Source organism: Agrobacterium sp. LEGMi-208b, assembly GCF_059511785.1.
The window spans coordinates 390,970-447,585 of record NZ_CM183445.1 but is presented as its reverse complement, the minus strand read 5'-3'; the positions used below and the strand labels follow the sequence as shown (position 1 = coordinate 447,585).

Annotated in this window: 50 protein-coding genes and 1 other annotated feature (2 of these 51 cut by a window edge); of the genes, 20 read left to right on the top strand and 30 right to left on the bottom strand. The window is 59.8% G+C overall.

Annotation, left to right across the window (positions count from 1 at the left end; translation table 11 throughout):
- The 3 genes from AC5YUO_RS02215 to AC5YUO_RS02205 form a co-directional block, all read left to right on the top strand.
- A protein-coding gene (locus AC5YUO_RS02215) for a leucyl aminopeptidase (RefSeq protein WP_496154892.1) crosses the window boundary here: on the top strand, nt 1-707 show its final stretch. 787 nt of this gene lie to the left of the window's left edge; the window shows 707 of its 1,494 coding nt (coding positions 788-1,494); its start codon lies off the left edge, out of view; the stop codon is at nt 705-707.
- 25 nt (nt 708-732) lie between these two features.
- Nucleotides 733-1,182: a DNA polymerase III subunit chi gene (locus AC5YUO_RS02210; protein ID WP_400811994.1), complete on the top strand. Its 450-nt coding sequence runs from the start codon at nt 733-735 to the stop codon at nt 1,180-1,182.
- Between the two features lie 196 nt (nt 1,183-1,378).
- The gene (locus AC5YUO_RS02205) at nt 1,379-2,407 is read left to right on the top strand and encodes a sensor domain-containing diguanylate cyclase (RefSeq protein WP_496154891.1); all 1,029 of its coding nucleotides are present in this window, start codon (nt 1,379-1,381) and stop codon (nt 2,405-2,407) included.
- Nucleotides 2,408-2,438: 31 nt separating this feature from the next.
- Here the strand turns inward: AC5YUO_RS02205 and AC5YUO_RS02200 are convergent, their stop codons facing one another.
- Entirely contained in the window at nt 2,439-3,365 is a 927-nt protein-coding gene (locus tag AC5YUO_RS02200) for a Gfo/Idh/MocA family protein (RefSeq protein ID WP_496154093.1), read from the bottom strand.
- Nucleotides 3,366-3,851: 486 nt separating this feature from the next.
- Here AC5YUO_RS02200 and AC5YUO_RS02195 point away from each other — a divergent pair, with 486 nt between their 5' ends.
- The gene (locus tag AC5YUO_RS02195) at nt 3,852-5,789 is read left to right on the top strand and encodes an EAL domain-containing protein (RefSeq protein WP_496154092.1); all 1,938 of its coding nucleotides are present in this window, start codon (nt 3,852-3,854) and stop codon (nt 5,787-5,789) included.
- 162 nt (nt 5,790-5,951) lie between these two features.
- Here AC5YUO_RS02195 and AC5YUO_RS02190 read toward each other — a convergent pair whose 3' ends face one another.
- A complete protein-coding gene (locus tag AC5YUO_RS02190; RefSeq protein ID WP_496154091.1) occupies nt 5,952-7,835 on the bottom strand; it encodes an ABC-F family ATP-binding cassette domain-containing protein in 1,884 nt (627 codons plus the stop codon).
- 69 nt (nt 7,836-7,904) lie between these two features.
- Entirely contained in the window at nt 7,905-8,951 is a 1,047-nt protein-coding gene (locus AC5YUO_RS02185; RefSeq protein WP_496154090.1) for a GGDEF domain-containing protein, read from the bottom strand.
- Between the two features lie 258 nt (nt 8,952-9,209).
- Between AC5YUO_RS02185 and AC5YUO_RS02180 the strand changes: the two genes are divergently transcribed.
- The gene (locus AC5YUO_RS02180; protein WP_400812003.1) at nt 9,210-9,905 is read left to right on the top strand and encodes a glutathione S-transferase family protein; all 696 of its coding nucleotides are present in this window, start codon (nt 9,210-9,212) and stop codon (nt 9,903-9,905) included.
- A 103-nt stretch (nt 9,906-10,008) separates the two neighbouring features.
- A complete protein-coding gene (gene ndk, locus AC5YUO_RS02175; RefSeq protein ID WP_003496769.1) occupies nt 10,009-10,431 on the top strand; it encodes a nucleoside-diphosphate kinase in 423 nt (140 codons plus the stop codon).
- A gap of 320 nt (nt 10,432-10,751) precedes the next feature.
- Here ndk and AC5YUO_RS02170 read toward each other — a convergent pair whose 3' ends face one another.
- Nucleotides 10,752-11,264: a hypothetical protein gene (locus AC5YUO_RS02170; RefSeq protein ID WP_496154089.1), complete on the bottom strand. Its 513-nt coding sequence runs from the start codon at nt 11,262-11,264 to the stop codon at nt 10,752-10,754.
- A complete protein-coding gene (locus tag AC5YUO_RS02165; RefSeq protein WP_496154088.1) occupies nt 11,261-11,815 on the bottom strand; it encodes a CGNR zinc finger domain-containing protein in 555 nt (184 codons plus the stop codon). Before AC5YUO_RS02165 ends, AC5YUO_RS02170 begins: the two co-directional genes overlap by 4 nt.
- Nucleotides 11,816-11,876: 61 nt before the next feature.
- Between AC5YUO_RS02165 and AC5YUO_RS02160 the strand changes: the two genes are divergently transcribed.
- Complete coding sequence (locus tag AC5YUO_RS02160) at nt 11,877-12,773, top strand: branched-chain amino acid ABC transporter permease (RefSeq protein WP_400812006.1); 897 nt, start codon at nt 11,877-11,879, stop codon at nt 12,771-12,773.
- A gap of 60 nt (nt 12,774-12,833) precedes the next feature.
- Here AC5YUO_RS02160 and AC5YUO_RS02155 read toward each other — a convergent pair whose 3' ends face one another.
- The 5 genes from AC5YUO_RS02155 to AC5YUO_RS02135 form a co-directional block, all read right to left on the bottom strand.
- On the bottom strand, nt 12,834-13,301 hold the full coding sequence (locus AC5YUO_RS02155) for a molybdenum cofactor biosynthesis protein MoaE (RefSeq protein ID WP_496154087.1): 468 nt from the start codon (nt 13,299-13,301) through the stop codon (nt 12,834-12,836).
- Nucleotides 13,302-13,305: 4 nt separating this feature from the next.
- The gene (moaD, locus tag AC5YUO_RS02150) at nt 13,306-13,560 is read right to left on the bottom strand and encodes a molybdopterin converting factor subunit 1 (RefSeq protein ID WP_400812010.1); all 255 of its coding nucleotides are present in this window, start codon (nt 13,558-13,560) and stop codon (nt 13,306-13,308) included.
- Nucleotides 13,560-14,147: a CDP-diacylglycerol--glycerol-3-phosphate 3-phosphatidyltransferase gene (gene pgsA / locus AC5YUO_RS02145; RefSeq protein ID WP_059752461.1), complete on the bottom strand. Its 588-nt coding sequence runs from the start codon at nt 14,145-14,147 to the stop codon at nt 13,560-13,562. The genes moaD and pgsA overlap by 1 nt, the downstream gene beginning before the upstream one ends.
- A 105-nt stretch (nt 14,148-14,252) precedes the next feature.
- Nucleotides 14,253-16,298 (bottom strand): excinuclease ABC subunit UvrC, encoded by a 2,046-nt coding sequence (uvrC, locus tag AC5YUO_RS02140; protein WP_496154086.1) that lies wholly within the window; start codon nt 16,296-16,298, stop codon nt 14,253-14,255.
- Nucleotides 16,295-17,083 carry an SDR family oxidoreductase gene (locus AC5YUO_RS02135; RefSeq protein WP_496154085.1) on the bottom strand — a complete coding sequence of 263 codons (789 nt, stop codon included), beginning with the start codon at nt 17,081-17,083 and terminating at the stop codon, nt 16,295-16,297. Before AC5YUO_RS02135 ends, uvrC begins: the two co-directional genes overlap by 4 nt.
- A gap of 349 nt (nt 17,084-17,432) precedes the next feature.
- Between AC5YUO_RS02135 and AC5YUO_RS02130 the strand changes: the two genes are divergently transcribed.
- Complete coding sequence (locus AC5YUO_RS02130) at nt 17,433-18,089, top strand: outer membrane protein (RefSeq protein WP_496154084.1); 657 nt, start codon at nt 17,433-17,435, stop codon at nt 18,087-18,089.
- Between the two features lie 125 nt (nt 18,090-18,214).
- On the opposite strand, the gene AC5YUO_RS02125 is transcribed toward AC5YUO_RS02130, so the two are convergent.
- Both AC5YUO_RS02125 and AC5YUO_RS02120 read right to left on the bottom strand, forming a co-directional pair.
- The gene (locus AC5YUO_RS02125) at nt 18,215-18,811 is read right to left on the bottom strand and encodes a glutathione S-transferase (RefSeq protein WP_496154083.1); all 597 of its coding nucleotides are present in this window, start codon (nt 18,809-18,811) and stop codon (nt 18,215-18,217) included.
- Between the two features lie 111 nt (nt 18,812-18,922).
- A complete protein-coding gene (locus AC5YUO_RS02120) occupies nt 18,923-19,696 on the bottom strand; it encodes a ribonuclease T2 family protein (protein WP_496154082.1) in 774 nt (257 codons plus the stop codon).
- A 207-nt stretch (nt 19,697-19,903) separates the two neighbouring features.
- Between AC5YUO_RS02120 and AC5YUO_RS02115 the strand changes: the two genes are divergently transcribed.
- Entirely contained in the window at nt 19,904-20,851 is a 948-nt protein-coding gene (locus tag AC5YUO_RS02115) for a lysylphosphatidylglycerol synthase domain-containing protein (protein WP_400812021.1), read from the top strand.
- Between the two features lie 4 nt (nt 20,852-20,855).
- Here the strand turns inward: AC5YUO_RS02115 and AC5YUO_RS02110 are convergent, their stop codons facing one another.
- Nucleotides 20,856-21,719, bottom strand: a complete 864-nt coding sequence (locus AC5YUO_RS02110; protein WP_496154081.1) for a 23S rRNA (adenine(2030)-N(6))-methyltransferase RlmJ — start codon at nt 21,717-21,719, stop codon at nt 20,856-20,858.
- Nucleotides 21,720-21,760: 41 nt separating this feature from the next.
- Between AC5YUO_RS02110 and AC5YUO_RS02105 the strand changes: the two genes are divergently transcribed.
- Together AC5YUO_RS02105 and AC5YUO_RS02100 are read left to right on the top strand one after the other, a co-directional pair.
- Complete coding sequence (locus AC5YUO_RS02105; protein ID WP_496154080.1) at nt 21,761-23,983, top strand: molybdopterin-containing oxidoreductase family protein; 2,223 nt, start codon at nt 21,761-21,763, stop codon at nt 23,981-23,983.
- A 58-nt stretch (nt 23,984-24,041) separates the two neighbouring features.
- Nucleotides 24,042-24,659: an NUDIX domain-containing protein gene (locus AC5YUO_RS02100; RefSeq protein WP_496154079.1), complete on the top strand. Its 618-nt coding sequence runs from the start codon at nt 24,042-24,044 to the stop codon at nt 24,657-24,659.
- 57 nt (nt 24,660-24,716) lie between these two features.
- On the opposite strand, the gene AC5YUO_RS02095 is transcribed toward AC5YUO_RS02100, so the two are convergent.
- From AC5YUO_RS02095 to AC5YUO_RS02080, 4 genes are all read right to left on the bottom strand, one after another.
- Nucleotides 24,717-25,652 carry an omptin family outer membrane protease gene (locus tag AC5YUO_RS02095; RefSeq protein WP_496154078.1) on the bottom strand — a complete coding sequence of 312 codons (936 nt, stop codon included), beginning with the start codon at nt 25,650-25,652 and terminating at the stop codon, nt 24,717-24,719.
- Nucleotides 25,653-25,784: 132 nt separating this feature from the next.
- Nucleotides 25,785-26,459 carry a phosphoribosylglycinamide formyltransferase gene (purN, locus tag AC5YUO_RS02090; protein ID WP_496154077.1) on the bottom strand — a complete coding sequence of 225 codons (675 nt, stop codon included), beginning with the start codon at nt 26,457-26,459 and terminating at the stop codon, nt 25,785-25,787.
- On the bottom strand, nt 26,456-27,529 hold the full coding sequence (gene purM, locus AC5YUO_RS02085) for a phosphoribosylformylglycinamidine cyclo-ligase (RefSeq protein ID WP_496154076.1): 1,074 nt from the start codon (nt 27,527-27,529) through the stop codon (nt 26,456-26,458). The genes purN and purM overlap by 4 nt, the downstream gene beginning before the upstream one ends.
- Before the next feature lie 123 nt (nt 27,530-27,652).
- The gene (locus AC5YUO_RS02080) at nt 27,653-28,447 is read right to left on the bottom strand and encodes a class I SAM-dependent DNA methyltransferase (RefSeq protein ID WP_496154075.1); all 795 of its coding nucleotides are present in this window, start codon (nt 28,445-28,447) and stop codon (nt 27,653-27,655) included.
- A 242-nt stretch (nt 28,448-28,689) separates the two neighbouring features.
- On the opposite strand from AC5YUO_RS02080, the gene AC5YUO_RS02075 reads away from it, so the two are divergent.
- From AC5YUO_RS02075 to ppx, 4 genes are read left to right on the top strand one after another with little or no spacing between them, the layout of a single operon-like run.
- Nucleotides 28,690-29,847, top strand: a complete 1,158-nt coding sequence (locus AC5YUO_RS02075; RefSeq protein ID WP_400812033.1) for an AI-2E family transporter — start codon at nt 28,690-28,692, stop codon at nt 29,845-29,847.
- A gap of 2 nt (nt 29,848-29,849) precedes the next feature.
- Nucleotides 29,850-30,578, top strand: a complete 729-nt coding sequence (hdaA, locus tag AC5YUO_RS02070; RefSeq protein ID WP_400812034.1) for a DnaA regulatory inactivator HdaA — start codon at nt 29,850-29,852, stop codon at nt 30,576-30,578.
- Nucleotides 30,579-30,631: 53 nt separating this feature from the next.
- Complete coding sequence (locus tag AC5YUO_RS02065) at nt 30,632-32,878, top strand: RNA degradosome polyphosphate kinase (RefSeq protein ID WP_400812036.1); 2,247 nt, start codon at nt 30,632-30,634, stop codon at nt 32,876-32,878.
- On the top strand, nt 32,875-34,398 hold the full coding sequence (gene ppx / locus AC5YUO_RS02060) for an exopolyphosphatase (protein WP_400812037.1): 1,524 nt from the start codon (nt 32,875-32,877) through the stop codon (nt 34,396-34,398). The genes AC5YUO_RS02065 and ppx overlap by 4 nt, the downstream gene beginning before the upstream one ends.
- 31 nt (nt 34,399-34,429) lie before the next feature.
- Here ppx and AC5YUO_RS02055 read toward each other — a convergent pair whose 3' ends face one another.
- The 8 genes from AC5YUO_RS02055 to AC5YUO_RS02020 all read right to left on the bottom strand — a co-directional run bounded on the left by AC5YUO_RS02055 (nt 34,430) and on the right by AC5YUO_RS02020 (nt 42,276).
- The gene (locus AC5YUO_RS02055; RefSeq protein WP_496154074.1) at nt 34,430-35,062 is read right to left on the bottom strand and encodes a DapH/DapD/GlmU-related protein; all 633 of its coding nucleotides are present in this window, start codon (nt 35,060-35,062) and stop codon (nt 34,430-34,432) included.
- A 153-nt stretch (nt 35,063-35,215) separates the two neighbouring features.
- On the bottom strand, nt 35,216-35,563 hold the full coding sequence (locus AC5YUO_RS02050) for a hypothetical protein (RefSeq protein WP_400812490.1): 348 nt from the start codon (nt 35,561-35,563) through the stop codon (nt 35,216-35,218).
- A 173-nt stretch (nt 35,564-35,736) separates the two neighbouring features.
- Entirely contained in the window at nt 35,737-36,084 is a 348-nt protein-coding gene (locus tag AC5YUO_RS02045) for a YunG family protein (protein ID WP_065654053.1), read from the bottom strand.
- A gap of 240 nt (nt 36,085-36,324) precedes the next feature.
- Nucleotides 36,325-37,683, bottom strand: coding sequence for an esterase-like activity of phytase family protein (locus AC5YUO_RS02040; protein ID WP_496154073.1), 1,359 nt, complete (start codon nt 37,681-37,683; stop codon nt 36,325-36,327).
- 152 nt (nt 37,684-37,835) lie between these two features.
- Nucleotides 37,836-38,864 (bottom strand): adenylate/guanylate cyclase domain-containing protein, encoded by a 1,029-nt coding sequence (locus AC5YUO_RS02035; RefSeq protein ID WP_400812042.1) that lies wholly within the window; start codon nt 38,862-38,864, stop codon nt 37,836-37,838.
- 206 nt (nt 38,865-39,070) lie between these two features.
- Nucleotides 39,071-39,676: a hypothetical protein gene (locus AC5YUO_RS02030; RefSeq protein ID WP_400812044.1), complete on the bottom strand. Its 606-nt coding sequence runs from the start codon at nt 39,674-39,676 to the stop codon at nt 39,071-39,073.
- A 79-nt stretch (nt 39,677-39,755) separates the two neighbouring features.
- Nucleotides 39,756-40,922 carry a ribonuclease D gene (gene rnd / locus AC5YUO_RS02025; RefSeq protein WP_400812046.1) on the bottom strand — a complete coding sequence of 389 codons (1,167 nt, stop codon included), beginning with the start codon at nt 40,920-40,922 and terminating at the stop codon, nt 39,756-39,758.
- 82 nt (nt 40,923-41,004) lie between these two features.
- Entirely contained in the window at nt 41,005-42,276 is a 1,272-nt protein-coding gene (locus AC5YUO_RS02020; RefSeq protein ID WP_400812047.1) for an MFS transporter, read from the bottom strand.
- Between the two features lie 191 nt (nt 42,277-42,467).
- On the opposite strand from AC5YUO_RS02020, the gene aspS reads away from it, so the two are divergent.
- From aspS to AC5YUO_RS02000, 4 genes are all read left to right on the top strand, one after another.
- Nucleotides 42,468-44,255: an aspartate--tRNA ligase gene (gene aspS / locus AC5YUO_RS02015; protein ID WP_496154072.1), complete on the top strand. Its 1,788-nt coding sequence runs from the start codon at nt 42,468-42,470 to the stop codon at nt 44,253-44,255.
- Between the two features lie 254 nt (nt 44,256-44,509).
- Entirely contained in the window at nt 44,510-45,955 is a 1,446-nt protein-coding gene (creD, locus tag AC5YUO_RS02010) for a cell envelope integrity protein CreD (RefSeq protein WP_496154071.1), read from the top strand.
- Nucleotides 45,956-46,268: 313 nt separating this feature from the next.
- Nucleotides 46,269-48,374: a methyl-accepting chemotaxis protein gene (locus AC5YUO_RS02005; protein ID WP_496154070.1), complete on the top strand. Its 2,106-nt coding sequence runs from the start codon at nt 46,269-46,271 to the stop codon at nt 48,372-48,374.
- A gap of 78 nt (nt 48,375-48,452) precedes the next feature.
- Nucleotides 48,453-48,508, top strand: a sequence feature (sul1 is cis-regulatory element that is thought to sense ions involved in sulfur or methionine metabolism; They are found in Alphaproteobacteria).
- Nucleotides 48,509-48,583: 75 nt separating this feature from the next.
- The gene (locus tag AC5YUO_RS02000) at nt 48,584-50,065 is read left to right on the top strand and encodes a SulP family inorganic anion transporter (protein WP_496154069.1); all 1,482 of its coding nucleotides are present in this window, start codon (nt 48,584-48,586) and stop codon (nt 50,063-50,065) included.
- A 40-nt stretch (nt 50,066-50,105) separates the two neighbouring features.
- Here the strand turns inward: AC5YUO_RS02000 and AC5YUO_RS01995 are convergent, their stop codons facing one another.
- Nucleotides 50,106-51,296 carry an aq_1923 C-terminal domain gene (locus AC5YUO_RS01995; protein WP_400812057.1) on the bottom strand — a complete coding sequence of 397 codons (1,191 nt, stop codon included), beginning with the start codon at nt 51,294-51,296 and terminating at the stop codon, nt 50,106-50,108.
- Nucleotides 51,297-51,525: 229 nt separating this feature from the next.
- Between AC5YUO_RS01995 and parC the strand changes: the two genes are divergently transcribed.
- A complete protein-coding gene (gene parC / locus AC5YUO_RS01990; RefSeq protein WP_496154068.1) occupies nt 51,526-53,778 on the top strand; it encodes a DNA topoisomerase IV subunit A in 2,253 nt (750 codons plus the stop codon).
- A gap of 75 nt (nt 53,779-53,853) precedes the next feature.
- Here the strand turns inward: parC and AC5YUO_RS01985 are convergent, their stop codons facing one another.
- The 4 genes from AC5YUO_RS01985 to hemB form a co-directional block, all read right to left on the bottom strand.
- Nucleotides 53,854-54,096: an AbrB/MazE/SpoVT family DNA-binding domain-containing protein gene (locus AC5YUO_RS01985; protein ID WP_496154067.1), complete on the bottom strand. Its 243-nt coding sequence runs from the start codon at nt 54,094-54,096 to the stop codon at nt 53,854-53,856.
- 59 nt (nt 54,097-54,155) lie between these two features.
- Nucleotides 54,156-54,914: an arginyltransferase gene (locus AC5YUO_RS01980; protein ID WP_496154066.1), complete on the bottom strand. Its 759-nt coding sequence runs from the start codon at nt 54,912-54,914 to the stop codon at nt 54,156-54,158.
- Between the two features lie 177 nt (nt 54,915-55,091).
- Nucleotides 55,092-55,550: an RDD family protein gene (locus tag AC5YUO_RS01975; RefSeq protein ID WP_400812064.1), complete on the bottom strand. Its 459-nt coding sequence runs from the start codon at nt 55,548-55,550 to the stop codon at nt 55,092-55,094.
- Nucleotides 55,551-55,647: 97 nt separating this feature from the next.
- Nucleotides 55,648-56,616, bottom strand: the 3' portion of a protein-coding gene (hemB, locus tag AC5YUO_RS01970) for a porphobilinogen synthase (RefSeq protein ID WP_269343950.1). It continues 45 nt past the right edge of the window; only the last 969 of its 1,014 coding nucleotides appear in the window; the start codon falls outside the window, past its right edge; it ends in the stop codon at nt 55,648-55,650.

Here is a 56,616-nt window from a genome sequence, read left to right as displayed (position 1 = left end):
AGGGCGTCGTTTTCGACACCGGCGGCATTTCGCTGAAGCCCGGCCTCAACATGGAAGACATGAAGGGTGACATGGGCGGTGCTGCTGCAGTCACCGGCCTGATGCATGTGCTTGCGGCCCGCAAGGCCAAGGCAAATGTGATCGGCGTCATCGGCCTTGTGGAAAACATGCCTGATGGCAACGCGCAGCGCCCCGGCGATATCGTCACGTCAATGTCCGGCCAGACCATCGAGATCATCAACACAGATGCCGAAGGCCGGCTGGTTCTGGCCGATGCGCTCTGGTACACCAAGGACCGCTTCAACCCGAAATTCATGATCAACCTCGCCACGCTGACGGGCGCGATCACCGTCGCGCTGGGTAATCTGCAGGCCGGGCTTTTCTCCAACGACGACGAACTGGCCGCGCGGCTTGCTCAGGCGGGAGAGGCGACGGCCGAGAAGCTGTGGCGCATGCCGCTCGGCAAGGATTACGACAAGATCATCGATTCCAAATTCGCCGACATGAAGAACAGCTCCGGCCGGCTGGCGGGTTCCGTCACCGCCGCGCAGTTCCTCAAGCGTTTCGTGGGCGAAACGCCGTGGGCGCATCTCGATATCGCCGGTACCGCCATGGGTTCGCCGCTGACCGAGATCAACCAGTCCTGGGGATCGGGCTACGGCGTGCGTCTGCTGAACGAGCTCGTTCGCGCCCACTACGAAGATTGAAGCGAGTGGGGCGGCACGTCTGCGGATGACTGAAATTCTGTTCTACCATCTGACGGAATCGAAGCTGGAGGACGCCTTGCCGCCCTTGCTCGAGAAATCGCTGGAACGCGGCTGGAAGGTCGCGATCCAGACGGTGGGCGAGGAGCGCCGTGATTTCCTCGACACGCATCTGTGGACCTTTCGTGACGACAGCTTCCTGCCGCACGCCACCGACACCTCGTCCGCGCCGCAAAGCCAGCCGATTCTCCTGACGGCCTCGGATGAGAACGCCAATGCGGCGAGCGTGCGCTTTCTCGTCGATGGCGCCGAGCCGCCTGCGGTGGAAGCTTATGAACGCGTTGTCTTCATGTTCGACGGATACGACGCCTACCAGCTGGAAATGGCACGTAACCATTGGAAAAGGCTGAAGACGGAGGGGCACTCCCTGACCTATTGGCAGCAGTCGCCAGAAGGCCGCTGGCAGAAAAAGGCCTGATCGCACCGCAGGTTGGATATTTCCACGATTGGTTCCATATGCAAACAGACCGGCAAAAATTCGCACGTGGCGTTAATTGCCGGTTTTTGCATTATGCGCCGAAAGGAAAGCACCCGGACAGATGTGGGCTTTCATGGGGCCGGTCGTTTGATCCGGTCAAAGGCTGCCGCAGGCAAAACAGCAGAAGGACATGAGCATGGGACAGGCGATTTCACGACCGGACGGGGAAATGGAGCGTCTGGTGGCGGTGCGGTCGATCATGTCTTTCAAGAATGCCGAGATGCCGGAACTGAAAGTGCTGTCGCAGCTGGGGCAGGGGGTGTTTGGCGTGGCACGTGCGGCAATCAATATTGTCGACGAGGATTGGCTTCATGTCGCCGAGCAATCGGGAATGCAGCTGTCGGAATGCCCGCGCGATCTGTCGATCTGCAACCGCGTCATCGCCAAACAGGATGTGGTGGTGATTTCCGATCTGACCGAGCATCCGCATTTCCGCTTCATGTCCTATGTGAAAGGCGGCCCGGAACTGCGTTCCTATGCGGGCGCGCCGATCGAGCTTGAGCCCGGTCTTGTTGTCGGCGCCTTTTGTCTGGTCGATACGGTGCCGAGAAATTTTTCCGGCATCGAAATCGACAATCTCAGACACTTCGCGCTGCTGGCGGCCGCAATGCTGCGGCTTCAGAAAGCCAATTTCACCATGAGTCTTGCCGAACGCGAATTGCGCAATGCGGCGATGACCGATCCGCTGACCAGTTTTTATAATCGCAAGGCGCTGGAGGCGATCGTCGACGGCCAGCTCGGCGCGGCCCTGCGTGCAAACGAGGCCTTCGGTGTGCTCTATCTGGATCTCGACGGTTTCAAGACCATCAATGACACATTCGGCCATCCCGCGGGCGACCGCGTTCTGACCGCCGCCGCCGGACGTATTCGCAAGGCAATCCGCAGGGAGGACATTGTCGTGCGTATGGGCGGCGATGAATTCGCGATTTTTATACCGCGGCCCGGCACCCCCGATATCATGAGCGGGATGGCGGACCGGCTTCTGGCCGCTTTCCGCAACCCCTTTGACGTGGACGGGCAGGATGTCGACGCCCGCCTCAGCATCGGTGGCGCGCTTGCTCCGCAGGCGGGTACGGACCGGGCAACGCTGCTTTGCAGCGTTGATGAAGCGCTGTATCAGGCCAAAAATTCAGGGCGCGACCGCTTCGTCAGCCGCGCCCTTTGAGGCACTGTCCTTCGGGAAGCGCTTCGGCTTCTCAGTCGTAGAAGGAATCCACGAATTTGTGGCGGCCGAGCAGGAAGGCGTCGGCCACATGGGTCAGCGGCGCAAGATCGACGTCCGAGCGGCCTGCCTTGATGATCTCGGAGAAGCGCTCGTAAAGGGCCGGATATTCCCGTTCCGGCTGGGAGAGTTTGTCTTCGCCATTGATCGAGAGCTTGGCGCCGCCTTCGGACAGCACCATTTGTCCCGCTGCCGTCTCGGCAATGATGTCCCAGCTCTGCTTGCCGGTCTGGCGCCAGTCGAATTCGGCATGAACGGGCGTCTTCGTCACATCGGAAAAATGCAGGTCGGCGGCGATCGGGGCGTCGCGGTTTTCCGGGAATTCCAGCGTCGCCTTGGTCAGGAACAGCGCGCGCGGCAGGATGTGGGTGATGATCGAGAGCGCATTGATGCCGGGATCGAACACGCCGAGACCGCCCGCCTGCCAGATCCAGGCCTGGTTCGGGTGCCAATGACGCACATCCTCTTTCCAGATCACATGCACGCTGTCGATTTTCGTCGAGGCCAGAAACGCCTTCGCCGCCTCCACCGCCGGCGCATAACGCGAATGCCAGCTGGCAAACAGCGAAAGGCCCTTCGAATCCGCAAGCCGAACGAGATCCTGCACCTCCGAAAGCGTCGCGCCCGGCGGCTTTTCAAGGAAGACATGCTTGCCGGCATTCAGCGCCGCGTAAGCCGCCTCGTAGCGATATTGCGGCGGCATGCACAGTGAAACCGCATCGATTGCCGGTTCCGCCTCCAGCATGGCCTCAATGGTGCCATAGGAAGAAACGCCGTCGACGGTGCCGTGGCGGCTCGCGGTGCAGATCAATTCGAAATCCGGATTGCCTGCGATGGCGGGAAGATGCTGGTCGCGAACGATTTTACCGACGCCGACGATGGCAAGCTTGATGGCTGACATGGAGAGGAATCCGTTTGAGTGCTTCATGGAATAAAGTGTGACTTTATAGGGTTTTAGCAGAAACGACCGAAGGGGCAAGGCGATCGATCCCGAAGGCCCCGTCATTTTTCATATCGCAGCATCATGACAAGATGCATGAGTGCTTCATCGACAATACAGAATAAGTCGATTTTAGTAATTATTGTTTTCGATTTGAATGTTTTATTTTTGTCATAATCCGATTTTAACTATTGTATTTTAATATAAGTTTGAAAATTATTGTTTTTTAATTTAGTTTTATATTGAATTATTTCAAAGGGGATGGAGACGTGAGGTATTTGTTTGGCAATGACTGTTCTGAGGGCGTCGCCGGTGCGACGGCCCTGGCAGAGATCGTCCGGGTCAGGTGGGGATGATGCTGTTTTTATCCCTGCGCAAAAGCTGGATTTGTGAAGGCCAGCTGCTGAAATTCGGGCGCCAGCGCCGATATTTAACCGTGAGTTACAAATGATGGAACTGATCGTTGCCCAGGCGGCTGCATCCGCCGCCGAACTTCCATTCCTGCTGCTTCAGGCGGCGGCCGTGGTTGGCATGTTGTCCGTGCTGATGCTCCTGCACCGGACCATCGCTTTTAATGATGTGCGTTATAAGGTTTATTACGGGGTGGTTTTCGGAGTGACCGGCTTTCTGCTGACGCTCCTGGTTTCCGAGTTCATCCAGTTGCCGTCCAAGCCCTATATCCGCTCGGACCTGTTGTTTCTGGCGGGGGTGCTGGGATCCTGGCAGGGTGGGTTGATAGGTCTGGCGTTTATCTCCGCGGCGCGTTACCTGTTCGGCGGTCCTGCCCTTTTTGGGGCCGCATTTCTGGATATGAGCATCATCTCCGCTTTCGGCATCGCCGTCTATGGCTGGATGCGCGGGCGTCATCTCACCGAACTCGGCATACGGGAGATCGCAGGGGTTTTCGCGATCAGGATTTTTGCGGTGCTGTTCGCGGTTTGCGTGACCTATCTCCTCGGCATGATCGGTGAAGAGCTGTTTCTGAGCAATGTCGGACGTCGCATTGTCGGCGCGGGTGTCGGCCTGCCGATGATCGCCTGTCTCTTCCTTGTCCTGCGCAGCGAAGCGCGGGCGCGGGAAGCGGCGAAAAAACGCGACGTTGCCGCGCGGACGGATTCGCTGACCGGCCTGCCCAACCGGCGTGCGCTCAAAGACCATATCGAAATGACGACACTCCAGACACCGGCCGTGCCGCACGCGCTGCTGCTGATAGAAATCGTCAATATTGCCGATGTCGCGGCCTATCAGGGCGAGGATTGGGCCGATCTTTTCTGGCCCAAACTGGCGCAGGAGGTCTGTGACGACGATAACGGTCTGTTGTCGAAGGCCAATGCGCCATGCAGCTTCATGTTTGGAGACGCGACGCTTGCGGTGGTCGTTGCGGGGATCTCGCTGGAGAAATCGGAAAGCGCCAGCCTTGTCATGCATCTGCACGAGGGGCTGATCTCCTTTTTCCGAACCGCGGAGGCAGGTCCGGTCCCGCATTTCAAACTCGGTGCGGCGAATCTGGAAATGGTCCCGGATCAGAACGTGGCCTCCTTCCTCAGGCATCTCAGCCTGGCGCTGAGGCGGAGCGAAAATCCCGTGCAGATTTTCCCCTTCTCTTTCGCCGAGAAAGCGGCGCGGGACGAGGGCGTGCGGCAGATGCTGGTCCGTTGGATCAAAAATGGAAAGCCGCCGATATTTTATCAGCCCAAGTTTGAAATTCACACCCGCCGCATGGTCGGTGCCGAGGCGCTTTTACGGGCGGTCGATACAAATGGGCAGGCGCTTTCGCCCTATTATGTGCTGGAGATCGCCGAACGCCACCGGCTGCTGGTGGATTTCGAATGGTCGACCATCGAGGCGGTGGTTCGCGACCTTGCCGAGTTACGGGATGTCGATGCGGATTTCCATCTCGCCGTGAATATCTCCGCGTCGTCTTTTGCGACCGCGCGTTTCGGGGCGAGGGTGGTGGCCTTGCTGCAGGCGGAGGGGGTCCCGGCATATCGGCTGTCGATCGAGGTGACGGAAATGAGCAAGATGCCGAGCATCGATGCCGTGCAGCACAATTTCGATGAGCTGTTTGCAGCCGGCATACGGATGGCGCTCGATGATTTCGGCACCGGCTACGCCGCGCTCACTCTGCTGGCAAGGTTTCCCTTCGAAGAGGTGAAGATCGATCATTGGATGACATCCCGGCTCGATCAGGCGCGCTTCAGGGACGCCGTTGTGCTCGCTTTTGAAAGTGCCGAGCGATATGGCGCCAAGCTTGTGACGGAGGGCATAGAGACCGAAGAGCAGAGCCGAATGCTGATGCAGATGGGCATCCGCTTCGGGCAGGGCTATCTTTATTCGCCCGCCGTTCCCCTTGAACGCCTGCTGCCTCAGAGGAAATGCGCGTGATGCATGCCGGTGGAGTTGCGCCGTGATTTGCCTTTAGCGATGAAAGCGTCATGGACGGGCACTCCGTCCGTGGCAGCTCCATTCGATTGCTTCTGGCGCGCAGGAAGAGATTTGCGCCGGCGGAACGGGGCGCCGTTTAAGCTCCCCGTTGTTTCCGCCCCATCACGATGCCATCGCGTCCTCATATTCGCTCGAAAGCAGCAGCCATTGTTCCTCTGCGTCTGAAAGCTTGCTCGCGGCTTCGCCCCGCTCCTTCACTTTCTGTGCGGCCTTGGCGGGTGCCTTTTCGTAGAGGGCAGGGTCGGCCAGTTCGGTGTCGAGAGACTGAATCAGTTTCTCAAGCTTTGCCGTCAGGGATTCGATTTCGTTGATCTTTTTCTTGAGCGGCGCCAGTTGGGCGCGCTTTTCCGCGCTTGCCTTGCGCTGGTCGGCCTTCGAAGCCTGATCGGCGCCGGCATCGGTCTTGTCGTCCTTCTTTCTGCCGGAGGAAACGACGAGATCGCGATATTCCTCCATGTCGCCTTCGAAGGTCTTGACCGTGCCGTCTGCCACCAGCCACAGCCGGTCCACCGTCGCTTCGATGAGGTGGCGGTCATGCGAGATCAGGATCACTGCGCCATCATAATCGTTCAGCGCCTCGATCAGCGCCCGGCGGCTGTCAATGTCGAGATGGTTGGTCGGTTCGTCGAGGATCAGGAGGTTCGGGGCGTGGAACGCCGCAAGTCCCATCAACAGGCGAGCCTTTTCGCCGCCGGACAGATCCTTCGCCGCCGTCGCCATTTTTTCCGTTGCAAGGCCCATTTGAGCCACGCGCGCGCGCACCTGCGCTTCAGGCGCCAGCGGCATCAGCTTGCGCACATGTTCGACCGGCGTTTCATCCGGCACGAGGTCGTCGAGCTGGTGCTGCGCGAAAAAGCCGATCTTGAGGCCGGGTGCCACACGAAGATCGCCCGCCTGCGGCGTAAGCCGGCCGGAGATGAATTTCGCGAAGGTGGACTTGCCGTTGCCGTTCGAGCCGAGCAGCGCGATGCGGTCGTCATTGTCGATCCTGAGATTGAGCTGCTTCAGAATGGATTTGCCGGGCTCATAACCAACGGCGCCGCCATTGATCGCGACGATGGGGGAGGCGGGCTGCTTTTCCGGCTCGGGGAAGGTGATCGGCTGGACATGATCCTCGATAACGGCGGCAACCGTGCCCATGCGCTCCAGCGCCTTGATGCGGCTCTGCGCCTGCCGCGCCTTGGTGGCCTTGGCGCGGAAACGGTCGATGAAGCTTTGCAGATGTTTGCGCGCGGCATCGTTTTTCGCCTTCGCCTTCATCTGCAATTCGTCGGCCTCGGCCTTCTGCCGCTCGAACTGGTCGTAACCGCCGCGATAGAAGGTCAGCTTCTTCTGGTCCAGATGCACGATGGAGTTGACGGCATTGTTCAGAAGATCGCGGTCATGGCTGATGATGATGACGGTATGCGGATAACGCCTGATATAATCTTCCAGCCAGAGCGTGCCTTCGAGATCGAGATAGTTGGTCGGCTCGTCGAGCAGCAGCAGGTCCGGTTCGGCAAACAGCACCGAGGCAAGCGCCACGCGCATGCGCCAGCCGCCGGAGAAGGAGGAGGCGGGGCGAAGCTGCGCCTCGTGATCGAAACCGAGACCGGCAAGAATGCTGGAGGCGCGCGCTTCGGCCGAATGGGCGTCGATATCGACAAGCCGCATCTGGATTTCGGCGATCCGGTGTGGATCGGTTGCGGTTTCGGCCTCGGCCAGCAGCGCGCTGCGCTCCTTGTCGGCGGAAAGCACGATGGAAATCAGCGATTCTTCGGTGCCCGGCGCTTCCTGCGCGACCTGACCGATACGCGCCTGTTTCGGGATCGTTACCGAACCGCTTTCCGCCGAAAAATCGCCGGTGATGACTCTGAACAGGGTGGATTTGCCAGCGCCGTTGCGGCCAACAAGGCCCGCCTTCACACCGGCGGGAAGCGTCACGCTGGCATGGTCAAGAAGCAGACGCCCGGCGATGCGGGCGGAAAGATCGGTAATCGTAATCATGGCGCCGTTTTGGCCGAACTGTCTGGCCAAGGCAAGAGCGCGCGCGCCACATCGGGTGAGATTACGGTATCAATCGCCGAGCTGCGCCAGATAGCTGGTGCGGCTGTGCTGCGCCACCTCCCGCGAGTAACCCACGACGCAGTTGCGCGCGCCGCAGCGGGCGGAGAGCAGAGCGAGTTCGGCATGGCCGAAAAATTCGGCGGCCGTGGCGGTGCCATCCACCTCCGCGACACCGATCGAAACGGTCAGGTGCTCGCCATCGCCACCGCTCGTCGCGAAGCGCAAGGCCTCAACGCTCTGCCGCAGCCGTTCCGCAATGGCCTCGGCCGTATTCTGCGGCACGCCGGCAAACAGAAAGGCAAATTCATCGCCGCCGATGCGTGCGACGAAATCGTCCTTCTTGATGGTCTTGCGAAACAGGGCGGCGAGCCTTCTCAGCGCCTTGTTGCCGGCGGAAGAACCATATTTGCCATTGATTTCCCGGAAATGGTCGATGTCGAGCAATACCAGCGATGTGGCGGAGGCGGCCCGATCCTTGGCAAAAAGGGCGCCGAGCTTTTCCAGAAAGGCGGCCCGGTTGGGAAGCGCCGTCAAGCTGTCGCGCAGCGAGGCGGCCTGAAGTTCCACCCGGTTTCTTTCGGCTTCGCGGATTTTCACCAGCCCCATGGCAATGAAATGCCGGAGGCTCGTCTGCTCCTCGTGAATGTCGCCCAAAAGCTCCAGAAAACGCTCCGTCGCGGGCGGCTCACCCTCTTCGTCCTGCTGGAGGCCATCCATGAAAGTTTCGGTGCGCTGCAGGCTTGCCTCAAGCCGCGCGGAAATCTGCGTCAGCGTATCGAAGGCCTCGCTTGCCATCTGTTCGGCCTCGATCCGGGAAAAACCCGGCAGATTGTGCCGTTGACCGATAAGATCGATCTCGTGCTGTCGCGGCGCATTGCCGAGCGCGAGAATATCGCGGCCCATGGCCGGGTTGTGGCCCGACAATATTTCATAGATCAGTTCGTAATTTCGCGGCAAAGGCGCAATGTTCATCTTGGCGATGAACTGAGCGATTTTGGTAACGACAAGAGAACTTCTTGCCTGTTCACGTTTCTTATCGCCCGTCGATGTCGTCACTGACAGCCCCAATACCGATAGATTATTATAAATAGACCGGCGATGACCGATTGATGAATGGGGATATTCTTACAAGCAACGGTTTAAAATTGACTGAATCCGCGAAAATTTTTGGCGCTGTGAAGCGAAAATTTCCATGTCGGCAAAAGTGGCGGAACACCCGCGCGCCTTGATCGATTGCATGACAAATCCTGATTTGATTTCATGCTTGCGCCGTTCTTATATCGCTCCATCGATGTTGCAGAAGAGGGGCAGCCCATGACGACTTCCAGAACGCTCTATTCGCTGTGCGGAAGCGATACTTCCCGGCCATTTTCTCCCCATTGCTGGAAAACCGTGCTTTCGCTTGCCCATAAGGGGCTGGATTTCGAGGAGCGGCCTTTGCCCTTCACGGTGATCCCGACGGTGGAGGATGGTTTTTCGAAAACCGTGCCGATCCTGCGCGACGGTGACCAACTGGTGAGCGACAGTTTCGAAATCGCCCTCTATCTGGATGAGGCCTATCCGGAGCGCCCGTCGCTGTTTAACGGCGAGGGCGGCAAGGCCATGGCCCGTTTCGTCGAAAGCTGGTCGCAGACGGTGCTTCACCCGGCGATTACCCGCATCGCCGTACTCGATATCCACAACATGCTGGATGAGCCGGATCGCCGTTATTTCCGCGACAGCCGCACGAAAGTGCTCGGCCGCCCGCTTGAGGATGTGGTGGCCAATCGCGAGACGGAAATCGCTGCGTTTCCCGCATTGTTGACGCCGATCCGCCGCATGTTGAGCTTCCAACCCTTCATCGGCGGCACATCGCCGCTCTTTTCCGACTACATCGTGTTCGGCGCGCTGCAATGGGCGCGCATCACCACCGGGGCCGATCTGTTTTCCGATAATGACCCGGTGCGGGACTGGTTCGAAGGTTGCCTCGATCTCTACGATGCGAGGGGCCGCAGTGTGACAGCGGCGTGAAATGTCTGGCGTCATCGTCGCAATCTCGTCGATCCCCCTTGTTTTCGGGCCTTTGGGCGGGTAAAGACCGCCCACTTTCTCTGAAGGAAAAGGAAACGGACACATGGCGATTGAACGCACATTTTCGATGATCAAGCCGGACGCAACCAAGCGTAACCTCACGGGCGCGATCACCAAGGTATTTGAAGACAACGGCCTGCGCGTCGTCGCCTCCAAGCGCGTCTGGATGAGCAAGCGCGAAGCCGAAGGCTTCTACGCCGTTCACAAGGAGCGTCCCTTCTTCGGCGAACTCGTTGAAGGCATGACCTCCGGCCCGACCATCGTTCAGGTTCTGGAAGGCGAAAACGCCATCCTCAAGAACCGCGAAATCATGGGCGCCACCAACCCGGCCCAGGCCGCTGAAGGCACCATTCGCAAGACCTTCGCGCTCTCCATCGGCGAAAACTCCGTTCACGGTTCCGACGCCCCGGAAACCGCCGCACAGGAAATCGCCTACTGGTTCGCCGAAACCGAAATCGTCGGCTGATTCAAAATCTCAGCGGCTTGAATCGTTGTTTCAGGCGGTTGGCTGAAGTTGCTGAAAAGACTCGAAGAAACGGAGCCGAAAGGCTCCGTTTTTTTTGTTTTGGAGCGCTGCCCGCAAGACGACGCATTTTTGCGGAGACCTCGCTCCATACTCCGTCACCCCGGACTGGATCCGGGGTCCAGCGCGATCAAGTCCTTGATCGCAAAAGGTCTTACGCCACGCAGACGCGCGGCTGCTGGATGCCGGGTCAAGCCCGGCATGACGGAAGAGAGGTTTGCCGCCTCTTACAGGGAGCTCAGCCGAAAGATTGCAATTTCTTGTTACGACGCCGGGCACCCCTGAACCGGCCGCATATCCGTCGTGCCGTCAGGTTTGAACACCTCCGGATTAGGCGTATAGAGTGGGCCAACCACCAGCGGCTTGGCGGGAAGAAGCGATTGGTCGGTGTCGGAACGGATCGTGGTTTCGATCGTCTGCAGAATATCGCCTTCCGGCCCCTTGATGCGGAGGGTGACCCTGTAGGGCCGGTCCTGCTTCACGCATTCGACCGGCGGGCTCTGAATGGTGATCTTTTCGTCCTTCGGGAAAATCTTCTCGCGGCTGTTGAGGTCTGGCCCCCCGCGCGGGTTTTCGAACGTCGCCTCAATGGTGCTGCCATCGCGAATGGGGGCAATGCGCTGAAGGGTCACCAGATAGGTGGCGATGGCGACGCGGTAGTTGAAAACGAACATGCGGCCGGAAATCTTGGCCACCTCGCGCGGTTCGTCGCGCTGGCAACCGGAAAGAGCGAGCATTCCCGCAATCGCCAGCAATGGAAGGGCAATTCCTCTCATGTCTGCACCTCCTTCTTCCGGTGATAGTGCCGGCTGGCTTTCTGCCGGTTGCCGCACACCGCCATGTCGCACCAGATTCGGCTTCTGTTCTTGCTGCGGTCAATGAAAAGCCAGCCGCAATTGCCGCAGATCCGCAGCCGTTCCTGCGTCCCGCTCGCAAGCAGCGAGAGCGTGGAATGGGCGGTGGCGTTGCCGAGGTTTTCGGCACGCGGGAATGTCCGCAGCGCCGTGCCGCAGGCGAAGAGGAGCCCGGCCAGCCTGCCGTCGCCGTCTTTTCCGCCGCCGGTGACGGATGCGCGGAAATAATCATCGACAGCCTCGCGAAGTGCGAGAAAAACCGGCCGGTTTTCCGCGTCGGGCGCAATGAGCGCGGGAAACCTGTCACGCTCCGCACCAAGCTGCATCGCGGCCTCGGCAAAGGCGGCGATCTGGGCCGGCACGGCAAAACGGTCGACCGTTTTTGCCGCATCCGAGCGCAGGATGACGCTATTGGCGACATCCAGCGCCAATGCGCCGCCTGCGAAACGATGTTCTGTCCAGCGAAAGGTCATGCGGCATATTATAACTGTCAAAATCAGTTTTAACAGTTATAATCATCGCGGGAGGATGCGCTTGGCCTATTTCCTGCAACAATTGCTGAATGCCGTGCCGGTAGCCTCGCTTTATGCGGTCCTGGCCTTTGGTTATGCCATCGCCTTTTCCGTCACAAAACGCGCCGATGTCACCTATGGGGCCATATTCGCCTTTGCCGGCCAGACCTGCCTGCTCTTTGCCGACTTCGGCTGGAACCGGTTGTGGCTGGTTTTGCCGGCAACCCTGGCGTTCGGGGCAGGGGCGGGCCTGTTCGGCGGGCTCTGGGCGGCGGGTTTTGTCGGCAGGGCGGTGATGCGGCCGCTGGCGAAAGCCTCTCCCAATGCGGTCACCGTGGCCTCCGTCGGTGTGCTGATCGCGCTGACCGAAAGCGCGAGGCTGGCTGCCGACACAAGGCAATTATGGCTGCCGCCGCTTCTGTCTGAACCGGTGCATTTCTGGGCAGAAGCGGGCTTTGCCGTGACCCTGACGCCGTTGCAGATGCTGAACACGGCGGCCTTCTGCCTGCTCATTCTCGCAGGCTCGCTTTATCTCAGCCGTTCCGGTTTCGGCAGGCGCTGGAAGGCGGTGTCGGACGATGCTCTCGCCGCCGCTCTATGCGGGGTGAATGCGGGCAGGATATTTCTCGTATCCTATTGCGCGGCGGGCCTCGTTGCCGCCATTGCCGGCGTGCTGGCCACGTTTTATTACGGCACCATGGATTTTGGCGCAGGTCTTGTCTTTGGCCTGAAGGTGGTGCTGATTTCGGCGGCTGGCGGTTATGCCAGCCCGCTGATCTGCGGTCTGGGAGCCGCCGCCGTCGGCTTTGCGGAAACATTCTGGGTCGGTTACGGTCCGGTCGCCTGGCGGGATGCGGCGGTTCTGGCGATGCTGGTCGGCTGGCTGATTGTCATGCGCAGCAGGGTCGAAGCGCCTTAGAGCATTTCCAGGAAAAGTGAAATGCGGTTTTCCGTCCGGAAATGCGAGAAAGAAGGAACACTATCGCCACTTGTCCTTCGCCGTATCGTCGATCGTTTTTGCCGTGACCCAGTCGCCCGCCGTGCCATCCCTGCCATGTTCCTTTTTCCAGAACGGGGCTGAGGTCTTGAGATAGTCCATCACGAAATTTGCGCCGTCGAAGGCGGCCTGTCGATGCGATGAGGCGGCGATGACGAGGACGATGTTTTCGCCCGCGGCGATCTTGCCATGGCGGTGGATGGCGGTGAGGCCGAGAAGGCCGAAACGCTCGATGGCCAGTCTGGCAATGCGGGTGATTTCCGCTTCCGCCATGCCGGGATAATGTTCGAGTTCGAGTGCGGCCAGCGTGCCGCCGTCATCCCGGCAGAGCCCGGTGAAAACGACGACCGCGCCGATGCTTCCGTCGCCCTGCGTCAACAGGCGTGTCTCTTCGGCGGCATCGAAATCCTCCGCCTGTACGCGCACGGTCGGCTGAACGGCGTTTCGCATCCGCTCATCCCCCCGTCATGGGCGGGAAGATGCCGATCTCGCGGGCGCCGGCAATGCTCTCGTCATGCTCGACATGTTCCTGATTGACGGCAACGCGGATCACATCGGGAAACTCGAAGGCCGCTTCGTAATTTTCGCCGCGTGTCGCAAGCCAGGCGATCAGTTCGCCGGCGGTGGCGACGGAAGAGGGGATATCCAACGCCTCTTCGTCCGTGCCGATCTTTTCGCGAACCCAGGCGAAATAAACGATCCGTGTCATCAATCTTCGTCCACGATGTGTTTCAGGCCCGCCTTGAAGTAGTCATAGCCGGTATACATGGTCAGCGCCGCCGCGATCCACAGCAGGGTGATGCCCATTTCGGTCGTGTAGGGCAGCACCTTGTCGCCCGCCGGACCGGCGAGCAGGAAGGCGATGGCGACCATCTGGATCGTGGTTTTCCACTTCGCGATGCGGGTAACGGGAACGCTGACCTTCAGCGCCGCCAGATATTCGCGCAGGCCGGAAACCAGAATCTCGCGGCAGAGAATGGTGATGGCGGCCCAGAGCGACCAGCCGGCAATGGTGCCGTCCGCCGCCATCAACAGCAGCACGGAGGCCACCAGCAGCTTGTCGGCGATCGGGTCCAGCATGCGGCCGATATTCGAGGTCTGGTTCCAGATCCGCGCCAGATAACCGTCGAGGAAATCGGTGAGCGAGGCGATGATGAACAGCCACAACGCCGTCCAGCGCGCGAAATCCGAGCTTTCCAGTTTTCCTTCGATGAAGAAGCACAGGACAATGACAGGAACCGCAAGAATACGGCCATAGGTGAGAAGGTTGGGAATGCTGTATGCGCGCGAAGCCATGGGAAACCTGTCAGTCAAAGATCAGCTGCCTTGATGCCGCCGCCAGGGCATAGCGTCAACATGTCATTATGTTTTTTTAGCAGTTCGCGGTCTCACCGTTCTGCGTCAATCGCCGCCGCTCTCGTGGAAGTGATTGTAAATTTGCCGCGCAACCGTCTCGGAAATGCCGGTAACAGCCATCAGATCGTTGAGACCGGCGCGGGAAACCGCCTTGGCCGTGCCGAAATGCTGCAACAGGGAGCGTTTGCGCCCCGGCCCGATTCCCGAGATTTCATCCAGCGGATTGCGCACCATTTCCTTCTTGCGCCGCGCCCGGTGGGAGCCGATGGCGAAGCGGTGCGCCTCGTCGCGCATGCGCTGGATGAAATAAAGCACGGGATCGCGCGGCGGCAGGGAGAAATCGCTGCGCCCATCCGCAAAGAAACGCTCGCGGCCCGCCTCGCGGTCCACACCCTTCGCCACGCCGATGGCCGTCACACAGTCGCGAATGCCGAGTTCGTCGAGAATGGCCCGCACTGCCGTCATCTGGCCCTGTCCACCATCGATCAGGATCACATCCGGCCAGGCGGGGAAGGGCATGTCGGCGGCTTCTTCCGGTGTCGGCGTCCGTTCGCGGTCCGGTTTGCCCTCTTCCTTCAGCAGGCGTGAGAAGCGACGGGTCATCACCTCGCGCATCATGCCGAAGTCGTCGCCGGGGGTGATGTCGGTCGATTTGATGTTGAACTTGCGATACTGGTTCTTCACGAAACCTTCCGGCCCCGCCACCACCATGCCACCCACGGCATTGGTGCCCATGATGTGCGAGTTATCGTAGATCTCGATGCGGCGCGGCACGGTGGAAAGACCGAAGGTCTCCGCAAAACCCTTCAGCAACCGCGCCTGAGACGAGGTTTCCGCCAGCTTGCGGCCATGCGCCTCGCGGGCATTGGCCAGAACATGGTCGGTAATGTCTTTCTTCTCGCCACGCTGCGGCACGCTGATCGTAACCTTGTGCCCCGCCTTTTCGCCAAGTGCTGCGGCCAGCAGCTCCTGTTCTTCCACCGTTTCGGAAAGCAGGATCTGTTTCGGCACCGGCTTGTCGTCGTAAAACTGCGCGAGGAAGGCATTGAGGATTTCCGAGCCGGGCAGGGAGGGGTCGGCCTTCGGGAAATAGGCGCGGTTGCCCCAGTTCTGGCCGGTGCGGAAAAAGAACACCTGAATGCAGGAAATGCCGCCTTCATGGTGGATGGCGAAGACATCCGCCTCCTCGATGCCGGCGGGATTGATGCCCTGATGGCTCTGGACGTGCGACAGCGCTGCCAGCCGGTCGCGATAGACCGCGGCGCGCTCGAAATCGAGGTCCTCTGCCGCCTCGTTCATCTGCCGCGCGATCGCGGTCTTGACGCTCTGGCTTTTGCCGGACAGGAAATCCTTGGCTTCCTTGACGAGTTCTTCATACCCCTGATCGCTGATCTCATGCGTACAGGGGCCGGAACAGCGCTTGATCTGATAAAGAAGACAGGGACGCGTGCGGGTCTCGAAAACGCTGTCGGTGCAGGTGCGGATCAAAAAGGCGCGCTGCAGCGAATTGATCGTGCGGCCGACGGCACCAGCCGACGCAAAGGGGCCGAAATAATCGCCCTTGCGCGCCCTCGCGCCGCGATGCTTGAAGATCGCCGGTGCGCGATTGTCGGCGGTGATGAGAATATAGGGAAAGGATTTGTCGTCGCGCAAAAGCACGTTAAAGCGCGGACGTAAGCGTTTGATCAGATTCGCTTCCAAGAGAAGCGCCTCAGTCTCCGTGCGGGTGGTGACGAACTCCATATGCGTGGTGAAACGCACCATCTGAGCGATGCGGTTGGAGTGCACGCGGCCCTGCGCATAATTGCCGACACGCTTCTTCAGCGAGCGCGCTTTGCCGACGTAAAGCACATCGCCCGCCTCGTTGAACATGCGGTAGACACCCGGCGAATTCGGCAGGTGTTTGACGAATTCGCCGATGAGGTCCATGCCCTTCAGGCCGGATTCGTTTTTCCAGCCCGCATTCCAGTCCATGCCGGCGACGTCGCGCGGCGCCTCGGCAGCATCCGTCGCTGCAAGGTTGGCATCGTCGTCTTCGTCGTCGGTGTCATCGAAGAGAATACCGCCATCAGGCAGCTTCTTTCCGTTCATTCATTTATCTCCGCCACGTCAGGGGTTTCCCAGCCAAGGTGCTGGCCGCCGTCGAGCGCGATCATTTGTCCGGTGACCGACGGCGTATCATAAAGAAAGCGAATCGTCCGGCCGAACTCATCCGGCGCGGGACCACGCTTTAATATAAGGCCGTCGATCTGCGCCTGAAAGTCCTGGGGCGCCTGTCTTTCGCTTTTGAAGGTGGGACCTGGTCCGATGGCATTGACCCGCACACGTGGCGCAAAGCTCTGCGCCATGGTGCGTGTGGCGGTCCACAGCGCCGATTTCGAAAGCGTGTAGGAGTAAAAACGCGGCGTGAGCGCAAGCACACGCTGGTCGATGATATTGACGATCAGCCCGGATTTATCGGCCGGCAATTGCTCGACAAAGGCGGCGGCGATGAGGGAAGGGGCCCGCACATGCACGGCGAAATGGGCGTCGAAGACATCAGGATCGGGCGTTTCTGCGGTATCGGCGAGAAAAACAGACGCATTGTTGACGACGACGCCGATGGGGCCAAGGGCGGAGGCGGCCTTTTCGACAAGCGCCATGGTTGGCGCCGATTGTGTCAAATCCGCCTGAACAGCCGTGGCCTTGCCACCTTTTTGCCTTATTTCGTTAGCGAATTCCTCCGCCTGCGCCATCGATTCATTGGCATGGACGGCGATCGCAAAGCCATGGGCGGCCAGATCGGTGGCGATTGCCCGCCCGAGCCGGCGGGCGGCTCCCGTTATCAAGACTGTCTTTTGTATATTTTCTTTCACGGCGGACCTGCATTTGCTCATATCCGTCCTATTTGCTGGATATAAATGCAAATCGCAAGCTGTCCGTCGACCCCAAAAGAATTGGGCGATTTTTTATTCACAATGCAATTCCGGTTTAATTTGAATATAACTAAGTTTAAAGGCGATCTATTGCTTATTAGGCTTCTGTTAGGGTTAATAAACCCCTTGTGGCAATTAGGCAACGTCTAATTCTAGTCACGTCGCTGCCCCAAACAATTCACATTTTGGCTCTTTGATCTCCGCATTCTCCTATCAAATTCAGTTTCCAGAGGGGCGATTAACCCGACGAGTTTACACCGCGTCTGAGAACAATGTTTTGAGTACAGAGCGGTCCTGAAAGGAGAATAGCATGCGTATTTTCGTAGCAACCCTTATGGCTTCGACCATGGCAGCCGCCGGCTTTTCGGCTGCTCACGCCGCTGACGCCGTAAATGAAGTGCCGCAGGCACCGGTATCCTACGACCAGCCCGCGCCGGTCAAGGATTGGTCTGGCGCCTACCTTGGTGGTACCGTCAACTACGATTGGGGCCGTTTCAGCTCCAGCAACGACGGTCGTGACGCCAAGGGCGCTGGCGGCGGTCTCTACGGCGGTTACAACTGGCAGAACGGCCAGCTGGTTTACGGTGCGGAAGCAGACGTCAACCTCGGTGACGAGCGTGGCTCCGCCGGCACGGTCGCAGGTCGCGCCGTCGAAGGCAAGCAGGGCGTCAACGGCTCGCTGCGTGGCCGCGTCGGTTACGACATGAACCCGTTCCTGCTCTATGGTACGGCCGGTCTTGCTGTTTCCGACAACAAGGTTCGTGACGGCGTCGACAAGGACAGCGCCACGGCTCTCGGTTACACGGTTGGTGCCGGTGTAGAAGCCATGGTCACCGACAACATCACCGCTCGTCTGGAATATCGCTACAGCGACTACCAGAAGAAGGACTACACGCTCGGCAACGACGCCTTCTCGCGTGGTTTTGACGACCATTCGGTCAAGGCCGGTATCGGCGTCAAGTTCTGATCCCTCAAGGATCGCTATTGGAAAAGCCGGGGTTTTCGCCCCGGCTTTTTTGTTTTCCGGTCTATGTCGGATTGATGTCGGAAAGAATGCCCGGCTGTCAGGCCAGGCATCCTTCTGCATCCGCCTCAGGCGGCGGCCTTCATTTCCGTATAGGCTTCGAAACGCTTGCCGAAGGTTTCCGGCCAACCGGCCAGCGCCTCGCGCCCTTCGGCCCATTCTCCGGCAAAACGCAGGTCCAGATAACCGATCATCGCGGCAAGGGCGAAATGGCCGCCATGCAGCTTCTTGCCGGTTTTCGGCAGGTTCGCGTTGAGATGATCAAGGCCCTTCACGACCTTTTTCCACTGCTTGTCGATCCATGGCTGGTGAATCTTGTCTTCCGGGCGGTAGCGGCGCTCGTAAACGATGGCCAGCAGGCAATCCATGATGCCGTCGCACAGCGCCTCCAGAATTTCCACATCCGTACGCTTGCCGTTCTTTTTCGGATAGAGCTTGCCGCCAGAAAGACGGTCGAGATAATGCATGATCGCCACGCTGTCATAGACCGAGCCGCCTTCATCCAGAAGCAGGACCGGAATCTTGCCGAGCGGATTGTTATCCATCAGCGTTGCGGGCTCGGCATTGGTGTCGACGCGTACGGAGGTAATGTCGATGCCGAGATGGCGCGCGGCCATGCGCACCTTGGCGGAGTAGGGGGAAGCGGGCGAGTAGAGCAGTTCCATGGTCGGGTCCTGTGGTTGTCGTCTGGTGACTGGAATATTCAATAAAACTGGATAGCGGCTTTATGTCTGGAAAATGTGTAAAGACAGGAAAGAGAGCGCATTTGATGCGCTCTAGCGAATGGGGATGATTTCCGTGGCGTTGGCGCGGCAGCCCTTGCGGTCAAGCTCGGGGCAATCGCGGAATGTCATGTCCCTGTTGAGGCAGATACGCACTTCCTCGAGGCGCCTGCCGTCGCAGCTGATGGAGATGCCACGTTTCGACAGGCCGGGATTGGCGTCGGTGAAGGCGGTTTCTATGGCGTCGGCGGAAAGTGTGGCGGCTTCAGCGCCCGAGGAAATTTTCCCCGGCAACCTGATGGCTTGAAACGCTGCCCGTGTCGCCGAAAAATAGTCCCTCTGCGACAGGCCGGAGCAGGAGCCGTGCTTGCGCCACTGGTGGCCGATCAGGCCCATCGACGGCATGATGTCGAACATGGTGCGGCCGATCGCATCCGGAACCCGCTCGGGCTCGCTGCTTTGGCAGAATTCGGGGTAGCCGTTTTCGTTCTGCGGCCACAGCCCGTGCACCACGAAACCGTAACGCCTGTCGCTGCCGCATTGCTGGCGGTTGCCCGAGCCTTCGGAACTGGCGCAGAAGGCCGGTGACCACGAGAGCGACAGCACGTAAAAATCGAACCCGTTTCCGCGCGGTGCAGGGTTTTTCTCGGTCTCCTGTTGGGAAACGTCGCGCCTTGGAGCGTCCGTCCGGGAATTCCCGGTGGTCTGCGACTGGGGCTGTGTCTGCCGGTTGCCGGCGGGGCTCATCGGTGCCGGATTTTCCCGCGCGAACCACAGTGCTGCAAGCGATAAAAGACCCAGGGCGATGAAACCGGCATAACGCTTCATTCCGTGTACGTTCTCCGGAAAATGGACGACCTCATATCGCCGGCGGGCGACGATCCGGTCTTACATCAACTTGTGAACGGGGCAAACCGCCAATCTTTGATGAAAAGGTTGAAAGCTTCGCCGCATAACGAATAGAGTCGGACGAATCTTCCGCAAAAGACGGAACAGGGCTGGGGTGAAGCTGGAGGAAATAGGCGGCATGACCGCATGAAATTCAAGAAATACATCTGGCCCGTCGTTGGCTTCGCGACGATCGGTTTTTCCGCATGGTTGCTCTTTCACGAATTGCGCGGGCTGTCGCTCGACGATCTCTGGGACAGTCTGAAAGCCATTCGTGTGCGGGACTGGTTGTGTTCGGGCCTTGCAACCCTGCTCGCCTATGCCGCGCTCGCCGGTTACGACCGCATCGCATTGCAGCATCTTGGCCGCAAGGTGAACTGGTTCTTCATCACGCTCACCTCTTTCACCACCTATGCGCTGTCCCACAATGTCGGGGCGTCGGTATTCTCGGGCGCCGTGGTGCGATATCGGGCCTATACGTCCAAGGGACTGAGTGTGGCGGAAGTGGGCGTTCTCGTCGGCCTCTGCTCCTTCACCTTCCTCATAGGCACGATCATGCTCATCGGGCTGGTGCTGCTTTACGAGCCCGACATCACCGAACGGTTTACCGGAATCCTGCCCGTCGAAGCCTCCACCACGACAGGCGTGTTGCTGCTGCTCTTCGTCGGCCTTTATATTCTTGGCAGCCTGCTCAGACTGAAGCCTTTGAAAATCGGCTCATTCGTGCTGCCGTATCCCGCGCCGAAGCTTGTTGCGCAGCAACTCGTCATCGGCCCGATCGAGCTGATCGGCGCGGCGGGCATCATCTATTTCGCGCTGCCGGAAGCCGGAAATCCGGGTTACATGGTCATTCTCGGCATATTTCTGGTGTCCTTCTCGGCGGCGCTCATCTCGCATGCGCCGGGCGGACTGGGGGTGCTGGAACTGGTCTTCGTCACCGGCCTGCCGGATATGAATCCCGCCGACGTCATCGCCGCACTGCTGGTCTTCCGGCTGTTTTACCTCATCATTCCCTTCATCATGGCGCTGTTCGTGATCCTGTTCTTCGAGCGATCACAGCTTGCCGCGGCGCAGAAAAGGGAAGGGCTGAGATAGCCCTTCAATTCTCTTCCGGCTTTTCCTCGCCGCGCAGCCAGAAGGCGCGCTGCGAGGCGAACCTGTCCTGCGCCAGCATTGTCTTCAGGTAGGGAAGCAGCGTGTGCAATTCGTCCTTCAGCGTATAGGGCGGATTGACGATGATGAGGCCGGAGCCGCTCAGGCCATCCAGCCGATCGCTTCTGACGGAAAGTTCCGCGCACAGCATCTTCGGAATATCGAAGGATTGCAGCCGCTCATGGAAATCCTTGATCGGTGCGCCTTTCTTCAAGGGATACCACAGGCAATAGGTGCCGGTGGAAAAACGTCGGTAGGCCTTGTTCAAACCATCGGCCAGACGCTGATATTCATTCTCAAGCTCGAAAGGCGGATCGACGAGGATGAGGCCGCGCTTTTCCTTCGGCGGCAGATGCGCGCCGAGCGACAGCCAGCCATCCAGCTCGGTGACGCGGACCTGATAATCCCCCTCGAACAGGCGCGCGAGCGCGCGGCTGTCATCCGGGTGCAGTTCCATGGCCGAAAGCCGGTCCTGCGGGCGAAACAGCATACGCGCGAGTTTCGGCGAGCCGGGGTAGAATTTCACGCCACCTTCCGGATTGAGTTCCTTCACGGCGTCAAGATAGGGCTCCAGCAGTTCGGCGATGGGGGCGGGCAGATCGGCCTCCATCAGCTTGCCGATACCGGTCTGCCATTCGCCGGTCTTCTGCGCCTCTTCCGAGGTGAGATCGTAAAGCCCGATGCCGGCATGGGTGTCCAGCACCCGAAAGGCCTTGTCCTTGTTCTGCAGGTAGCGCACGAGGCGGGCGAGAACGGCATGTTTGAGGACATCCGCGAAATTGCCGGCGTGATAGATGTGGCGGTAGTTCATGGATATGTCTCGCTTGCCGTTTATCCGGATGAATGGTCAGGATGAATATTCTTGATGGACGTCACTTCGGCCTTTTTGCCGCATCGTTGATGCAATATACAAAAGACATGAACGTTGCGACCCCGATTTCCGCTGAAAAAGCCGCCCCGAAGGCCGAAGTCCGTATCGGACACACGGTCTGCCCGCATGACTGTCCGAGTGCCTGCGCGCTCGAGGTCGACATCAATGCCGATGGCCGCATCGGTCGCGTGCGCGGCGCCAACGCCAATACTTACACCGCCGGCGTCATCTGCGCCAAGGTGGCGCGTTATTCCGAGCGCATCTATCATCCCGGCCGTCTTCTGACCCCGAAGCGCCGCAAGGGTGCAAAGGGCGCCGGCCACTGGCAGGAAATCTCCTGGGAAGCGGCTCTGGACGAGGTCGCCGATGCCTTCGTCAAGGCCGAGGCACGGCATGGCGCGGAGGCCGTCTGGCCCTATTTTTATGCCGGCACCATGGGGCAGGTCCAGCGCGATTCCATCGAGCGCCTGCGCCACGCCAAGAAATATTCCGGCTTCTTCGGTTCGATCTGCACCAACATGGCCTGGACCGGTTACGTCATGGGCACCGGCGCACTGCGTGGACCCGATCCGCGCGAGATCGCCAAGGCCGATGTCGTCGTCATCTGGGGCACCAATGCGGTCGCCACGCAGGTCAATGTCATGACCCATGCGGTGAAAGCCCGCAAGGAACGTGGCGCGAAGATCGTCGTCGTCGATATCTACGACAATCCGACCATGAAACAGGCGGATATGCGCATCGTCGTCCGCCCCGGCACGGATGCCGCACTTGCCTGCGCCGTCATGCACATCGCCTTCCGCGATGGTTACGCCGACCGTGATTATATGGCGCGCTTCGCCGACGATCCGGCAGGGCTTGAGGTGCATCTGAAGACGAAGACGCCGCAATGGGCGTCCGAAATCACCGGTCTTTCCGTCGACGAAATCGAGGATTTCGCAAGGCTGGTCGGCACCACGAAGAAGACCTTCTTCCGGCTGGGTTACGGTTTTGCCCGCCAGCGAAACGGCGCGGTCGCCATGCACGCGGCCCTTTCCATCGCCACGGTTCTCGGTTCCTGGCAATATGAGGGCGGCGGCGCGTTCCACAATAATGGCGATATCTTCCGGCTCAACAAGGCGGAGCTGATGGGCAGTTCCTACGCCGACCCCGAGGTGCGCCAGCTTGACCAGTCGCAGATCGGCCGTGTGCTGACGGGCGATGCGGAAGCGCTGCGCCACGGCGGTCCGGTGACGGCCTTGCTCATCCAGAACACCAATCCCGTCAATGTCGCGCCCGAGCAGCGGCTGGTGAAACAGGGTTTTCTGCGCGACGATCTCTTTGTCGCCGTGCATGAGCAGTTCATGACCGAGACGGCCGACGTCGCCGATATCGTGCTGCCGGCCACCATGTTCCTGGAGCATGACGACATCTACCGCGCCGGCGGCCAGAACCACATTCTGCTCGGCCCCAAACTGGTGGAGCCGCCGGAAACGGTGCGCACCAATCTCTTCGTCATCGAGGAACTGGCGAAACGCCTCGGCGTCGATCATATGCCGGGCTTCGGCCTTTCGGCCCGCGAGCATGTCGACCGTATGCTCAAAGTCAGCGGCTGGGGTGATTTCGACACGCTGGCTGAAGAGAAGTGGATCGATGCGCAGCCCTCCTTCGAGGTGGCGCATTATCTCGAAGGATTCGGTTACGGCGATGGCAAATTCCGTTTCAGCCCCGAATGGGCGACTGGACCATCTCCGAACAAGCCGCCGAAAAACATCGGTGTGATGGGCCCCGTTGGGGAATTTCCGAAATTCCCGGATCAGGTCGACGTCATCGAAACCGTGGATGGCGACCATCCGTTCCGGCTGGCGACATCGCCGGCGCGCAACTTCCTCAACTCCACCTTTGCGGAAACCAAAACATCCGTGCAGAAGGAGGGCCGCCCGGAGCTGATGATCTGTCCGCAGGATGCCGCCGGCAACGGTATCGCCGATGGCGATATCGTCCGCATCGGCAATGGCCGCGGCGAAGTGCGGCTCCATGCGAAAATCGTGGAGGGTGCGAGACCGGGCGTGCTGATTGCCGAAGGCCTGTGGCCCAACCGGGCGCATCTGGATGGCGAGGGCATTAATGTGCTGACCGGCGCCGATGCCGTTGCCCCCTATGGCGGCGCGGCCTTTCACGACAACAAGGTTTGGCTACGCCGCGACGATGAGGCTCGCGAGGCTTGATATTGCGCCGCAACAAGGGCAGGCTGAAACCAATGCACGACAGGCAAGGACATATCCGTTGACACAGACGCAGGCGAAGAACGTTCCGGCCGACACGGACGCCAGCAGAATCCGGCTGGTGGAAAAAGAAACCGTCTGGAAGGGCTTCGTGCATATGCAGAAGCTCGTTTTCGATCAGCGCATGCCTGACGGTAAAACCATCCGTATCGTCCGGGAAGTCCACGACCATGGCAGCGCCGCCGCCATTCTTCTTTATGATCCGAAACGCGACAGCGTGGTGATGGTGCGCCAGTTCCGCCCCGCCGCCTTCGTGAACGGCGATCAAAGCTTCATGATCGAGGTGCCGGCGGGGCTTCTCGATGACGACGACGCGGCCGTTGCAATCCGCCGGGAGGCAATGGAAGAATCCGGCTACGCGGTCGAAAAGGTCGAGTACCTCTTCGACATGTATGCGAGCCCCGGCACGCTGACCGAAAAGGTCAGTCTCTTCGTCGCCCGCATCGATCTTGATGTGCAGGCCGGCAGCGGCGGCGGACTGGAGGACGAAGGCGAGGATCTGGAGGTTCTGACCTATGGGCTGGACGAAGCCTTCGCGATGATCGCATCGGGTGAAATCACCGATTCCAAGACGATCATTCTGCTGCAATGGGCGATGTTAAATCGCGCCCGGCTTTGAGGGCAGGGTTATTCGAGCGCGTCTGGTAAACTCGTACATCGAGTAATACCGTCGCAATCAGAAGCGTCCTTTCACACCCATCCCCACGAAAATCGACTGCAGGTCGCCGCCGCCGGCATTCTTTTCCGATGACAGGTTTCCGGCGCCTGCGCCGCTGTAGTGGGTGTCTCCGCGCCCGAGGCTGGTATAGTCATACGCGCCGTCGAGATAGACCGAGGCATTCTCGGTCAGGTCATAGGCAACGCCCGCTTTCACCCCGAACATGCCGGCAACGTCGAATTTGTCGGTGAAGCGCATGTCGCGCAGATGATGATCGTCGGTCGCCTTGCCATAAACCATCGCGCCGCCTTCTAGGCCGGCATTCAGCGACCAGTTGCCGAACCTCTGGCCGCCGGTCAGGTTGCCGTAGAAAACCGGTATCTGCTGACGATAGGTGATGCCTTTGACATCATCCTTGAATTTTACACTCAGATCCCTTGGCGAAAAAAGACTGTAGACGCCTCTGCCGCCATAGGCAGACCATTGCACATCCGTGTAACGGAAGCCGACGCCGGCGCTGAGATATTGCTGGGGATCGTCCAGCAGCATGCGGTTGAGTTCGAGGCTTCCCGAAAAATAATGGTCGAGCCGCGTATCGTCGTGCTGGGAACGATGGCTCCAATTGTCCTTGGAGCTATCCCGGGAAAAAGGCCATATCCAGTCATAGTCGGTCATGTAGCCATCGCCTTCGAAGCCGACGCGGCCTTCTGCCTTCACGCGCCAGCCGGGCGCAAGCTCAAGCCCGAGCGAGCCGCGCAGCGCCATGGCATTCTTGGTTTCCCATTCGAGTTCACTGACCTTGCGACCGCGCAGATGAACGGTTTCCGTCGCGCGGAGATTGAGGACACCGGCATCCAGCGAGGCTGTAACACCGCCTTGCTCGGCCAGGACCGGCAGGCTGGCACTCATCAGCAAAGCCGCCGAAAGCGGCAGGAAGAATCTCGAAAATGGCATAATCGCTCCTGAATGACCGGAGGGCCCGAAATAGGGGCCGTCACGGGCATTAAAGATGATTATGGTAAATGATCGGTTTATTTTGCCGAAAATACCACTTCTGAGTATCGCTGTACTTTAGGTATAGCTTTATCAGAAAGCGGAAATCAGGTTGGAATACTCGGATTTACTCTCGTTATCCATGGATATGGCTTTGCCGCCTTCCATCCGTACCTTGCCTTCCGCAAGCCGCTTCAGCGTCAGCGGGTAAAGCTGGTGCTCGACGGTCAGGATGCGTGCCGCAAGCGTATCGGCCGTGTCGCCGGAAATGACCGGCACCGCTCCCTGCGCGATGGTCGGGCCTTCATCCATGCCTTCGGTAACGAAATGCACGGTGCAGCCGGAAATCTTCATGCCGCTGTCGATGGCGCGCTGATGGGTGTGTAGGCCGGGGAAAAGCGGCAGCAGGGAAGGGTGGATATTGATGATGCGGCCTTCATAGGGAGCAATGAAATCCCCCGATATCAGCCGCATGTAACCGGCAAGGCAGATGATGTCAGGCGCGATCTCGCCGAGTGCGGCCAGAATGGCGCCCTCGTGCTCGGCCTTGCTGGCATAGGTCTTGCGTTCGAAGACCAGCGTGGGAATGCCCATGCCCCGTGCCTTTTCCAGCCCGCCCGCAGACGCCTTGTCCGAAATCACGCAGACGATTTCCGCCGGAGAATCCGCCGCCTGGCAGGCCTTGGCCAGCGCCACCATGTTGGAGCCGCTGCCGGAAATGAAAACGACGACGCGTTTGCGGCCGGTCGGGAAGGCGGCGCTCATCATAGGCCGAGAGCGCCCTTGTAGATCGTGCCATGTGCGCCCTCTTCGCGGGCGACCATACGGCCGAGCGGGAAGACGGTCTCGCCTTCGGCCGTCAGAACCTCGGTGACCTCACGGGCATTTTCGGCCGAAACGACCACGATCATGCCGACACCGCAATTGAAGGTACGCAGCATTTCCTTGGCTTCAACGCCGCCGGTTTTCGCCAGCCACGAGAAGACGGCGGGAACCTTGATCGCTTCGAGATCGATCTCGGCAGCGAGATGCTTGGGCAGAACGCGCGGAATATTCTCCGGGAAACCGCCGCCGGTAATATGTGCGAGCGCCTTCAGCGCGCCGGTCTCGCGGATCGCCTTCAAAAGCGGCTTCACATAGATGCGGGTCGGGGTCAGCAGCGCTTCACCGAGCTTCTTGCCGTCGGCGAAGGGGGCCGGGGCGTCCCAGTCGAGACCGGAGACCGATACGATCTTGCGCACCAGCGAAAAGCCGTTGGAGTGAACGCCGGAAGAGGAAAGGCCGAGAATGACGTCGCCTTCGGCAATGTCGCCGGCCGGCAGAAGCTGGCCGCGTTCGGCCGCACCCACGGCAAAGCCCGCGAGATCGTAATCGCCATCGGAATACATGCCGGGCATCTCAGCGGTTTCGCCGCCGATCAGCGCACAGCCGGATTCGCGGCAGCCGGCGGCAATGCCGGAAACGATGGCCGCACCCTGGTCGGGGTCCAGTTTGCCGGTTGCGAAATAATCGAGGAAGAACAGCGGTTCTGCGCCCTGAACGACAAGATCGTTGACACACATGGCGACGAGGTCGATGCCGACGGTATCATGATAGTCAGCGTCGATGGCGATCTTCAGCTTGGTGCCGACGCCGTCATTGGCGGCCACCAGAACCGGATCGGTGAAACCGGCAGCCTTCAGGTCGAACAGGCCGCCGAAGCCGCCGATTTCGCCATCCGCGCCGGGACGCCGTGTCGAGCGCACCGCCGGTTTGATCTTTTCGACCATCAGGTTGCCGGCGTCGATATCCACACCCGCATCACTATAGGTAAGACCGTTCTTGCCCGACTGGCTCATGGCTCTCGTCTCCGCTGGTTCCTTTGGCGTCGCCATTCGCACGGGACGGGGCCTGATGCAAGGGTTTGAGTGGCAAAAGCTCCGGTTTTTAACGGCTTTGGCGGGGTTAGCCGGATTGGGTGCTCACGATGGCTGCGGCGCGGCGCGACAGACGAGATTGAGCAGGCCGTCATTGGAAGTATCGGAATTTTCCTCGATCGGCCGTCCGTTCTCGCCATAACGTGCGGCGATCTCAAAACCCGCCGCTTCCAGCTGGCGGGTCTGGGCGGCAAGGTCGATGAAATAAAACAGGCCGCTCCAGCGGTGCGCCTGATCCGCGAGAATGGCATATTCCGGTGTGCGCCGTGTCGAAGCTTGCAGGCGCAGATAATTGATCCAGCTTTGCGGATGCAGCGAATTCACCACCTCGCGCGGGTGCCAGGAACGCCGGTGCAGCGGCATGCCGCCGGCCCGCTTCCATTGGCGATTGTGAAACGAAAAGATGAAATATCCGCCGGGTGCGAGAATGCTTCGCACGGCATGGATGATGGCAAGCCGGTCTTCATGGTCGAAGGCGCTTAGAATGGCGAGCGCGCCGAGCACGCAATCGAAACGCTCCGCGCCGAACTGGCCGATCGACCGCACATCCATGTCGAGAAACGTGGCTGAGGGAAAATTGCGCCGCGCCAGCGCCAGCATCGGCTGCGAGCGGTCAATGCCGATATAGTCTGCCACCAAGGGCAGAAGCGGCTTCGTCGTTCGTCCGGTGCCGACGCCGAGGTCAAGCAGCCGCTTGCCCGCATAGGCGTGGCGGAACTGATCGAGAATAATGCGTTCGGCCGGGTAAAGCTTTTGGTTGTCGTACCATTCGGCAACTTCGGGATTATCGAAGAGACCGGCATTATATTCCGCGATGCCATTTTCACTGGTGCTCTGCATCGTGCCCCCCGGCCGCCGGACAGGAAGGAGCGCTGCTGGCTCGCCCGGCAATATTTGATAGTTGTCTAATATTTGCCGCCGGTCAACCTGCCGTTGCGAGGGGTGGCCGGAAATGAGGGATTTTGCCGCGGTGCCGGCAGTCTCCTTCTGTCGGCGCAGGAAAGCGCCGGTCTTGACCATATGCATATGCGCATCCTATCTCCATCATGGGCGGTGACGGTGCGGCGATAAAGGATGAACGGATGCAACCCCATGTAAGCGGTACGAGCCTGCGCAGGCAGGTGTTTTTCTGGGTCGGCGTGCTTGCCGTCTTTATCCTTTTCCTGATGGTCTTCAGCTCCATTCTCCTGCCCTTCGTGGCGGGCATGGCGCTTGCCTATTTTCTCGATCCGGTTGCCGACTGGCTGGAACGGCGCGGCCTGAGCCGGTTGATGGCCACCGTCGTCATCCTCGTTTCCTTTGTGCTGATCTTCGCGCTGTCGCTCATCATCATCATTCCGCTGATCGCCGCCCAGGCTTCGGAATTCATCACGCGCATCCCGCAATATATCTCGTCATTGCAGCAGCTGATTGCCGGCGCCGATACCAATCTTCTGCCGGATTGGGTGAGCAGCCAGATCAACTCGGTAAAGGAGAATTTTTCAAAGCTGCTGACCGAAGGCGCAGGTTTCATCGGTACGCTGCTGACGCAGATCTGGAATTCCGGCAAATCGCTGGTCGATGTCATGTCACTTCTGGTCGTCACGCCCGTCGTCGCCTTTTATCTGCTGCTCGACTGGGACCGGATGATCGACAAGGTCGATAGCTGGATACCGCGCGACTATGTCCATACCGTCCGCCAGATCGCCCGCGACATGGACAAGACCATTGCCGGCTTCGTGCGCGGGCAGGGGTCGCTCTGCATCATTCTCGGCGTTTATTACGCCGTTGGCCTGTCGCTGGTGGGCTTGAATTTCGGCCTGCTGATCGGCCTTTTCTCGGGCCTCATCAGCTTCATTCCCTATATCGGCTCCATGGTCGGCCTCATCCTCGCCGTCGGCGTCGCCATCGTGCAGTTCTGGCCTGATTACATCTATGTCTTCCTGACGCTCGTCGTGTTCTTTTCCGGCCAGTTCATCGAAGGCAACATCCTGCAGCCGAAACTTGTCGGCAAAAGCGTCGGCCTGCATCCGGTCTGGCTGATGTTCGCGCTCTTCGCCTTCGGCGCGCTTTTCGGTTTCGTCGGGCTTCTTGTCGCGGTGCCGGCGGCGGCCGCAGTCGGTGTGCTTGTCCGCTTCGCCTTGTCGCGGTATCTTGAAAGCGATCTCTACCACGGGCACGCCGCCAACCTTCCCTGGGACACCAATCCTGCCCTGGAAGAAGGGGAAACGTCCTCCGGCAAGGTTGACTCTCAGAGCTGACGATGACTGACCAAATCAAAACCGACAACGCCCGGTCGAAGGCCGAGCAGCTGCCGCTCGCATTCTCGCACCAGCCCGCCTCCGGCAGGGACGATCTTCTCGTCTCCGCCTCGCTTGCGGCTGCCGTCAGCCTCGTCGATGAATGGCCCAACTGGCGCTCGCCGGTCGTCGTGCTGGCCGGGCCGCCGGGTTCGGGAAAATCGCACCTCGCCAATATCTGGAAAAGCATCGCCGGCGCCCGGGATATCCACCCGCAGGCGGGCACGGATGCCGCGCGCTTGGCCGAGAGCGGTGCCGTTCTTTTCGAGGATGCGGACCGCCGCGGTTTTAACGAGACCGAACTGTTCCATGTCATCAACAGCGTGCGCCAGCACGGCACCACGCTTTTGATGACGAGCCGGCAATGGCCGGCCGCATGGCCGGTGACGCTGCCGGACCTGCGTTCGCGCCTGAAGGCCGTGACGGTGGTGGAAACCGGTGAACCGGATGAGGGGCTGCTGGCGCAGGTGCTGGTAAAACTCTTCGCCGACCGGCAGCTTTACATGGATGACAAACTCGTAGGTTACATCGTCAATAGAATGGAGCGTTCGCTCGATACGGCGCAGACGATCGTGGACCGGATCGATCGGCTGGCGCTCGCGCGTGGAACGAGAATTACACGTCCGCTGGTGGCGGAAGTCCTCAACGCGATGGACAAAGCACCGGCGGGCAGCGGACTGGACGTCGATTAACTGTCACAGTTCCGTCGTCAAACTGTTATACGGGCAAGAAGGACGATCGCGCGATGCAGCAGGATCACGGGACGGAAACAGGTCAGGGGATGGAACAGGGAATGGACGCTATCGTGCAGGAAGACTTCAACAAGGTTCAGCCGGCAACCGAGGGCGAAAGCCTGTGGGACAGCCCGGCGCGTTTCATCAACCGCGAATTCTCCTGGCTCCAGTTCAACCGTCGCGTTCTCGAAGAAACGCTGAACACGGATCATCCGCTGCTGGAGCGGCTGCGTTTCCTGTCCATTTCCGCCGCCAATCTCGATGAATTTTTCATGGTCCGCGTCGCCGGCCTCGAAGGGCAGGTGCGCCAGAAGATCACCGTCAAGACACCCGACGGCAAGACGCCGGCCGAGCAGCTCGAAGATATTCTGAAGGAAATCGACAATCTGCAGATGGAGCAGCAGGCCTCGCTTGCCGTTCTGCAGCAATATCTTGCCAAGGAAGAAATCTTCATCGTGCGCCCCGCCGCATTGTCGGATGCGGACCGGCTGTGGCTCGGCACCGAATTCGAGGAACGTATTTTCCCGGTGCTGACCCCGCTGTCCATCGACCCTGCGCACCCGTTCCCCTTCATTCCGAACCTTGGTTTCTCGATGGGCCTGCAGCTCGACAGCGTCAACGGCCGCGAGCCGATGACGGCGCTCCTGCGCCTGCCGCCGGCGCTCGACCGCTTCGTGCGCCTGCCGGATGACAAGAACGCCATCCGCTACATCACGCTCGAAGATGTGGTCGGCCTGTTCATTCACCGGCTTTATCCCGGCTATAGCGTCCGGGGCTTCGGCACGTTCCGCATCATCCGCGACAGCGATATCGAGGTGGAGGAAGAGGCGGAAGATCTGGTCCGTTTCTTCGAAAGCGCGCTGAAGCGCCGCCGCCGCGGTTCCGTGATCCGTATCGAGACCGACAGCGAAATGCCGCAGTCCCTGCGCCAGTTCGTGGTGCATGAGCTTGGCGTGCCGGATAACCGCGTCGCCGTTCTGCCCGGTCTGCTCGCGCTCAACACCATTTCGGAAATCGTGCGTGCGCCGCGCGACGACCTGAAGTTCGAACCCTATAACGCCCGTTTCCCGGAGCGTGTGCGCGAACATGCCGGCGATTGCCTCGCCGCCATCCGCGAAAAGGACATGGTGGTTCACCATCCCTATGAAAGCTTCGACGTTGTGGTGCAGTTCCTGCTGCAGGCGGCGCGCGACCCGGATGTGCTCGCCATCAAGCAGACGCTCTACCGCACCTCCAATGACAGCCCGATCGTTCGCGCGCTGATCGATGCGGCCGAAGCCGGCAAATCCGTCACCGCGCTGGTCGAGCTGAAGGCGCGTTTCGACGAAGAGGCGAATATCCGCTGGGCGCGTGACCTGGAGCGCGCCGGCGTGCAGGTCGTCTTCGGCTTCATCGAACTCAAGACCCATGCCAAGATGTCGATGGTGGTGCGCCGCGAGGATGGCAAGCTCAGAACCTATTGCCACCTCGGCACCGGCAACTATCACCCGATCACGGCCAAGATTTATACCGACCTGTCCTTCTTCACCTGCAACCCGAAGATCGCCCATGACATGGCGAATATCTTCAATTTCATCACGGGTTACGGCGAACCGGAAGAGGGCATGAAGCTCGCCATTTCGCCCTATACGCTGCGCGCCCGCATCGTGAAGCACATCAATGAAGAGATCGAGCATGCCAAGCGCGGCGCGCCGGCGGCGATCTGGATGAAGATGAATTCGCTGGTTGATCCTGAAATCATCGATGCGCTCTACCGCGCCAGCGCGGCGGGCGTGGAGGTCGATCTCGTCGTGCGCGGCATCTGCTGCCTGCGCCCGCAGGTTCCCGGCCTGTCGGACAATATCCGCGTCAAATCCATCGTCGGCCGCTTCCTCGAGCACAGCCGCATCTTCTGCTTCGGCAACGGTTTCGGCCTGCCTTCGGACAAGGCGCTGGTCTATATCGGCTCGGCCGACATGATGCCGCGCAACCTCGACCGGCGTGTGGAAACGCTGGTGCCGCTCACCAATCCCACCGTGCACGAGCAGGTTCTTTCACAGATTATGCTGGGCAATCTCATTGACAACCAGCAGAGCTACGAGATACTTGCGGACGGAACGTCGAGGCGCATCGAGGTGCGTAAAGGCGAAGAACCGTTCAACGCGCAGCACTATTTCATGACCAATCCCAGCCTTTCCGGACGTGGTGAAGCCCTGAAGTCCAGTGCGCCCAAATTGATTGCCGGGTTGATTTCGTCCCGCAAGAAACAGGCTGAATGACTCGATCAGAAGCACAGGGGCGGCTGACCGGCCTTGCCCCCGTTTCCGTCATAGATATTGGTTCGAACTCCGTTCGTCTCGTCGTATATGAAGGTCTTTCCCGCGCCCCCGCGGTGCTGTTCAATGAAAAGGTCCTGTGCGGCCTTGGCAAAGGGCTGGCGCTGACGGGGCGTATGCATGAGGAAGGCGTCAGCCGGGCGCTGATGGCGCTCAGGCGTTTTCATGTGCTGTCCGAGCAGGCGCAGGCGCAGAAGCTCTATGTGCTGGCGACGGCTGCTGCGCGTGAGGCGGAGAACGGCCCGGATTTCATCCGTGAGGCTGAAGCCATTCTCGGCTGCGAGATCGAGGTTCTGTCAGGCGAAAAGGAAGCGCTTTATTCCGCCTATGGCGTGATCAGCGGTTTCCATGATCCGGACGGCATCGCGGGTGACCTCGGCGGCGGTTCGCTCGAACTCATCGACATCAAGGGCAAGAGCTGCGGCGAGGGCATCACCCTGCCGCTCGGTGGCTTGAGGCTTTCCGAGCAATCCGATGGCTCGCTGGAGAAAGCGGCCACCATCGCCAGAAAACATGTTAAATCCTTTGCAAAGCTTCTGGCGGCGGGCGAGGGGCGCACCTTTTATGCCGTGGGCGGCACATGGCGAAACATCGCCAAGCTGCATATGGAAATTACCGGCTATCCGCTGCACATGATGCAAGGATATGAATTGCCGCTGGAAGAAATGCTGAATTTCCTGGAGGAGGTCATCGTCTCCCGGGACAGCAAGGATCCGGCCTGGCAGGCGGTTTCCAAGAACCGTCGTTCGCTGCTGCCCTTCGGCGCGATTGCCATGCGTGAAGTCTTGCGGGTGATGAAGCCGGCAAAGATCGCCTTCTCCGCGCAGGGCGTGCGTGAAGGGTATCTCTATTCGCTGCTGACGGAAGCCGAGCGCGAATCCGATCCGCTGCTGGTCGCGGCAGATGAGCTTGCCATCCTGCGCGCCCGCTCGCCGGAACATGCGCGCGAACTGGCGGATTGGAGCGGCCGCACCTTCCCGGTCTTCGGTGTCGACGAGACGGATGAGGAAAGCCGTTACCGGCAGGCGGCCTGCCTTCTTGCCGATATCAGCTGGCGCGCCCATCCGGATTATCGCGGATTGCAGGCACTCAACATCATCGCGCATTCCTCCTTCGTCGCAATCACCCATCCCGGCCGCGCCTATATTGCGCTTGCCAATTATTATCGCTTCGAAGGTTTGAACGACAACGGCACCACCCAGCCGCTCGCCGTCATGGCGGGCGACCGTTTGCAGGAGCTTGGGAAACTGCTCGGTGGCCTGCTGCGCGTCGTCTACCTTTTCTCGGCCTCGATGCCGGGTGTCGTCGATCACCTGAAATTCCGCAAATCCGGCAATCCCGATCTGGACCTGGAATTCGTCGTGCCGCACGATTATTGCGATTTCGCCGGCGAGCGGCTGGATGGCCGCCTGCAGCAGCTGGCGAGACTGACGGGCAAGCGGCTGGCCTTCGTATTCGAGTAACGAGCGGCGATGCCCTGTTTTGCGGCGCTGGTTACGACCAGCGCTCGCAAAAGGCTTCGATGTCGCTCGACTGAAAGTCGGAAAGCCTGGCTATGATCGTTTCGAAGGGCCAGTCCCACCATGCGATTGAAGCAAGTTTTTCCGCGATGGATCGCGAAAATCGCTCGCGAATGATTTTTGCGGGGACGCCGCCGACGATGGTGTAGGGTGGCACATCTCTGGTAACAACGGCCCCGGCGGCAAGTACGGCGCCATCTCCAACCTTGACGCCCGGCAAAACGATAACCCCGTGACCGATCCAGACATCGTGACCGATGATGGCGCGATCCTGTCTCCGCTGGTTAAAAAAGGCGTCGTCGCGCACCGCATCGGCGGCGTAATATTCCGGGCAATAGCTGAAACGATGCATCGATGGCCGGTCCATCGGATGGTTGGGGGCGCCTATCCTGACCTCCGCGGCGATGGCGCAGAACTTTCCGATTGTCGCATCTCCCACCATGCAACGGGGGCCAAGATAGGAATAATTCCCGAGTTCGGCATTGTGCAGGGAGGTGTCAGCCAGAATTTCGCAGCATTCGCCGATATTTGAATCTCTTATGCTCGCCGTCGCATGGATGACGGTCTCTGCGATTTTCGGGCGCTTGATCGGTGCGGTCGAATCCATTCCAGCCTCCGGATTTGCGTCTGCTTAACCGGCGATGATGAAGGCGCTGTGACGTGGAATGGCCAAAGAAGTCCGGTCAGGCCGGGCATTCCTTCCAAATGCAGGCCTCGCGCGATGCCGCGTGAACCGAATCTTGTCTTCCTGCAGGATGTGTCACTCGCCCGGGACATCCGCAGCGGCAGGTTTTTTCTTAAAGTAGTGGTCGGATATGTTCTGAGCGTTCCGAATGATGTGGCCGGCGATTTCGGGGTCTCCCCCCTCGAAGGTCTCCGGGTTCGCCCCGCATAACATCAGGAAGAGTTGCTGGTGTGCGACAGCGGCAAAATAGTCATGAGGCGGTGGCTGCATGTCTGAATCGGCGGCCTGGAATGCCTCGGCGACCTCCTTGCTGGTGCGCTCGAGCGCCGCGTGAATGGTGGCCATCATCGCGGCTTCTTTGCGGTGCAATAGATCCTGAATTTGCCGCTCCGCCGGTGTCAGGACCGGGCAACTCTCATTCATCGAAATCTCTCCTGTCGGTGCGCCCATTTCGCTGACCGATAGTATCGTGTGGATTGTGTCGGCTTTGCGGGAAAGACTGAAATCGTGGTGGCGAAACGAAACACAATAGCTGAACGCATGCCGGGTTTCGCCGGGCGAAACGGCAACAGACTGGCAGTCCTCGCGCAAAGGGTTCAGCCGTGCCCCAGCGCCTTGCGGATACACGCGCTGAGATAGGCATATTGCAACGGCGTTATCGTCGCCATGGCTTCCGTGCGGCTGGCAAGCCTGTCCTGATAGCCGACCGGAATATCGAATTGGCTAAAGGTGAAATCCCAGCGGGTGCCTTCGACGATATTGTAAAAATGGTCGGCACCGCTGACAGCGGTTTTGGCAAGCTCACCGCCAAAAATATCCTGCACCACCAGCGCGGTGACGCTGCCTTGGCCCTTGGCGGGGTTTTCGCGCGACCAGAGGCCGCTCGTCTCGCCCGACCAGCTTTTCTTCAGGGCGTAATAAAGTCTCTCTGCATGGTCCTGCATGAAACGTCTTCTTTTCCGCAAGCATGTTTCGGTCAAAGCATTTCCAGCAAAATTGTGCTCGGTTTTGCGTCTGGAAATGCGTAAAAACAAAGAGTTAAAGCAATGGAGTGAACCGGTGTTCACCGGAATTGCTCTAACTCCGGAGAATCGGAACGGAGCGCCCTGCAGACGTCAGTGTCTGCCGGGGCGCTCCGTCCGGATCTTTGGCGGCTGTCAAAGCGAGTGACAGCAGCCCTGGTCTTATTTCGCGTCGAGCAGGTCCTTGACTTCCAGCAGCACGAATTCGTTGTCGTCAGCCTTGTCCAGCGCACGGCCGGCCGAGAAGGGCAGGTTGTTGTCATTGCCGACGATGATATGCGTGGCATCGACGCGGTCGACATTCTCGATGGTAACGAAAGGCATGTCGTAATAACCGTTGCCGCCACCCTGACGCTTCTTGTTGTCAGGATCGGAAACCTTCATCAGGTCGATATAGCCGATCTTGCGCGCGGCCTTGCCGACATTGGCGTCGTTGAGTTCGATCTTGTAGATGCGCTTCAGCTTGGCAGGGCGGGCGAAGCAGTCCGCAGCCGGAGCCTTGGGGTCGGCGCAGGCCTTGTCGGCCGTGCCGGCGCCATTGTCGCGCTCGATGACGAGGGCGGTGGCCTCGTCCAGCATGTTGAAGTCGCCGATCGCCTCGCCGCCTTCCGCCAGCGGATAAAGCCAGCTGCGGCCGGTCCATGCCTTCTTGGCGGTGTCGAGTTCGATGATGCGCAGCGCGGTGGCGCCGTCTTCGGTTTTTTCCACCTGGCCGTCGGCCATGTAGAGCGGGCCTTCCAGCAGACCGTAAAGCTTCGAGCCATCCTTGGAGAGGGCCATGCCTTCATAACCGCCGGAACGCTTGAGATTGAAGGTAGGCATTTTCTGCGTCGGGTTGCCGGGCAGGGCGAGAGCCGGATGGTCGGGAGACTTGACCTCGATGTCGCCAGCCTTGGTGGAAATCACGTCGGTCAGCTTGCCGTCGCGGGTGAATTTCAGGATGTAGGGGCCGAATTCCTCACCCACCCAGAAACCGTCAGCGACCGGCTGAATGGATTCGACGTCGAAATCCGCACCCGTCAGGTAACGCTTTTCAGTGCCTTCGAGAACGATGGGGAAGGGCGCCTTCATGTCGGGGTCGGAGAGGAACACGGTTTCAAGCGCGTTGACCTTGCCGGCATCCCAATCGAGCTTCAGATGGTGAAACATCAGCATGGCGTCGCTGGAATTGAGCCTGGAACCGAAACCGTTATCGGAAAGGCTCCAGAAGCTGCCGTCGGGCATGGTCTTGATGCCGGAGAAGCCCTGCATCGGCTGGCCGTTGAACGGCATGGAAAGGCCGGTCAGGCGCACGCCATCCTTGCCCGGCACGGTGCCGAGACCTTCGGCGCGCTTGCGGTCGGCGGTCGTGAACTTGGCGGAGGTCTTGAGATGTTCAGGCGCATCGGCCGGCGCCGCGATCATGGTGTTGGCCGGCAGAATGGCGTGGGAGACCAGCTTTGCCGGAAACTCCTTCTCAGCCGCATAAGAGGTGGTGGCAAGTGCGAGAACCGCGAAAGGCGCGAAAAGAATGTGCTTCATGATGGAGACCCCTCGATACCTGTTGAAGACAGGATTGACGCGATAGGGTCGTCGCATGACAGGCAGGTGATTGTCGTTTGAAGCTTTGATGAATTTTGATGACGGCCATCATCGGCAGACGGGCCGCATGGCTTTTTTGCCGCCGATGGCGCTTATGCGGCGGGCGCCTGATATTGGCTGAGCGTGCAGACGCCGAGCGTCTGGCCACGGCCCTTCACCGCATGTTCGCCGAGATATTCGCTGCGCACGCCCTTGGGAAGCACCAGCTGATGGGCGAGATCGGCGGAAATCAGCACGGGATGGCCGAGCATCTTGCTCAGCGATTCGAGCCGCGAGGTCGTGTTCACCGTGTCGCCGAAATAGGTGATCTTGTGATGGTCAACGCCGATTTCCGCCGTGATGACCGGCCCGCCATGGATGGCGAAGCGCAGGCGCGGCACCTCGCCGAAGCGGGAGAGCCACATGTCGCGGGTGTTTTCAATGGTCGCCTGAATATCGAAAACGCAGCGCACACAGGCCGCCCGCCGGATCGCCATGTGATAGGGCCAAGTGATGATGGCGGCATCGCCAATATAGTCGTCGATGACGCCGCCGTGTTTTCTGACCGGCGCCGCATAGCTTGCAAAGATTTCGCCGAGAAATTCCTGGGCCTTCAGGTCGCCATGGGTTTCGGCGAAAGAGGTGGAACCGACGAGATCGATGAAGATGAAGACGCGGTCTTCGCTGACGGGGCGGCGATAACGGCCAAGAATGAGATCGATGAAGATATCGCGGCCGAGAAGCTCACGCACCCGCATGATGAAGACGATGATGCCGCAGACGATAAGGGTGAAGATCAGCGTCTGCACTTCCGCATGCACCGCCCGTTTCCAGGTGCCGGGAAAGATCCCGCTCAGCCACAGGATCGTGCCGCCGAGCCCGAAGCCGCAAAAGACGAGGATGGCGTAGATGATGAGGCCGACGGCGATATAGGCCGGCGTCGGCAAAGCGCTCACCTGCCGCGACAGGCCCGGCATGATATAACCGCGCTCGAAGGCGAGGATCGGCGCGCAGGCAAACAGCGCATAGGTCGCCCCGATGAGTGCGCCGCCACCATATTCCAGAAAAGCGTAGGCCACGCCGCTGCCGGCCACGGCAACGAAGAGCACCACGTAATCCAGAATGGGCAGCAATTTTCTCATATCAGTTCTTGATCTCGGGAAGGGGAGGCTTTGGTCTCGGGAAAGAAAGGCAGGCCGCTCCCTTCGGGCGAAGCTTCTGTTCAGGTCATATGCGACATTAGTGTGGAAAAAGCGCCGCAAAAAGTGAGCAATCGGTAAGGTTGCATGAAGGATTGGTAAGGCTGTTGCGCTGTTGCCGCAAAATCGGCGTTGCCGCCGCTCTACGCCTAATAGGATGTTCTGTAATAGACGGTTTCAAGCGGGGATTGCGGCCGGTCGTCCTGCGAGCGGTTCGACCATTTGACGGGGAAGGCGGCAAAACGCAGCCGGTTGCCGTCGATCCATGCCCGGTCGAACAGGGTCTCTCCCTTGCGGGCGAAGGTGATGGCGGCGCAGGTGCGGCCGTCAACGTCGAAGGGAATGTTCTCCTTCCAGCCGCTCAAGCCGCAGCCCATGCCTTTCGGGTCGCGATTATAATGGTCGACGACGTCGCCGTCATTCGCTGTCATGGTGATCGCGGTGACTGTGTGGGCAAAGAGCAGGCCATCCTGGTCTTTCAGCCCGCCATCCAGCGTGCCTTCGTAACGCACCTGCACCGTGGGCTGCTGGCAGCCGCTGCGGGCATAGACCTGCGACACCGCATGCATGCGATTGTCGCGAATGGTGATGCGCGTGACAATGCCATGCCGGTCATTCTTGCCGATCTTCAGGCAGTCTGTCGTCCATTCACCCTGGAGGTCGACCTTGTCCTCGCCGGCCCGGGTGGGGAGGGAGGGGAGAATGCCTGCCGCCGCGACAAGCGTGGCGAGCAGCAGCGTGCGGGCAGGTTTCATGGCAAGACCCTCAAAGCGCGACCATCGACAAAGAGATGGGACGCGATGCGGGCGAAATTGGGGTGAGAAAGGCGGGCGGTTACGACTCGCTCGCCGCAACCTCAACTTCCACGGCCTCGACCTTCTTGCCCGCAAAACGCAGGGCGACTTCGCCATTGATGAGTTTCAGGGCCACATCGCCGAAGAGTTCCCGTCGCCAGCCGGTGAGTGCCGCTACGGTTGCCTTCTCGCCCTCGGCGGCGATCTTGTCCAGATCGTCGCTGTTGGCGATGACCTTGGCGGCGACGCCGTGCTTGTCGGCCGTCAGTTTGAGGAGAACCTTCAAAAGCTCCACGGCAGCGCCGGAGCCTTCCGGCGCGTGGCTGTGACGCGGTGCCTTCGGCATTTCTTCTTTCGGCAGCGCCAGCGCCGCATTCACGGTTTCGATGATGGCGGTGCCGGAGGCGGAACGCTCCCAGCCCTTGGGAATGGTGCGCAGCCGCGACAGCGCCTCGGCGTCCTTCGGCTGCTGCTGGGCGATTTCAAAGATCGCATCATCCTTGAGGACCCGCGAGCGCGGCACGTTGCGCGACCGCGCCTCACGCTCGCGCCAGGCGGCGATGAATTTGAGGATGGCGAGTTCCGTCGGCTTGCGCAGGCGCGATTTCAGCCTGAGCCAGGCATCGTCGGGATGCATGTCATAGGTGTCGCGTGATTCCAGAACATCCATCTCTTCGGTCAGCCACAGCGAGCGGCCTTCACGCTCCAGCTGTGCCTTCAGCGAGAGATAGACATCGCGCAGATGGGTCACGTCGGCCAGCGCGTAGTCCAGCTGTTTTTCGGTCAGCGGGCGGCGGCTCCAGTCGGTGAAACGCGAGGATTTGTCGATCTGCACATTTTTGATCTTCTGGACCAGCTGGTCGTAGGAGATCGAATCGCCGAAACCGCAGACCATGGCGGCGACCTGCGTGTCGAAGATCGGATGCGGAATGAGCCCGCCGAGATGGTAGATGATCTCAATGTCTTGCCGCGCGGCGTGGAAGACTTTCACGACGTTTGGATTGGCCATCAGCTCGAACAGCGGCGTAAGGTCGAGACCCTTGGCGAGTGGATCGACCAGCACTTCCAGCGTCGGGCTTGCCATCTGTACGAGGCACAGCTCCGGCCAGAAGGTCGTTTCCCGCAGAAATTCGGTGTCGATGGTGATGAATTCCGATTTCGCCAGTTCCGTGCAGGCTTCGGCGAGGGCGGCAGTCGTTTCAATCATTGCAAATGGCCAATCGTGAAAATTATCCGTCTTACTTTCCCTTTGCCGGGCGCATGTCAATACAAAGCCCGCTTTTGAAGGCTCAAGGGTCGTTTTTCTCGGGTGGATCGGGCTCTGGCCCATCCTTTTTGGGTGGTGGAGGCGAAGCGAGCTTCTGGAAATAGGCTGAGGTGCGCAAAAGCGAACTGAACCGCCAGTTCCGCTCCTCCACGGGCACACCTTCGCGCACCTGCAGCCGGTAGATGGTATAGGCGATGAAAACGATCTGGATCGCGGCCGTATAGCTGAACAGCGCCTTCGGGCCGAACTGGTCTATCAGCAGCGAAGCGAGAAGCGGTCCGACCGTCGCACCCACCGACCAGAAGAACAGGAGCCCGGCCGACATCATCGCATGTTCGCCTTCCCTGGCGTGATCGTTGCCGTGCGCGGAACTCAGCGAATAGAGCGGCAGGGCGAATGCGCCGAAAATGAAGACGCCGATGATGTTGCTCCACTCGTCGGTGCCGGCGAAGAAGGCGAGGAACAGGCCGACGACGACCGAGCCGGCGGTGGTGGCGAGAATGATGATGCGGCGGTCATAGCGGTCGGAATAGACGCCGAGCGGATATTGCAGCACCACGCCGCCGATGATGCCCGCACTCATGAAGGTCGCGATGGCGGTGACGGACATGCCGATCTGTTCGGCATAGATCGGCCCCATATTGCGAAACGCCGCCATGCTGAGCCCGACGGCCACGCAGCCGACAACGGCAAGCGGCGAAATGCGCCAGACCGCGAAAAGATTGAAGGGGATCTGTTTCGGCGGTGCGGGGTTGGATTTGTCTGCAAGCGAGATCGGCACCAGCGAAAGTGTCAGCGCCATGGCAATCAGCGAAAACACCACCGGCCCGCCAATGCCGGCGATGGGAATGATATATTGCGCAAGCGTCACGGAGCCGAGATCGACGAAACGATAGATGGAGAGCGTGCGCGCCCGGTTGGAATTCGTGACCTGCGCATTGATCCAGCTTTCGATCACGGCGAAAAGACAGGCGACCGCAATACCGATGACGAAACGCATCAGCATCCAGAATACGGGATGGATGACGAGTGGCATGGCGATCGATGCCGCGGAAGCGACCGCCGCCATAGTGGCGAAGGTTCTGATATGGCCGATCCGGCGCATCAGCTGCGTCACCGAAATGCAGCCGAGCGCAAATCCGATGCTGTAGGCGGCGCTGATGAGGCCGATGGTGCTGGCCGAAAATCCCTCGGAGAGGCCGCGCAGCGCAATATAGGTTCCCTGCAGGCCGTTGCCGCCGATCAGGATACCGGCGGTGACGAGAAGCGGGATAAGAGGTCTGATCTGGCTCATTGCGGGCCGACTCGGTTTGGCGGGCTGAATAAGCACTATCTAAAGCCAAGGCGGGGGAAAGGACAGGCGGAAGGCGACAATCTTGCGCTTTGCCTTGACAAATCAGGCTGGCCATGCGCTTTTCCGGCAAATTTCGACAGTGCCGCCCATCTGGCCTCCATCAGGCCCACGACACGTTCCAGGATAAAAAAATGCATCGTTACCGCAGCCACACCTGTGCCGCTCTCCGCAAGTCCGACGTCGGCGAAACCGTTCGCCTTTCCGGTTGGGTTCATCGCGTGCGAGATCATGGCGGCGTTCTCTTCATCGACCTTCGCGACCATTACGGCATCACCCAGGTGGTTGCCGATCCCGATAGCCCGGCCTTCAAGGTTGCAGAAACCGTGCGCGGCGAATGGGTCATCCGCATCGACGGCCTCGTCAAGGCGCGCTCGGAAGACACCGTCAACAAGGGCATGGCGACCGGCGAGATCGAGCTTTATGCGCAGGAAATCGAGGTTCTCGGCGTTGCCAAGGAACTGCCGCTGCCGGTCTTCGGCGAGCCTGAGTACCCTGAAGACGTTCGCCTGAAGTACCGCTTCCTCGACCTGCGCCGCGAAACGCTGCACAAGAACATCGTTCGCCGCACGCAGATCATCTCCGCCATGCGCACCGGCATGGCCGATGCCGGCTTTGCCGAATATACCACGCCGATCCTGACGGCCTCTTCGCCGGAAGGCGCGCGCGACTTCCTCGTGCCCTCGCGCATCCATGAAGGCAAGTTCTTCGCGCTGCCGCAGGCACCGCAGCAGTATAAGCAGCTTCTGATGGTGGCCGGTTTCGACCGTTATTTCCAGATCGCGCCGTGCTTCCGCGATGAAGACCCGCGCGCCGACCGCCTGCCGGGCGAATTCTACCAGCTCGACGTCGAAATGAGCTTCGTGACCCAGGAAGATGTCTGGACCACGATGGAGCCGATGATGACGGCCGTGTTCGAGAAGTTCGCCGAAGGCAAGCCGGTGACGAAACAGTGGCCGCGCATTCCCTATGACGAGGCGATCCGCAAATACGGTTCCGACAAGCCGGACCTGCGCAACCCGATCGTCATGGAAGCCGTGACCGAACATTTCGACGGTTCGGGCTTCAAGGTCTTCGCCAATATGATCGCTTCCAACCCCAAGGTTCAGGTCTGGGCAATCCCGGCCAAGACCGGTGGTTCGCGCGCTTTCTGCGATCGCATGAACGCCTGGGCACAGTCTCAGGGCCAGCCCGGCCTCGGTTACATCTTCTGGAAGGAAGAGGACGGCAAGGTCGGCGGCTCCGGTCCGCTCGCCAAGAACATCGGCGAGGAACGCACCGAGGCGCTGCGCCAGCAGCTTGGCCTCGAGGCGGGCGATGCCTGCTTCTTCGTCGCCGGCGATCCCGCCAAGTTCTACAAGTTCGCCGGTGAGGCGCGCACCCGCGCTGCCGACGAGCTGAACCTGATCGACCGCGACCGTTTCGAAATGTGCTGGATCGTCGACTTCCCCTTCTTCGAATACAATGAAGAAGAAAAGAAGATCGATTTCGCCCACAACCCCTTCTCCATGCCGCAGGGTGGTCTGGAAGCGCTTGAAGGACAGGATCCGCTGTCCATCAAGGCCTTCCAGTATGACGCGGTCTGCAACGGCTTCGAAATCGCCTCCGGCTCGATCCGTAACCAGTCGCCAGAGCTGATGGTCAAGGCCTTCGAAAAGGTGGGCCTCAGCCAGACGGACGTGGAAGAGCGCTTCGGCGGCCTCTACCGCGCCTTCCAGTACGGCGCGCCTCCGCATGGCGGTTGCGCATTCGGTATCGACCGCGTGGTCATGCTGCTGGTCGGCGCCAAGAACCTGCGCGAAATTACTCTGTTCCCGATGAACCAGCAGGCGCAGGACCTTCTGATGAACGCGCCGTCGCCGGCAACGCCGACGCAGCTTCGCGAACTGGCGCTGCGTGTGGTTCCGTCCAAGAAGGACTGATCGGGATCTATTCAGGTTTCAAACAAAGGGCTGGCGGCGACGCCGGCCCTTTTTGTTTTGCAACGAACGCGGCAAAGTCACAATTTTACCGCGCATTAAACCGAATTCCGCGCACAATCAGCCGAAATCCGATCCCAGTATAGGCGCCGCGTTCACCTCGGGGACGCAAGACTATTTGGGGTTTTAAACTTGGGACAGCGCCGGCCGAACTTCGTTTTCGGTTCCGGCGCGATCATATTTAGAAGGATTTCAGAATGGTACATGAAACGGAAAAAGATGCTGTCCCGGCGGGTGGGCAGGTTCCTCCAGCCCCGCCGCGCGGTAATTTCGCTGTCAGCCTGCGTTCGCCCGGCGCCAAGTTCCTGATGATCGGTTTCATATCGATGGTTCTGCTCGTGCCGCTCCTGCTCGTCTGGGGTTTGACAGAAGAGCGCGCCTCGCGGGCGGAAGACGTTTCGGGGCGGATCGCCAGCGGATGGGGTGGCGATCAGGTGGTGAACGGCCCCTATCTTGCCGTGCCCTTCGACGTGGAGCGCCGCCGCGAGGTGGATGGCCGCAGCATAGTGGACCGAACGACGGAATGGGTGCTCGTCATGCCGGAAACGCTTGATGTCACGGCTGACCTCAAGACCGAGGAGAAGCGTCTGTCGATCTACAGCCTGCCGGTCTATAACGGCAACCTCATGCTGAAAGGCCGTTTCGGTTCCGGCATCCTGCAGGACCTTGCGCGCTTCTCCGGCACGCCGCGGCTGGACAGCGCCATTCTCGTCCTCAGCATTCAGGATATTACCGGCATCCGTTCCAGCGCCGGCGTCAAAATCGATGGCGGCCCGGTTCTGCCTTTCGATCCCGGTATGCGGGATATTTCGGTAATGACCAACCGCGGCGGTTCGGAGATCGCGATCAGGTCCGATGCCGGTGTGCACAGGCCGATTGAGAAAAACCTCATCGAAACGGGATTCGCCTTCGACATCGCCTTTTCCCTGAATGGTTCCGGCAGTTTCGCCGTGGCGCCGGCCGGTCAGACGACGAGCTTTGCGGCAAACGCCGATTGGCCGCATCCGGGCTTTGAAGGCCTGTTCCTGCCCGAGCAGAAGACAGTCACCGCCACGGATTTCAAGGCCAGCTGGACCATTCCCTATCTTGCAAGGGGCATAGACCGGGTGGTGGAGGGCAAGCGCCTGCCGCTGTCGGGCAGCCTCATGACAATCAATCTCGTCGAACCCGTGAAGTTCTACCAGATCATCGCCCGGACGCTGAAATATTCGATCGGCTTCATCTCGCTGGTCTTCCTCGCCGTCTTCATCGTCGAACTCAAGGGCGGTAGCGTCGTGCACTGGATACAATATGTGCTGACGGGGCTGGCTCTGGTCATATTCTACGTTCTGCTGCTCGCACTCTCCGAGCATACGGGCTTTACGATCGCCTATGCCACGGCATCGATATCGACGGCGGCGCTGATCGCATCCTATCTCGGAAGCGCAACCAATAGTCGTAAAAGCGGTATGGCACTGTTTACGGTTTTGGCGGTCGCCTATGGCGTCATGTACCTGGTTCTGAATGAAGATGAATATGCGCTGCTGGCCGGCGCGGTGATTTCCTTCATTGCCATAGCCGCGACCATGTACGCCACAAGGCAGGTCGACTGGTCGGGCACGGGATCCTCAAGAATGGGCAACACCACAGGCAATATGGCATAGTCTCCACCCGCTCCGAAGGGGTTCGACCGGATGCCACAACGCCTTGTTTTCCTTATCCGGCTTGGCATTCGGCGTGAAAGACGGGAAGCACGAGGCGAGGCGGGAAAGCGATGTTTTCCCGTCTCTTATCTGCTCTTTTTTACTGCCGGCAACTTGGTCGTACGGGGCCTGTTGCTTGCAGGTATCGTATGCTTCTTTCGATTTGACCTGTGGATTGTCATAAAAACTTAATCGAACTGACAAATCCGGTAGAGAACTTCTTAAGCCTTGTCGATCATTCATCGCCCCATTAAATTTCGCAAACGAGGGTTGAATGTTTTCGCTGGTCTCGACGTTCAAAATAGCGCATCGCGTCTCTATGCTGGCGCTGGCCGCGCTGTGCGGTATCGCCGTCATCGCGGGCATGCTGCTGTGGCAAAGGCAGATGGAGGCGCGTTATCGTGTCGCTGAAGATACGCTGATCCAGAGGGACGGCGTGTTGACGACGCTGGTGGACACACTGCATGAAAGCCGCCTGCACCAGAAGGACTTCCTGCTATCAAGGGATATGAATTCCGTCGCGCAGTTCGACCAGACGATGGGGAAGGTCGAGCAGTCCGTCGCTTCGCTTGAAAGCGGTGCGGCGTCGCAGACGCGTGCGAAGCTCGAGGCGCTGGCGCAGGGCGTCGTTGCCTATGGTGACCGCATGAAGGCGCTGGTTGCCAAGAACCGGGAGCTGGGTCTCACGCCCACGGACGGTCTTGAAGGCGCCATGCGCAATGGTGTGCATTCCATCGAGAAACTCATCGACGCCGTCGCCAATGCCGAAATCCGCGCCAGCATGCTGATGATGCGCCGGCACGAAAAGGACTTCATCCTGCGGCGCGACGAAACCTATGCGACGAAACACGCCGCCGAGGTGGAAACCTTCAAGGCGCTGGTGAAGCTGGAATACCGGCCGGGAGCGGAGCGCCAGCGCATCATGGATGCCCTGGAAATCTACACCGCATCCTTCCGCTTTTACGCGCAGGCGGTGCTGGAGGAGCAGAAGGCACGCGAAACGGTCGCCACTGCCTATAAGGCACTGCTGCCCGTCGTCGCCGATATTTCCTCGACCTATCGGCAGGAGCGGCAGGCCAGCGCGCTCGAGAACAAAAATGCGGCGGAAAGCACGGTTTCGATCGTCGTCGCCCTCATCGCCCTGACCGTTCTGGTCCTTTTTGCCGGTGTCTATCTCATTGGCCGGTCGATAACGCGACCCGCGACGGCAATAACCGGCGCGATGCGTCGCCTTGCCGAAGGCGAGACCGACTTCGCCGTGCCCGGTCTGCGCCGCAAGGATGAATTTGGCGCCATGGCGCATGCGCTGGAAATCTTCCGGCATGCCGCCATCGCCAAGATCGAACTGGAGAACCAGACGCTCGCGGCCCGGCAGCAGGCCGAGGCGGAAAAGGCCCGCTTCCAGCGTGAGGCGGAGGCTGAAGCGCAGGCAAGGCTGATACAGGCGACGACCGGGCTTGCGGCGGCGCTTCACCGCCTTGCAGCCGGCGATCTTTCCTTCGAATTGAGCGAGCCTTTTGCCCCGGATTTCGAGGCGTTGCGCCACGATCTCAACCGGACGATCCGCCAGCTCGATACCGCCATGTTCGGTGTTGTGCAGTCGGGCGTAGCCATTGATGGCGGCAGCCAGGAAATCAGCCAGAGCGCTGCCGATCTTGCCCGCCGCACCGAGCAGCAGGCCGCCTCGCTGGAGGAAACAGCCGCGGCCCTCGATGAGCTGACGGCCAATATCCGCATCTCGGCGGAACGCGCTGTGGAAGCCCGTGCGGTGGCCCATTCCGCGGATGAGGATGCCAGCCGCACGGCCGATCTCGTGGTCGATACGATCATGGCCATGGAAAAGATCGAGCAATCGTCTGGCAAGATCGGCAATATCATCAGCGTCATCGACGAGATCGCCTTCCAGACCAACCTTCTTGCGCTCAACGCCGGCGTGGAAGCGGCGCGCGCGGGTGAGGCGGGGCGCGGTTTTGCCGTCGTCGCGCAGGAGGTGCGGGAGCTGGCGCAGCGCTCCGCGAAGGCCGCTGCGGAAATCAAGCAGCTCATCCGGACCTCCGGGACGGAGGTGAAGGAGGGCGCTCGCTTCGTTCGGGAAACCGGTGCGGCCCTGTCGCGCATCGGCGGCTCGGTGAAGACGATCAACGACCATATCGAAGCCATCGCTGCCGCCACGCACGAGCAGTCGCTGGGTCTTTCCGAGATCAACACCGCCGTCAATCATCTGGATCAGGGCACACAGCAGAACGCCGCCATGGTGGAGGAAAACAATGCCGCGAGCGCCATGCTGGCGGGCGAGACCGCGCGTCTCAAGGAGCTGGTCTGCCAGTTCCGGCTGAGCGAGATGGAGATGTCGGACTATCACGCGCGGGAAGCGGCCTGAGACACCATTGCAGTCATCGAAAAGCGGGCGCGCAACTTGCGGCCCGCTTTTTTGCCGTTTATAGGTGGGGACACTCACCACGGACCCGGTGAAATTCCGGGTGGCTCTTCTGGCCGCCGATCCGCCAGACAACGCAAAGCACCGACATTCCTTTTCAATCTACCGGACATGGCTCCGGCCGGTGCGTCATTCTTTGCGAAAAAAATCAGATGAACAGATTTCAGACTTACAGACGTGAGTGGTTTTCCAATATTCGCGGCGATCTGCTTTCCGGCATCGTCGTGGCACTCGCCCTCATTCCCGAAGCGATCGGCTTCTCCGTCATTGCCGGTGTGGACCCGAAGGTGGGGCTTTTCGCCTCCTTCGCCATTGCCTGCGTTTCCGCCTTCACCGGTGGTCGTCCCGGCATGATTTCGGCGGCAACCGCCGCGACAGCCGTCCTGATGGTCACGCTCGTCAAGGAGCACGGGCTGCAATATCTCTTCGCCGCCACCATTCTCATGGGCGTGCTGCAAATCCTGGCGGGTCTTGTGAAACTCGGCCGGGTGATGCGTTTCGTGTCGCGCTCGGTCATGACCGGTTTCGTCAATGCGCTGGCGATCCTGATCTTCATGGCGCAATTGCCCGAACTGATCGGCGTGCCGGTTGAAACCTACGTCATGATCGCGGCCGGCCTTGCGATCATCTATCTCTTCCCGCTGGTCACGAAGGTCATTCCCTCGCCGCTGGTCGCTATCGTCGCCCTGACCTGCGTGGCGGTTTTCTCCGGCATGGATATCCGCACGGTCGGCGATCTCGGCGAGTTGCCATCGACATTGCCGATCTTTGCATTGCCACAGGTGCCGCTGACCTTCGAGACGCTGCAGATCATCTTTCCCTATTCCGTGGCGCTCGCCGCCGTCGGCCTGCTGGAATCGCTGCTCACGGCGCAGATCGTCGACGACATGACGGATACCGGCAGCAACAAGAGCCGGGAATGCATCGGGCAGGGGACGAGCAATATCGCGTCCGCCCTCATCGGCGGCATGGGCGGTTGTGCCATGATCGGCCAGTCCGTCATCAATGTCAGTTCCGGGGGAAGGGGACGGCTCTCCACCTTCGTGGCGGGTGCTTTCCTGCTGTTCCTCATTCTGGTGCTGGACGATCTCGTGCGTATCATTCCGATGGCGGCACTCGTGGCTGTCATGATCATGGTCTCCATCGGCACCTTCTCATGGCGCTCCATCCTTGATCTCCGCCGCAACCCGCCATCGTCAAGCATCGTCATGCTGGTGACGGTCGGCACGGTGCTTGCGACCCATGATCTCGCAAAGGGCGTGCTGGCCGGCGTCCTTCTCTCCGGCGTGTTTTTCGCGGGCAAGGTGTCTAAACTCTTCCATGTCCGGCCGGAGCTTTCAGCCGATGGCCGCGAGCGGATATACCGTGTCGACGGCCAGATTTTCTTTGCCTCGACGGAAAGCTTCATCGCCGCCTTCGATTTCGCCGAAGAGGTGGAGGCGGTGACGATTGACGTCACCCAAGCGCATCTTTGGGATATTTCCGCAGTCGGCGCGCTGGACAAGGTGGTGATGAAATTCCGCAAGGCCGGCAAGCGGGTCGAGGTGATCGGCGTCAACGAGGCGAGCGCCCACATGATCGACCGTTTCGCCCTGCATGACAAGCAGGATGCGGCGGCAGCCCCGCTGCACTGAGCGCAAAAGAAAAGCCCCGGAAAAACCGGGGCTTTTTTGTTTATTCGTTTGCCGTCACCGTCACACCGAGCATTTTCGGCAGGGTGTTCGGCGCGCCCATCGCAGCGCCCATGATCATCGGGAACGGAACCGGCTTTTCCGGCTCTGCCGTGATCGAGAAGTTCTTCGGATTGTCGACATAGGCGTTGACGGCCGCAGACACCATGTTCTGCAGCTCCGGAACATTGAGCGAGGCCATCATGATCGGGGCCATGCCCTTGATGGTCTGGGCAAGCTGATCGCCCGTCATGCCCTGCTGGCTTGCCGCATAGTCGATGGCGCGCTTGGTGATGCTGGCGTCCTCGAAGCTGATTTCGGCGTTGATGAAGGAAAGCTGCTGCATCAGGCCGAGCATGGCGAGGCTTGCTGCCTGATCCGCCTGTTCCTTGTTCGGGTTGGCGGCCTGCGCCTTCACCGTTTCCTGCATCGACTTGATGAAGTCGAGCGTGTAGCCGGAGAAACCGAACGACATGTTGAGGCGGCCGACATCATCGAGATCAATGGCATATTCCTCGACATCGACGGTGCCGGAGGCCACTTCCCAGCTGCCGCTCATGGTCATGTCGCCGGAAAGCGCCTGCAGCTTCAGCTTTTCGACGGCGTCCTTGGTCGCGGGATCAGTGACTTCGCTGAGATCGGCCTTGAAGCCGGATGCATCGAGTTCGAAACCGATCGAGTTCTTGTCATCGCTGACGGACATCGTCGCGCTGGTTTCCTCAAGCGAGAAAGCCTGCTTGCCGTCGATGGCAACGGAAACAGGGCCGCTATGGGCTTCGTCATAGAACATCAGCGCATCGACGGTGCCGGTGGTCGCATCGGCGGGAATGACGAGACCGGACATGTAGATGTCGCTCGCCTTGATCTCCACGTTTTCCTGCTTGTAGTCGATATTGTCGAAACGGGCGTTCTTGATCTTGTAACCGCCGTTATTTTCCTCGACGCCTTCGAGCGTCACATTGCCGACCGGGATTTTCTTGGCCGGATCGGCGACCGCGTTGAAGGTCACGCTGTTCAGGGTCACCGTCGAGCCGTTGACGGCGACGGAACCGGCGGCGATCTCGCCGCCCTGTGCGGCATAAGCCGCATTGATCTTCTTCAGCACATCCCCGCCATCCAGCGCGAAAGCCGGCGCCGAAAGCGTAAGAAGCGCGGCACTCGCGAAAAGAACCTGCCGGGTGGATTTCAGTCTCATGATGTTTCTTCCCTCAACGTACGGCTGTGCACCGTGTTCGAATTCGAATGGTGATACTTATATTCGCGATTATTCAAAGGTCTATAGGATTTAGATCGATTCCCATGACGGCGGCATTGCGGCATTTGCAACGCGGTTAACAAAAAATCGCATGAAAAGGTTGCTTTCATCCACAGCTGCACCCCCTGAATTTCTTGCCGGTTATCGGCATTTCCGCTAGTCAAGCACCATGGGAAAAGATCTTGTACCTCCGTCCGGCGGAGACGATAATATTCATCCGGTCGATTTGAAGGCGGCGCTTGAAGAGCGCTACCTCGCTTACGCCTTGTCCACGATCATGCATCGTGCGCTGCCGGATGTGCGCGACGGCCTGAAGCCGGTTCACCGCCGCATCATTCACGCCATGAGCGAAATGGGCATCCGTCCCAACTCGGCCTTCAAGAAATGCGCCCGTATCGTCGGTGACGTGATCGGTAAGTTCCACCCGCATGGCGACCAGTCGGTCTATGATGCGCTGGTGCGTCTCGCGCAGGATTTCTCGCAGCGTTATCCGATCGTCGACGGGCAGGGCAATTTCGGCAATATCGATGGTGATGGCGCCGCCGCCTATCGTTACACCGAAGCGCGCATGACCGAGGTGGCGGCACTGCTGCTCGAGGGCATCGGCGAGGACGCGGTGGATTTCCGCGCCACCTATAACGAGGAAGACGAAGAACCGGTCGTTCTGCCGGGTGCTTTCCCCAATCTGCTCGCCAACGGTGCCTCCGGCATTGCCGTCGGCATGGCGACATCGATCCCGCCGCACAATGCCCACGAACTTTGCGACGCGGCGCTCCATCTTATCAAGCACCCCGATGCTACGGTTGAAAAGCTGGTGGAGTTCATTCCCGGCCCCGACCTGCCGACCGGCGGCGTGATCGTCGAAAGCCGCGAGAATATTCTCGATGCCTATAAGACCGGCCGCGGCGGTTTCCGCGTGCGCGCCAAATGGGAAACGGAAGATCTCGGTCGCGGCGGTTACCAGATCGTCATCACCGAAATCCCCTTCCAGGTGCAGAAATCGCGCCTGATCGAAAAGATCGCCGAGCTGCTGATCGCCCGCAAGCTGCCGCTGCTTGAGGATGTCAGAGACGAATCGGCCGAAGACGTCCGCATCGTGCTGGTGCCGAAGAGCCGTACCGTCGATGCGACGCTCTTGATGGAATCGCTGTTCCGCCTGTCCGACCTCGAAAGCCGCCTGCCGCTCAACATGAACGTGCTGTCGCTCGGCAAGGTGCCGAAGGTGATGGCGCTGAACGAGGTGCTGACCGAGTGGCTGGCACATCGCAAGGACGTTCTGGTCCGCCGCTCGCGCCATCGTCTGGCGGCCATCGACCGCAGGCTGGAGATTCTGGGTGGCCTGCTCGTCGCCTATCTCAATCTCGACGAGGTGATCCGCATCATCCGCGAAGAGGATGAGCCGAAACAGGTGATGATGGCCAAGTGGTCACTCACCGACAATCAGGCCGAAGCCATCCTCAACATGCGGCTGCGCAATCTGCGCAAGCTCGAGGAAATCGAAATCCGTAAGGAACACGACGATCTCAGCAACGAGAAGGCCGAGATCGAGGCGCTGCTCGCTTCCGATGACAAGCAGTGGCAGACCGTCGCCTGGGAAATCGGCGAGGTCAAAAAGAAATATGCCAAGGCAACCGAGATCGGCCGCCGCCGCACGCAGTTCGCGGATGCGCCGGATGCCGATATCGAGGCCATCCAGCAGGCGATGATCGAAAAGGAACCGGTCACCATCGTCATCTCGCAGAAGGGCTGGATCCGGGCGCTGAAGGGGCACATGTCCGATACATCGGCGCTGACCTTCAAGGAAGGCGACGGCCCGAAGCTCGCTTTCCCGGCGCAGACCACCGACAAGCTGCTGCTGCTGACGACCGGCGGCAAGGCCTATACGCTCGGCGCCGACAAGCTGCCGGGCGGTCGCGGCCATGGCGAGCCGATCCGCATCATGGTCGACATGGAAAACGATCAGGATATCCTGACCGCCTTCGTGCATGATCCATCGCGCAAGCTGCTGCTCGTCTCTACGGCCGGTAACGGCTTCATCGTACCCGAGAGCGAAATGGTCGCGAATACCCGCAAGGGCAAGCAGATCATGAATGTCTCGATGCCTGACGAAGCTAAGCTCGCGGTGCCGGTGACGGGCGACCATGTCGCGGTTGTCGGCGAAAACCGCAAGCTTTTGGCCTTCCCGTTGGCGCAGGTGCCGGAAATGTCGCGCGGCAAGGGCGTGCGCTTGCAGCGCTACAAGGATGGCGGCGTCGTCGACGTGAAATGTTTCGCGCTCGCCGAGGGCTTGTCATGGTCAGACACGGCCGGGCGTCTCTTCAACAAGGTGGGTGAAGAACTGCGCGAATGGCTGGCCGACCGCGCAACAGTGGGCCGTACCGTGCCGAAGGGCTTTCCGCGTAGCGGGAAATTTGGTGGGTAGATATTTTAACGCCGCTCCGGCTTTTCCCCGGGGCGGCTTCACCCTCTTAGTATCGTGACAAGACCAATTGGAACGTCATGACTTCGCGAGCTCTGTTAAGGCAACATGATACTTACGCATCGCGTGCCGAGCATGTTCGAGTTGACGATTGAAGTCGTCGGTTGCTTGTTCGCTTACGCTATCAGCTCGCAACTCAAGAAAATTGCCATCAAAATGTAGGTTGAGAACGTCGCCGATCTTCCACCCCAGCCGTTCAATAATATCCTTCGGGATCGCAAGGCCTGCGTCTTCGCCGATCTTCGTAAGAGTTGTCTTCATGAAAATACTCCTTTTTAAATGGAGTATTGCATAATATTTTTACCGAATTTTTCGAGGCATTACTTTTCTTCCGGCACATAAACCTCCCATCCGCGCGGCGTCAGATGTTCCTGCGGATGATAGCGGGTCTTGTAGCCCATCTTTTCCGAACCATCGACCCAGTAGCCGAGATAGACATGCGGCAGGCCGAGCGCGCGGGTGCGGGTGATGTGATCGATGATCATGAAGGTGCCGAGCGAGCGCTTTTCGAGATCGGGATTGAAGAAGGAATAGACCATCGACAGCCCGTCGCTCATCACGTCGCTGAGCGCCACGGCCAGAAGCTCACCGCGTTTGCTGGAATCGATGCCGGAGCCGGGCTCGCGCACGCGATATTCGATGATGCGGGTGTTTACATGCGTGTCTTCCACCATGATCGCATAATCCAGCGCCGACATGTCGGACATGCCGCCCGACTGGTGGCGGTGGTCGAGATAGCGGCGAAACAGGGCGAATTGTTCGGTGGAAGGTTCGGCAGCGTGAACCGTGGCGACGACATCCCGGTTCGCGGCAAGAACGCGCCGCATCGATTTCGTCGGCTGAAACTGTTCGGTCAGGATGCGCACGGAGACACAGGCGCGGCAGTTTTCGCAGGCCGGGCGATAGGCGATGTTCTGCGAGCGCCTGAAACCGCCCTGGGTCAGAAGGTCGTTCATTTCCGAGGCGCGCGGGCCGACCAGATGGGTGAAGACCTTCCGCTCCATCTGGTTCGGCAGATAGGGGCAGGTGGCCGGCGCCGTAAGATAGAATTGAGGAGAGGGCGTCGCCTGCGTGTTCATCGAACCGTGATCGCCTCCTGCGTCTGTTATGAAAGCGCACCGCGATTTCACGGGGTTGGCGGCGGCGCTTCAAGCGACATGCATAATGTCACAGAATGGCAAAATGACGGAAAACGTCAACTGCGGGATGAGGTATTTGACGTGATGAAAGCCACGTTTCCGTGGCTTTCATCGATATCAGCGCGTTCTGACGATAACGGTGCCGAGCAGGAAGTCGTGAACGAGGCGCGAGCGCTCCGTAAACAGGCCTGCAAGCAGGATCAGCGGCGTCAAAACCGAGTTGATGACCCAGAAAAGCACGATGTGAACGGTCGACAGCAGGAAATCGATTCGCCGCCCGTCCATCCGCGCCATGGCTATTCCCATCGCCCGCATGCCGGGGGTCGCCTGCGAGGGGCCGCCGAGTGTCATGCCGAAATAAAGCACGGCAACGATGACGAACAGCGCCGGGTAGAGGAAGAAGCCAAGGCCGAGGGTAATCACGCCGAGGAAGAAGACGATCACTGCCGCCGGAATGCACAGCAGGAGAACGATCGCATAATCAATCAGGAATGCGAAGATCCGCCGGCTCAGGACGCCGCTATAGGCGCGCCAGTCATCCGGTGCGGCATAAGTGGGGTTCTGTTCGAGGCTCATCGGTCGTGTTCTCCTGAGAGGGTATGACAGCGCGGCATGAGTGCCGTGTCAGCAGACAATATGGGAAGAAAACGACCGAATACAATAAGTGCGGGCCTCAGCCTTTAGCGAGTTTGCGTGCGGCCTCGATGGCGAAATAGGTCAGGATGCCATCGCAGCCCGCACGCTTGAAACAGAGAAGCGTTTCCATCATCACCCGCTCGCCGTCGATCCAGCCGTTCATGGCGGCGGCCTTGATCTGGGTATATTCGCCGGACACCTGATAGGCGAAGGTCGGCAGGCCGAAATTCTCCTTCAGCCGCCAGCAGATGTCGAGATAGGGCAGGCCGGGCTTCACCATCAGCATATCGGCACCTTCCTCCACGTCGAGCGCTGCGTCGCGGATTGCCTCCATGCCGTTGGCAGGGCTGATGTAATAGCTGTTCTTGTCGCCCTTCAGCAGACCGGCCGTGGAGATGGCCTCGCGATAGGGACCGTAATAGCCGGAAGAGAATTTCGTCGCATAGGACATGATGCCGACATTCTGGTGCCCGGCGGCATCGAGACCGCGACGGATGGCGCCGATGCGGCCATCCATCATCTCTGATGGGGAAATAATGTCCGATCCGGCTTCCGCCTGCAGGATCGCCGCCTTGACGACCTGTTCCACGGTCTCGTCATTGACGATCTCGTCGCCGCGCAGAATGCCGTCATGTCCGTGGCTGGTGAAGGGATCGAGCGCGACATCGGTGATCATGCCGATATTGGGAACGGCTTTTTTGACGGCGATGGTCGCCTGATTGATGAGATTGTTGGCCTCAAGCGCGTTTGAGCCGGTCTCGTCTCGCAGCTCCATTTCGATATTCGGAAATGTCGCGATTGCCGGAATGCCGAGATCGGCGGCTTCCTTCGCCGCTTCCACCAGCCGGTCGACGCTCATGCGGTTGACGCCGGGCATGGCGGGAATGGGCTCGACAATATTGCTGCCGGGCACGATGAAGACCGGCCAGATGAGATCGTCGACAGTCAGGCGATTTTCCTGCACCAGACGGCGTGTCCAATCCGCCTTGCGATTGCGCCGCATGCG

What these genes read in the sequence shown, in the direction of transcription:
- AC5YUO_RS02210 (WP_400811994.1), top strand. Translation starts at nt 733, where the DNA reads ATGACTGAAATTCTGTTCTACCATCTGACGGAATCGAAGCTGGAGGAC.
- AC5YUO_RS02205 (WP_496154891.1), top strand. Translation starts at nt 1,379, where the DNA reads ATGGGACAGGCGATTTCACGACCGGACGGGGAAATGGAGCGTCTGGTG.
- AC5YUO_RS02200 (WP_496154093.1), bottom strand. Translation starts at nt 3,365, where the DNA reads ATGTCAGCCATCAAGCTTGCCATCGTCGGCGTCGGTAAAATCGTTCGC.
- AC5YUO_RS02195 (WP_496154092.1), top strand. Translation starts at nt 3,852, where the DNA reads ATGATGGAACTGATCGTTGCCCAGGCGGCTGCATCCGCCGCCGAACTT.
- AC5YUO_RS02190 (WP_496154091.1), bottom strand. Translation starts at nt 7,835, where the DNA reads ATGATTACGATTACCGATCTTTCCGCCCGCATCGCCGGGCGTCTGCTT.
- AC5YUO_RS02180 (WP_400812003.1), top strand. Translation starts at nt 9,210, where the DNA reads ATGACGACTTCCAGAACGCTCTATTCGCTGTGCGGAAGCGATACTTCC.
- ndk (WP_003496769.1), top strand. Translation starts at nt 10,009, where the DNA reads ATGGCGATTGAACGCACATTTTCGATGATCAAGCCGGACGCAACCAAG.
- AC5YUO_RS02170 (WP_496154089.1), bottom strand. Translation starts at nt 11,264, where the DNA reads ATGAGAGGAATTGCCCTTCCATTGCTGGCGATTGCGGGAATGCTCGCT.
- AC5YUO_RS02165 (WP_496154088.1), bottom strand. Translation starts at nt 11,815, where the DNA reads ATGACCTTTCGCTGGACAGAACATCGTTTCGCAGGCGGCGCATTGGCG.
- AC5YUO_RS02155 (WP_496154087.1), bottom strand. Translation starts at nt 13,301, where the DNA reads ATGCGAAACGCCGTTCAGCCGACCGTGCGCGTACAGGCGGAGGATTTC.
- moaD (WP_400812010.1), bottom strand. Translation starts at nt 13,560, where the DNA reads ATGACACGGATCGTTTATTTCGCCTGGGTTCGCGAAAAGATCGGCACG.
- pgsA (WP_059752461.1), bottom strand. Translation starts at nt 14,147, where the DNA reads ATGGCTTCGCGCGCATACAGCATTCCCAACCTTCTCACCTATGGCCGT.
- uvrC (WP_496154086.1), bottom strand. Translation starts at nt 16,298, where the DNA reads ATGAACGGAAAGAAGCTGCCTGATGGCGGTATTCTCTTCGATGACACC.
- AC5YUO_RS02135 (WP_496154085.1), bottom strand. Translation starts at nt 17,083, where the DNA reads ATGAGCAAATGCAGGTCCGCCGTGAAAGAAAATATACAAAAGACAGTC.
- AC5YUO_RS02130 (WP_496154084.1), top strand. Translation starts at nt 17,433, where the DNA reads ATGCGTATTTTCGTAGCAACCCTTATGGCTTCGACCATGGCAGCCGCC.
- AC5YUO_RS02125 (WP_496154083.1), bottom strand. Translation starts at nt 18,811, where the DNA reads ATGGAACTGCTCTACTCGCCCGCTTCCCCCTACTCCGCCAAGGTGCGC.
- AC5YUO_RS02120 (WP_496154082.1), bottom strand. Translation starts at nt 19,696, where the DNA reads ATGAAGCGTTATGCCGGTTTCATCGCCCTGGGTCTTTTATCGCTTGCA.
- AC5YUO_RS02115 (WP_400812021.1), top strand. Translation starts at nt 19,904, where the DNA reads ATGAAATTCAAGAAATACATCTGGCCCGTCGTTGGCTTCGCGACGATC.
- AC5YUO_RS02110 (WP_496154081.1), bottom strand. Translation starts at nt 21,719, where the DNA reads ATGAACTACCGCCACATCTATCACGCCGGCAATTTCGCGGATGTCCTC.
- AC5YUO_RS02105 (WP_496154080.1), top strand. Translation starts at nt 21,761, where the DNA reads ATGAATATTCTTGATGGACGTCACTTCGGCCTTTTTGCCGCATCGTTG.
- AC5YUO_RS02095 (WP_496154078.1), bottom strand. Translation starts at nt 25,652, where the DNA reads ATGCCATTTTCGAGATTCTTCCTGCCGCTTTCGGCGGCTTTGCTGATG.
- purN (WP_496154077.1), bottom strand. Translation starts at nt 26,459, where the DNA reads ATGATGAGCGCCGCCTTCCCGACCGGCCGCAAACGCGTCGTCGTTTTC.
- purM (WP_496154076.1), bottom strand. Translation starts at nt 27,529, where the DNA reads ATGAGCCAGTCGGGCAAGAACGGTCTTACCTATAGTGATGCGGGTGTG.
- AC5YUO_RS02080 (WP_496154075.1), bottom strand. Translation starts at nt 28,447, where the DNA reads ATGCAGAGCACCAGTGAAAATGGCATCGCGGAATATAATGCCGGTCTC.
- AC5YUO_RS02075 (WP_400812033.1), top strand. Translation starts at nt 28,690, where the DNA reads ATGCAACCCCATGTAAGCGGTACGAGCCTGCGCAGGCAGGTGTTTTTC.
- hdaA (WP_400812034.1), top strand. Translation starts at nt 29,850, where the DNA reads ATGACTGACCAAATCAAAACCGACAACGCCCGGTCGAAGGCCGAGCAG.
- AC5YUO_RS02065 (WP_400812036.1), top strand. Translation starts at nt 30,632, where the DNA reads ATGCAGCAGGATCACGGGACGGAAACAGGTCAGGGGATGGAACAGGGA.
- ppx (WP_400812037.1), top strand. Translation starts at nt 32,875, where the DNA reads ATGACTCGATCAGAAGCACAGGGGCGGCTGACCGGCCTTGCCCCCGTT.
- AC5YUO_RS02055 (WP_496154074.1), bottom strand. Translation starts at nt 35,062, where the DNA reads ATGGATTCGACCGCACCGATCAAGCGCCCGAAAATCGCAGAGACCGTC.
- AC5YUO_RS02050 (WP_400812490.1), bottom strand. Translation starts at nt 35,563, where the DNA reads ATGAATGAGAGTTGCCCGGTCCTGACACCGGCGGAGCGGCAAATTCAG.
- AC5YUO_RS02045 (WP_065654053.1), bottom strand. Translation starts at nt 36,084, where the DNA reads ATGCAGGACCATGCAGAGAGACTTTATTACGCCCTGAAGAAAAGCTGG.
- AC5YUO_RS02040 (WP_496154073.1), bottom strand. Translation starts at nt 37,683, where the DNA reads ATGAAGCACATTCTTTTCGCGCCTTTCGCGGTTCTCGCACTTGCCACC.
- AC5YUO_RS02035 (WP_400812042.1), bottom strand. Translation starts at nt 38,864, where the DNA reads ATGAGAAAATTGCTGCCCATTCTGGATTACGTGGTGCTCTTCGTTGCC.
- AC5YUO_RS02030 (WP_400812044.1), bottom strand. Translation starts at nt 39,676, where the DNA reads ATGAAACCTGCCCGCACGCTGCTGCTCGCCACGCTTGTCGCGGCGGCA.
- rnd (WP_400812046.1), bottom strand. Translation starts at nt 40,922, where the DNA reads ATGATTGAAACGACTGCCGCCCTCGCCGAAGCCTGCACGGAACTGGCG.
- AC5YUO_RS02020 (WP_400812047.1), bottom strand. Translation starts at nt 42,276, where the DNA reads ATGAGCCAGATCAGACCTCTTATCCCGCTTCTCGTCACCGCCGGTATC.
- aspS (WP_496154072.1), top strand. Translation starts at nt 42,468, where the DNA reads ATGCATCGTTACCGCAGCCACACCTGTGCCGCTCTCCGCAAGTCCGAC.
- creD (WP_496154071.1), top strand. Translation starts at nt 44,510, where the DNA reads ATGGTACATGAAACGGAAAAAGATGCTGTCCCGGCGGGTGGGCAGGTT.
- AC5YUO_RS02005 (WP_496154070.1), top strand. Translation starts at nt 46,269, where the DNA reads ATGTTTTCGCTGGTCTCGACGTTCAAAATAGCGCATCGCGTCTCTATG.
- AC5YUO_RS02000 (WP_496154069.1), top strand. Translation starts at nt 48,584, where the DNA reads ATGAACAGATTTCAGACTTACAGACGTGAGTGGTTTTCCAATATTCGC.
- AC5YUO_RS01995 (WP_400812057.1), bottom strand. Translation starts at nt 51,296, where the DNA reads ATGAGACTGAAATCCACCCGGCAGGTTCTTTTCGCGAGTGCCGCGCTT.
- parC (WP_496154068.1), top strand. Translation starts at nt 51,526, where the DNA reads ATGGGAAAAGATCTTGTACCTCCGTCCGGCGGAGACGATAATATTCAT.
- AC5YUO_RS01985 (WP_496154067.1), bottom strand. Translation starts at nt 54,096, where the DNA reads ATGAAGACAACTCTTACGAAGATCGGCGAAGACGCAGGCCTTGCGATC.
- AC5YUO_RS01980 (WP_496154066.1), bottom strand. Translation starts at nt 54,914, where the DNA reads ATGAACACGCAGGCGACGCCCTCTCCTCAATTCTATCTTACGGCGCCG.
- AC5YUO_RS01975 (WP_400812064.1), bottom strand. Translation starts at nt 55,550, where the DNA reads ATGAGCCTCGAACAGAACCCCACTTATGCCGCACCGGATGACTGGCGC.